The following is a 42,212-nucleotide window of genomic DNA, read 5'->3' on the forward strand; positions in this document are numbered from 1 at the left end:
TTCTACACTTCTGACTTATATTTGAGCTAGGTCGAATTCCTTTCTTTTTCATTTTTTATCTCGTCATCCTTTCGAAGGCGGGGATCCATCGTACAGCGAGTGTTGTAGCTCGGTATTACCGCTTCATTGCCAGTGTTGTTGTCAGTTTCGCTCTATGTTGTTGTCTGTGGTGAGTGCATTTCCAAATGCGACATCCGGCGTGCGTGGATGAATGGATTCCCGTGTGCACGGGAATGACAACTGGGGGGGCGTGGCGGGTGCTGAGATTTTATGTGAGACGGTGCTGTTGGTGTTTTCTCTCATCCTTTGTTTTCTAACTTTTTCCTTCTTACTTCGGACTGTCGGCTTTTTCTTTCTATCCTTTTTCTCGTCATCCTCGCGAAGGCGGGGATCCATCGTACAGCGAGTCTTGTAGCTCGGTATTACCGCTTCATTGCCAGTGTTGTTGTCAGTTTTGATCTATGTTGTTGTCTGGGGTGAGTGTATTTCCAAACGCGACATCCGGCGTGCGTGGATGAATGGATTCCCGTGTGCACGGGAATGACGGTAGGGGGCGTGGCGGGTGCTGAGTTTTTATGTGAGACGGTGCTGTTGGTGTTTTCTCTCATCCTTTACTCTTCTAACTTTTTCCTTCTCACTTCGGTCTGTCTGCTTTTTCTTTCTATCCTTTTTCTTTCTATCCTTTTTCTCGTCATCCTCGCGAAGGCGGGGATCCATCGTACGGCGAGTGTTGTGGTGTGGTATTTCCGCTTCATTGTCAGTGTTGCTGTTTGGTTGTTCTATGTTGCTGCCTATTGCGGCGAGTACGTGTCCAAATGCGACATCCGGAGTGCGTGGATGAATGGATTCCCGTGTGCACGGGAATGACGATTGGTGGTGTGGTGGCGGTGTTTTGAGTTTTTATGTGAGAGTGCCGCTGTTGATGTGTCTAATCTAATCCTTTGTTATTCCAACTTCTTCCTTACAACTTCGGTCTGTTAGCCTCGTTCTGTCTCTCCGCACGTCATCCTCGCGAACGCGGGGACCCATCGTACAGTGAATGTTGTGGTTTGGTATTTCCGCTTCATTGCCAGTACTGTTGTCAGTTTCGCTCTATGTTGTTGTCTGGGGGAGTGCATTTCCAAACGCGACATCCGGCGTGCGTGGATGAATGGATTCCCGTATGCACGGGAATGACAACTGGGGGCGTGGCGGCGGTGTGCTTACTTTTATGGGATAGTGGCGTTGTTGATGTGTCTTGTCTCATCTAATCTAATCCTTTGTTATTCCAACTTCTTCCTTACAACTTCGGTCTGTTAGCCTCGTTCTGTCTCTCCGCACGTCATCCTCGCGAACGCGGGGAACCATCGTACAGCGAGTGTTGTGGTTTGGTATTTCCGCTTCATTGCCAGTGTTGTTATTGGTTTTGCTCTATGTTGCTCTATGTTGTTGTCTGTTGTGGCGAGTACGTTTTCAAATGCGACATCCGGCGTGCGTGGATGAATGGATTCCCGTGTGCGCGGGAATGACGGTAAGTTGGTAGGGTGAGAGTATTGAGCTCCGCTATAGCGATTGTGTCTATTTGCCACGTGTATTGAGGTGAGTTGTATCTCGGTTACTCCAGGTTGCGAGGACTTCAATCGTCTGAATCTTTCTCCGATTATTTTTCAAACAGCCCTTGCAAGCAAAACTGTGATCTGTATAATACGCCGCACTGACTTGTTCAGTTGTGAACCAATGAGCAGCGAGGAGCCAGCAGCTTCGGTTGTGGGGTAATGTATACTCAGCTTATGTTCGCAGTTAATACAATTAGCTTATCTATTTTAGTGTTCCTATCTGATAGCGTTCCTTCCATAGATACATGGTTAATCGAAAATTAACTGACAATGCGTCCTAATCTTGGATGCTACGGTTTCACATAAATCAATCGGCATTCTCTCGTCTTAACGAGTTTGAGTGGCGATATTGTTTGTGTAATTTTTAATATTGGAGCTCTGTCTCATGCAGAACCAACGTATCCGTATCCGCCTTAAAGCTTTCGATTACAAACTAATCGACGCTTCAACAGCGGAAATCGTTGAAACAGCTAAGCGCACTGGCGCACAGGTTCGTGGTCCAATCCCACTACCTACTCGTAAAGAGCGTTTCACCGTTCTTATCTCTCCACACGTTAACAAGAAAGCTCGTGACCAGTACGAAATTCGTACTCACAAGCGTCTAATCGACATCGTTGAGCCAACAGACAAAACTGTTGATGCTCTGATGCGTCTAGACCTTGCTGCAGGCGTTGACGTTCAAATTAGCCTAGGTTAAGGGAGATTAGAAGAATGATTGGTCTAATCGGTCGTAAAGTGGGCATGACCCGCGTATTTACTGAAGAAGGCGTTTCTATCCCTGTAACTGTTGTTGAGGTTGAAGCGAACCGTATTGCTCAAGTGAAAACTCTTGAGACTGACGGCTATGCAGCAATCCAAGTTACAGCTGGTACAAAGAAAGCTAACCGCGTAAACAAAGCTGAAGCAGGTCACTTTGCTAAAGCTGGTGTTGAAGCTGGTCGTGGTCTTTGGGAATTCCGTTTAGAAAACGGCGAAGAGTTTGCAGTTGGTTCAGAACTAACTGTTGAGCTATTCAACGAAGTTAAAAAAGTAGACGTTACTGGTACATCTAAGGGTAAAGGTTTCCAAGGCACTGTTAAGCGCTGGAACTTCCGTACTCAAGATATGACTCACGGTAACTCATTGTCTCACCGTGCTCCTGGTTCTATCGGTCAATGTCAGACTCCAGGTCGCGTATTTAAAGGCAAGAAAATGGCAGGTCACATGGGTGCTGAGCGTGTAACGACTCAAAACCTAGAGATCGTACGTGTTGACGCTGAGCGCAATCTGCTTCTTATTAAAGGTGCAGTCCCTGGCGCAACTGGCGGTAACGTGATCGTTAAACCAGCTGTTAAAGCATAACGTCTAGGAGTAAGTAATGGAATTGATGGTTAAAGGTGCTGCTGCACTAACTGTTTCCGAAGCTACTTTCGGACGTGAGTTCAACGAAGCTCTTGTTCACCAAGTAGTTGTTGCGTACGCAGCAGGTGCTCGTCAAGGTACTCGTGCTCAAAAAACACGTTCAGAAGTTTCTGGCGGTGGTGCTAAACCATGGCGTCAAAAAGGTACTGGCCGTGCACGTGCTGGTACAATCCGTAGCCCACTATGGCGTACAGGTGGTGTTACTTTTGCTGCGAAACCACAAGATCACAGCCAAAAAGTAAACAAGAAAATGTACCGTGGTGCGATGAAGAGCATTCTTTCTGAGCTAGTTCGTCAAGAGCGTCTAATCGTTGTTGATAACTTCTCTGTTGAAGCACCAAAAACGAAAGAGCTAGTTGCTAAGCTTAAAGAACTTGAGCTAAACGACGTGCTTATCGTAACTGGCGAAGTAGACGAGAATCTATTCTTAGCTGCACGTAACCTATACAAAGTTGACGCACGTGACGTAGCTGGTATTGACCCAGTTTCTCTAATCGCGTTTAACAAGGTTCTAATGACTGCTGATGCAGTTAAGCAAGTTGAGGAGATGCTGGCATGATCACTCAAGAGCGTCTACTAAAAGTTCTACGTGCACCGCACATCTCTGAAAAAGCAACTATGGCAGCTGAGAAAGCGAACACTATCGTTTTCAAAGTAGCGAAAGATGCAACTAAGAAAGAGATCAAAGCAGCTGTAGAACAGCTATTTGAAGTTGAAGTTAAGTCTGTAAATACTCTTATCACTAAGGGTAAGACCAAGCGTCAAGGTCTACGCCAAGGCCGTCGTTCAGACGTGAAGAAAGCGTACGTTACTTTGAAAGAAGGTCAAGATCTTGACTTTGTTGGCGGCGCGGAATAACAGGAGTAGTTGAATAATGGCTATTGTTAAATGTAAGCCGACTTCGGCTGGTCGTCGTCACGTTGTTAAAGTTGTTAACGCTGACCTACACAAAGGCAAGCCTTACGCACCTCTTCTAGAGAAAAACTCTAAGAACGGTGGTCGTAACAACAACGGTCGTATCACAGTACGTCACATCGGTGGTGGTCATAAACAACACTACCGTGTAGTTGACTTCAAACGTACTAAAGACGGTATCCCAGCGAAAGTTGAGCGTCTAGAATACGATCCAAACCGTAGCGCAAACATCGCTCTAGTTCTGTACGCAGACGGTGAGCGTCGTTACATCATTGCACCTAAAGGTATGCAAGCTGGTGACGTTATCCAATCTGGTGTTGATGCACCGATCAAAGCGGGTAACACTCTACCAATGCGCAACATCCCAGTAGGTTCTACAATTCACTGTGTTGAATTGACTCCTGGTAAAGGTGCACAGTTGGCTCGTTCAGCGGGTGCTTACGCTCAGCTAGTAGCTCGTGATGGTTCTTACGTAACTATCCGTCTACGTTCTGGCGAAATGCGTAAAGTTCTATCTGAAGGTCGCGCAACAATCGGTGAAGTTGGTAACTCTGAGCACATGCTTCGTGAGCTTGGTAAAGCTGGTGCAAGTCGCTGGCGTGGTGTTCGTCCAACCGTTCGCGGTGTGGTAATGAACCCAGTAGATCACCCACACGGTGGTGGTGAAGGTCGTACTTCTGGTGGCCGTCATCCAGTTTCACCTTGGGGTGTACCAACTAAAGGCTACAAGACTCGTAGCAACAAACGCACTGACAAGTACATCGTACGTCGTCGTAACAAGTAATCTATATAAAGAGGAATCGCCATGCCACGTTCTCTCAAGAAAGGTCCATTTATTGACCTACACTTGCTGAAGAAGGTAGAGAAAGCGGTGGAAAGCGGAGACAAAAAGCCACTTAAGACTTGGTCCCGTCGTTCAATGATCATCCCTACGATGATCGGTTTGACCATCGCTGTCCATAATGGTCGTCAGCACGTTCCAGTTTTCGTTACCGAAGAAATGATCGGTCACAAACTGGGTGAATTCGCACCAACTCGTACTTACCGCGGTCACGCTGCGGATAAGAAAGCTAAGAAGCGTTAAGGAGTAAATAATGGAAGCTATTGCTAAACATAACTTTGCTCGCATTTCGCCTCAGAAAGCTCGCTTAGTTGCGGATCTAATTCGTGGTAAATCTGTTGACCAAGCTCTTGAAATCCTAACTTTCAGCAACAAAAAAGCTGCTGTACTAGTTAAGAAAGTTCTAGAGTCTGCTATCGCTAACGCGGAGCACAACGAAGGTGCAGATATTGACGATCTGAATGTCGCAAAAATCTTTGTAGATGAAGGCCCAACCATGAAGCGTATTATGCCTCGTGCTAAAGGTCGTGCGGATCGTATCTTGAAGCGTTCAAGCCACATCACTGTTGTTGTAGCAGATCGCTAGAGACTAGGAGAGTAAGCAATGGGTCAAAAAGTACATCCTAATGGTATTCGTCTAGGCATCGTTAAGCCTTGGAATGCTACATGGTTTGCTAACACCAAAGATTTCGCTGACAACCTAGACGGCGACTTCAAGGTACGTCAGTTCCTAACTAAGGAACTTTCAAAAGCGTCTCTATCACGTATCGTTATCGAGCGTCCTGCTAAGAGCATCCGTGTGACTATTCACACTGCTCGTCCAGGCGTTGTTATCGGTAAGAAAGGTGAAGACGTTGAGAAGCTACGCACAGCTGTAGCGAAAATTGCAGGTGTACCAGCGCAAATTAACATCGCTGAAGTACGTAAGCCTGAACTAGATGCGCAACTTGTTGGTGACAGCATCGCGTCTCAGCTAGAGCGTCGTGTAATGTTCCGTCGTGCTATGAAGCGTGCGGTACAAAACGCAATGCGTCTAGGTGCTAAGGGTATCAAAGTGGAAGTAAGCGGTCGTCTAGGCGGCGCTGAAATCGCACGTTCTGAGTGGTACCGTGAAGGCCGTGTGCCTCTACACACTCTACGTGCAGACATTGATTACGCAACTTCTTCGGCTCACACCACATACGGTGTAATCGGCATTAAAGTTTGGATCTTCAAAGGTGAGATCCTAGGCGGTATGCCAGCAGCAACTGAAGCTGCAGAGCCAAAGGCTGACAAGCCTAAGAAGCAGCGTAAAGGCCGTAAGTAAGGAGTCGACAGATGCTACAACCTAAACGTACTAAGTTCCGTAAGGTTCATACTGGTCGTAACCGCGGTCTAGCTAAAGGTACTGAAGTAAGCTTTGGTTCTTTTGGTCTTAAAGCTGTTGGCCGTGGTCGTTTGACTGCTCGTCAAATCGAAGCTGCACGTCGTGCTATGACGCGTCACATCAAGCGTCAAGGTAAGATCTGGATCCGTGTGTTCCCAGACAAGCCGATCACTGAAAAACCACTTGAAGTTCGTCAAGGTAAGGGTAAAGGTAACGTTGAGTACTGGGTAGCCCAAATCCAACCTGGTAAGGTTATGTACGAAGTTGATGGTGTACCTGAAGAATTGGCGCGTGAAGCGTTCCGCCTAGCGGCTCGCAAACTGCCATTCAAGACTACATTTGTAACTAAGCAGGTGATGTGATGAAAGCACAAGATCTACGCGAAAAGAGCGTTGAAGAGCTTAACTCTGAGCTATTGAATTTGCTACGTGAACAGTTCAACTTGCGCATGCAAGCTGCAACTGGTCAACTACAGCAAACTCATACTCTGAAAGCTGTACGCCGTGATATCGCACGTGTGAAAACTGTTTTGACTGAGAAGGCAGGCGCATAATGAGCGACAAAATTCGTACTCAACTAGGTCGTGTTGTTAGCGACAAGATGGACAAGTCTATCGTTGTTGCTATCGAGCGCATGGTGAAGCACCCTATCTACGGTAAATTCGTTAAGCGCACGACTAAAGTTCACGCACATGACGAAAACAACGAGTGTGGCATTGGCGACACTGTTGAAATCGTTGAGTGTCGTCCACTGTCTAAGACTAAGTCTTGGACTTTGGTAAAAGTTGTAGAAAAAGCGAAGATGTAATCTTCACTATTCTATGAATATAAACGGCTCCAAAAATTTTTTGGGGCCGTTTATTTTTTGACTACCCAATCACAAAAAAGGGTGGTACAATTCGCGTCCCTTATAAAGAGGCAGCCCGACCCGAGAGGGTCTAGTTTTTTTAATATTTAGCGGAGCACTAACATGATCCAAATGCAAAGTATGCTGGACGCAGCTGATAACTCAGGCGCTCGCAGCGTAATGTGTATTAAGGTTCTGGGTGGCTCTCACCGCCGTTATGCACATATCGGTGACGTTATCAAAGTTACTGTTAAGGAAGCAATTCCTCGCGGTAAAGTTAAAAAAGGTGACGTTCTGAAGGCGGTGGTAGTTCGCACCCGTAAAGGCGTACGTCGTCCAGACGGTTCTGTCATTCGCTTCGACCGAAATGCTTGCGTACTGTTGAACAACAACAGTGAGCAACCTATCGGTACACGTATCTTTGGTCCTGTGACTCGCGAACTTCGTGGCGATAAGTTCATGAAGATCGTTTCACTGGCTCCAGAAGTTCTGTAAGGAGCGGCAAAAAATGGCAGCTAAAATCCGTCGTAACGACGAAGTAATCGTTCTTGCTGGTAAAGATAAAGGCAAGAAAGGTAAAGTAACTAAGGTCCTAGCAACTGGTAAAGTTGTTGTTGAAGGTATCAACCTAGTTAAGAAACATCAGAAACCTGTTCCAGCTCTAGGTATCCAAGGCGGTATCGTTGAGCAAGAAGCAGCTATCGACGTTTCTAACGTGGCTATCTTCAATGCAGCTACTGGTAAAGCTGACCGTATCGGTTTCCGTTTTGAAGACGGCCAAAAGGTTCGTTTCTTCAAGTCTAACGGTGAAACTGTTTCTAACTAATTTAGAAAGTAATTTGGAGTTCTACTATGGCGAAACTGCATGATTACTACAAGTCGTCTGTAGTCGCTGAACTGACCAAACAGTTCGGTTACACAAGCGTCATGCAAGTCCCTAGAATCGAAAAGATCACCCTTAACATGGGTGTGGGCGATGCTATCAACGATAAGAAACTGCTAGAAAACGCAGCTGCTGATATGGCAACGATCTCTGGTCAAAAGCCACTTATCACTAAAGCGCGTAAGTCTGTTGCAGGCTTCAAAATTCGTGAAGGCTACCCAATCGGTTGTAAAGTAACCTTGCGTGGCGAACGTATGTGGGATTTTATGGAGCGTTTAATCTCTATCGCTCTTCCACGTGTACGTGACTTCCGTGGTGTTAACGCTAAGTCTTTTGACGGTCGCGGTAACTACAGCATGGGCGTTCGCGAGCAAATCATCTTCCCGGAAATCGACTTTGATAAAGTTGATCGTGTACGCGGTTTAGACATCACTATTACGACGTCTGCTGGTACTGATGAGGAAGGCCGTGCTCTGCTGGCTGCCTTTAACTTCCCATTCCGTAAGTAAGGTGAAGGGTTACTGTTATGGCTAAACAATCAATGAAAGCACGTGAAGCAAAACGTGCAAAGCTAGTAGCTAAGTTCGCTGAAAAGCGTGCTTCTCTAAAAGCTATCATCAGCGATGTAAATGTATCTGAAGAAGATCGTTGGAATGCGGTTCTAAAACTGCAAACTCTTCCACGTGATTCTAGTGCGTCACGTCAGCGCAACCGTTGTAACCAAACTGGTCGTCCACACGGTTACCTACGTAAATTCGGTCTGAGCCGTATCAAAGTTCGTGAAGCTTGCATGAAAGGCGAGATTCCTGGACTTCGTAAGGCTAGCTGGTAATTGCCACTTTAATCATTTGGAGTAAATCATATGAGCATGCAAGATCCGATTTCGGATATGCTGACCCGTATTCGTAACGGTCAGGCAGCAAACAAAGTTGCTGTTAAAATGCCTTCTTCAAAGCTGAAAGTTGCAATCGCTGCACTACTAAAGGCTGAAGGTTACATCGTTGACTTCGCTGTTGAAGGCGAAGCAAAACCTGAGCTAGAAGTTACTCTTAAGTACTTCCAAGCTAAACCAGTAATCGAGCAACTTAAGCGTGTTTCACGCCCAGGTCTGCGCGTCTACAAGAAGAAAGACGATCTGCCATCTGTTATGGGTGGTCTAGGTGTTGCTGTAGTTTCCACTTCCAAGGGTCTGATGTCAGACCGTGCTGCTCGTAAAGCAGGTCTTGGTGGTGAAATCATCTGCTACGTAGCTTAATAGGAGTAGAATATGTCTCGTGTTGCTAAAGCACCTGTCGCTATTCCAGCTGGCGTAGAGGTGAAACTGAACGGCCAAGAAATCACTGTAAAAGGTGCTAAAGGTGAACTATCTCGCGTTATCAACAACGCAGTAGTTATCGCTCAGGAAGAAAACAAGCTAACTTTCGGTCCTCGCGAAGGTGTTGCTAACGCATGGGCTCAAGCAGGTACTGCTCGCGCTCTAGTTAACAACATGGTTGTAGGTGTTACTGAAGGCTTTACCCGTAAGCTAATCCTTAAGGGTGTAGGTTACCGTGCTGCTATCAAAGGCAATGCGGTTGGTCTAACTCTTGGCTTCTCTCACCCAGTTGAGCATGAATTGCCAGCGGGTATCAAAGCTGAGTGTCCTAGCCAAACTGAAATCGTTTTAACTGGTTGTGATAAGCAGTTGATCGGTCAAGTTGCAGCAGACATTCGTGCTTACCGCGCGCCTGAGCCTTACAAAGGTAAAGGTATTCGTTACGCAGATGAAAATGTGCGTAGTAAAGAAGCTAAGAAGAAGTAAGGTAACACTATGGATAAGAAAGCATCTCGCATCCGTCGTGCTACACGTGCACGTCGTAAGATTGCAGAACTTGGTGCAACTCGCCTGGTAGTACACCGTACTCCTCGCCACGTTTACGCTCAAGTTATCGCAGCAAACGGCTCTGAGGTTATCGCAGCAGCTTCTACTGTAGAAAAAGCGATCCGTGAGCAAGTGAAATACACTGGTAACATCGAAGCAGCTAAAGCAGTTGGTAAAGCTGTAGCAGAGCGCGCTCTTGAAAAAGGCGTATCTACTGTTGCATTCGATCGTTCTGGTTTCCAATACCACGGTCGAGTAGCGGCGCTAGCAGATTCTGCTCGCGAAGCTGGTCTGAAATTCTAAGGTAGGGTTGGAAGATGGCTAAAGAACAACAAGTTCAAGCGAATGATTTGCAAGAAAAGCTAATCGCAGTTAACCGTGTTTCTAAAACGGTTAAAGGTGGTCGAATCATGAGCTTTACTGCACTAACAGTAGTTGGTGACGGTAACGGTCGTGTAGGTTTCGGTTACGGCAAAGCTCGTGAAGTACCTGCAGCGATCCAAAAAGCAATGGAAAAAGCGCGTCGTAACATGGTTACTATCGCACTTAACGAAGGCACACTTCACCACCCAGTGAAAGGTCGCCACTCGGGCTCTAAAGTTTACATGCAGCCTGCTGCAGAAGGTACTGGTGTTATCGCAGGTGGTGCGATGCGTGCAGTACTAGAAGTTGCTGGTGTACACAACGTACTGTCTAAAGCGTACGGCTCTACTAACCCAATCAACATCGTTCGTGCAACGATTGATGCGCTAGTAGACGTTAAGTCACCAGAAATGGTTGCTGCTAAACGTGGTCTAACTGTTGAAGCTATTTCGGAGTAAGAACACCATGGCAACTATCAAAGTAACACAAACTAAAAGCTCAATTGGTCGTCTACCTAAGCACAAAGCTACACTTCGTGGTCTAGGTCTTCGTCGTATCAACCACACAGTAGAACTTGAAGATACTCCGTGCATTCGCGGTATGATCAACAAGGTTTACTACATGGTTAAAGTTGAGGAGTAATCAGAAATGCGTTTGAATACTCTATCACCGGCTGCTGGCTCTAAGCATGCTCCTAAGCGTGTAGGTCGCGGTATCGGTTCTGGCCTTGGTAAAACAGGTGGCCGCGGTCACAAAGGTCAAAAGTCACGTTCTGGCGGTAAAGTTCGTCCAGGTTTTGAAGGCGGTCAGATGCCTCTAAAACAACGTCTACCAAAATTCGGTTTCACTTCTCGTAAGAGCCTAGTGTCTGCTGAAGTTCGCGTAGCTGAGCTAGCGAAAGTAACTGGTGACGTGGTTGATCTAAACAGCCTTAAAGCTGCTAACGTTATCACCAAAAACATTGAGAACGTGAAAATCGTTCTTTCTGGTGAGATCAATAAGGCAGTGACTGTTAAAGGTCTACGTGTGACTAAAGGCGCTAAAGCTGCAATCGAAGCTGCAGGCGGTAAAATCGAGGAATAATCTCGAGGAACGAGGTACAGATGGCTAAGAAACCAGGACAAGATTTTCGTAGTGCTCAGAGCGGCTTAAGTGAACTGAAGTCGCGCTTATTATTCGTAATTGGTGCACTTTTAGTATTCCGAGCTGGCTCTTTTGTGCCGATTCCTGGTATTGACGCTGCTGTACTTGCCGATTTGTTCGAACAGCAAAAAGGTACCATCGTTGAAATGTTTAACATGTTCTCCGGTGGTGCTCTTGAGCGTGCATCTATTTTAGCACTGGGCATCATGCCGTATATTTCGGCATCTATTGTTGTCCAGTTGCTAACTGTAGTTCATCCAGCGTTAGCTGAACTCAAGAAAGAGGGTGAAGCAGGCCGTCGTAAGATCAGCCAATACACACGCTACGGCACGCTTGTACTTGCAACATTCCAGGCTATTGGTATTGCAACTGGCTTACCAAACATGGTCGACAATCTGGTCGTTATCGATCAAACCATGTTTACGCTAATTGCAACCGTGAGTTTAGTAACCGGTACCATGTTCTTAATGTGGTTAGGTGAACAAATTACTGAGCGTGGAATTGGTAATGGTATTTCATTACTGATCTTTGCAGGTATTGTTGCTGGATTGCCTTCGGCAATCGGTCAAACAATCGAGCAAGCGCGTCAAGGTGAATTGCATGTACTTCTTCTGCTGTTAATTGCAGTGTTGGCTTTTGCTGTAATTTACTTCGTTGTTTTCATGGAGCGTGGTCAACGTCGTATCGTTGTTAACTACGCGAAGCGTCAACAAGGTCGTAAAGTATTTGCAGCACAAAGCTCGCACCTACCATTGAAAATTAATATGGCTGGTGTAATTCCTGCGATTTTCGCATCAAGCATTATCCTGTTCCCTGGAACATTGGCCCAGTGGTTTGGTCAGAATGGTGAAAGCAGCGCGTTCGGTTGGTTAACTGACGTGTCATTGGCTCTAAGTCCTGGTCAACCTCTATATGTAATGCTTTATGCAGCAGCGATTATTTTCTTCTGTTTCTTCTACACGGCGTTGGTTTTCAACCCGCGTGAAACAGCAGATAACCTGAAGAAGTCAGGTGCATTCGTACCCGGTATCCGCCCAGGCGAGCAGACAGCCAAGTACATTGATAAAGTAATGACGCGTTTAACCTTAGCTGGTGCGCTTTATATTACCTTTATCTGTCTGATTCCGGAGTTCATGATGGTCGCGTGGAACGTACGTTTCTACTTCGGCGGTACATCACTACTTATCGTAGTTGTTGTAATTATGGACTTTATGGCACAGGTACAGACACATATGATGTCTCATCAATATGAGTCTGTGTTGAAGAAAGCGAATCTGAAAGGCTACGGCCGTTAATCCGGCGGTAGTTTCAGTTTCAATTACGGAGTTTAGCAATGAAAGTTCGTGCTTCCGTTAAAAAAATCTGCCGTAACTGTAAAGTAATCAAGCGTAACGGTGTAGTTCGCGTGATTTGCAGTGAGCCAAAGCACAAGCAGCGCCAAGGCTAATCAGCAGAAATTTTTACTTGAAATAAAAGGTAGTGTCGAGTATATTCCTCGGCCTACCTTTTGCGTGCAAAAGAAGTAGTATCCCGCAGCGTATCCGACACGGGCTTTGCTGCGGATAATTCTTTTATGAAACCTAGGAGTGAATAATGGCCCGTATTGCAGGCATTAACATTCCTGATCAGAAACATGCTGTAATCGCTCTAACTGCGATCTACGGTATCGGTAAAACTCGCTCAAAAGCTATCCTAGCTGACGTGGGTATTGCTGAAGATGTTAAGATCAGTGAACTAACTGAAGAGCAGATCGATCAACTGCGTGATGGTGTAGCTAAGTACACTGTAGAAGGTGATCTACGTCGTGAAGTATCTATGAACATCAAGCGTCTTATGGACCTTGGCTGTTACCGTGGTCTTCGTCATCGTCGCAGTCTACCTCTACGTGGACAGCGTACTAAAACCAACGCTCGCACCCGCAAGGGTCCGCGTAAGCCGATCAAGAAATAATCGGGAAGGTAGAGTACAATGGCTAAACAACCAACTCGCGCGCGCAAGCGCGTACGCAAGCAAGTTGCGGATGGCGTTGCGCACATCCATGCTTCTTTCAATAACACAATCGTAACTATCACTGACCGTCAAGGTAATGCTCTTGCATGGGCTACTGCTGGTGGTTCAGGTTTCCGTGGTTCTCGTAAGTCTACTCCGTTCGCTGCACAGGTTGCTGCTGAGCGTTGTGCTGAAATGGCTAAAGAATACGGCCTAAAGAACTTGGAAGTTATGGTTAAGGGTCCTGGTCCAGGTCGTGAATCTACTGTTCGCGCACTGAACGCAGCTGGTTTCCGCATCACTAACATTGTTGATGCTACACCAATCCCTCATAACGGTTGTCGTCCACCTAAGAAACGTCGCGTATAACGTTTTTTAGATTACTGGAGAAAGATCATGGCAAGATATTTGGGTCCTAAGCTGAAGCTTAGCCGTCGTGAAGGCACTGACTTGTTCCTTAAGTCTGGTGTTCGCGCGATCGATACCAAGTGTAAAATTGATAACGCACCAGGTGTACACGGCGCTCGTCGCGGTCGTCTATCTGAGTATGGCGTTCAGCTTCGTGAGAAGCAAAAAGTACGTCGTATGTACGGCGTTCTAGAAAAACAATTCCGTAACTACTACGCAGAAGCTGCTCGTCTTAAAGGCAACACAGGTGAAAACCTACTTCAGCTTCTTGAAGGTCGTCTTGATAACGTAGTTTACCGCATGGGCTTTGGCGCAACTCGCGCAGAAGCACGTCAGCTAGTTAGCCACAAAGCTATCCTAGTAAACGGTAAAGTTGTAAACGTTCCTTCTTTCAAAGTAGCGGCTAACGACGTTGTTTCAATTCGCGAGAAAGCTAAACAGCAAACTCGTATCAAAGCAGCTCTAGAAGTTGCTGAACAACGTGAAAAACCAACTTGGATTGAAGTGGATGCTGGCAAGATGGAAGGTACATTCAAGCGTATGCCTGAACGTTCAGATCTATCAGCTGACATCAACGAACAATTGATCGTCGAGCTTTACTCTAAGTAAGGTTAAACTAAAGAGAGGACACAATGCAGGGTTCTGTAACAGAATTTCTTAAGCCACGTCTAGTTGACATCGAACAGATCAGCTCGACCCACGCAAAAGTAACTCTTGAGCCATTGGAGCGTGGTTTCGGCCATACTCTAGGTAATGCACTTCGCCGTATTCTTCTATCTTCTATGCCAGGTTGTGCTGTAACAGAAGTAGAAATTGAAGGCGTTCTTCATGAGTACAGCACTAAAGAAGGCGTTCAAGAAGATATTCTTGAAATCCTACTAAACCTAAAAGGTTTGGCTGTACGCGTTGCCGAAGGCAAAGATGAAGTGTTCATTACACTGAACAAATCAGGCTCGGGCCCTGTGGTTGCAGGTGACATCACCCATGACGGTGATGTAGAGATCGCTAACCCTGAACACGTAATTTGTCACCTAACGGATGACAACGCAGAGATCGCAATGCGCATCAAAGTAGAACGTGGTCGTGGTTATGTTCCAGCTTCAGCTCGTATCCATACTGAAGAAGATGAGCGTCCAATCGGTCGCCTACTAGTAGACGCTACTTACAGCCCTGTAGACAAAATTGCCTACGCTGTAGAAGCTGCTCGTGTAGAACAGCGCACTGACTTAGACAAGCTTGTTATCGATATGGAAACGAACGGTACTCTTGAACCTGAGGAAGCAATCCGTCGCGCAGCAACTATTCTTGCTGAGCAATTGGATGCGTTCGTAGATCTTCGTGATGTACGTGTACCTGAGGAGAAGGAAGAGAAGCCAGAATTCGATCCGATCCTACTGCGTCCTGTAGACGATCTTGAACTAACAGTTCGCTCTGCTAACTGTCTGAAAGCAGAAGCGATTCACTACATCGGTGATCTAGTACAACGTACTGAGGTTGAGCTACTTAAAACGCCAAACCTTGGTAAAAAATCTCTTACTGAGATTAAAGACGTACTTGCGTCACGTGGTTTGTCTCTGGGCATGCGCCTAGAAAACTGGCCACCTGCATCAATCGCTGAAGATTAATCGATACTAGTTAGAAGGATTAGGTCATGCGCCATCGTAAGAGTGGTCGTCAACTCAACCGCAACAGCTCACATCGCAAAGCGATGTTCAGCAACATGGCTAGCTCTCTTGTACGTCATGAAGTTATCAAGACTACATTGCCAAAAGCTAAAGAGCTACGTCGCGTAGTTGAGCCTTTGATTACACTAGCTAAGACTGACAGTGTTGCTAACCGTCGTCTTGCGTTTGCACGTACTCGTGACAACGAAGTAGTTGCAAAGCTATTTAACGAACTAGGTCCACGTTTTGCTGCTCGTCAGGGCGGTTACACTCGTATCCTAAAAGCTGGCTTCCGTGCTGGTGATAAAGCTCCAATGGCTTACATTGAGCTTGTAGATCGCCCAGCTGCTGAAGAAGCTGCTGCTGAGTAATCAGGTTCGTAAGAACAGAAAAGCCGAGCATTAGCTCGGCTTTTTTGCGTTTGTAAGATAAGGAAATAACGAGCCAAGCCTTACTTCCTTGGAAAAAGCTTCGCTCAGAGAATCGGCGAGCGAACTTCGTTCTTCGAGATGAGATCGCGGAGAGAGAGCCAAAAGTTGCAGACAGCACTGGGTCCAAATTTGGATTTCATTATCTGTATTTAAAGAAAAAGGGTTGGCACTGCGCGCCAACCCTTCAAAAATTTTCTCGCTTCTCGCTTCTCGCTTCTCGCTTCTCGCTTCTCGCTTCTCGCTTCTCGCTTCTCGCTTATTTCCAGATAGAAGAAAGACTATCTAGCAAACCTGAGCTTGCGCCCTGGTTTTGTAGTGCGCTTAGGATGAACGGTGTAAAGGTAGAAATAAGAGTTGGATCTAATCCCAATGCCGAAAATGCGCTCTTAACCGTGTCGTTATTGCTGATTAACGCCGTCAGGCCGCTTGATTGCAGTGAATCAAACCCAGGCATAAGCCCTGCTAACTCGGTGCTTTCGTTACTGCTCAATGAGTTTTTCGCGAGCGCAAGGAGTGATCCCACTCCGCCGACCGCCTGTTCTGACGAAATGTTGGCGCTACTTTGGATAGCAGTGATGAGATCATTGTCAATTGAGCCTTTCTGAGACCAAGTTTGTACAGCGCTCATCAGCGCGGCGTTAGCCATTTCGCCATAACCACTTTCTGTACCTGTTTGAGCTTGTTTCGATGTCGTTTGACACCCCATAAGTGCGACACTGACAAAGGCGGCGATAGCGATTTTCTTGTACATAATATTTCCTTATTTGCTGACTTATTTTCGGTATTGTCACAACCGAATATTCTTGTTTTGAATGGCTTCAGTATTATCCAAAAAAAACGGCGACACAATGTGTCGCCGTTATGAGAAATGCTACAAGTTTAAATTAAACGATGTCTAGCAGTTCTACTTCAAATACTAGTGCGGCAAATGGAGGGATTGACGCGCCCGCACCACGCTCGCCGTAAGCAAGATCGTGTGGGATGTACAGTTTCCACTTAGAGCCTACTGGCATCAGTTGTAGTGCTTCAACCCAACCTTTAATCACACCTGTGACTGGGAATTGCGCTGGTTGGCCACGTGATACTGAGCTATCGAACACGGTGCCGTCAACCAACTCACCATGGTAGTGAACGCGTACGGTTTTGTCTGAAGTTGGGATTTCACCATTGCCTTCAGTGATGATTTCGTATTGCAGGCCAGACTCAAGAACCGTCACTTCTGGACGAAGTGCGTTGTCTTTTAGAAATACTTCGCCGTCAGCCGCTGCCGCTTTTGCCGCTTCTGCACGCGCAGATTCTGCGCGAGTGTATAGCTCGTGTAGTGCTTTGTTGATTTCGTCTACTTCAATCGCTGGCATGTCACCAGTTAAAGATGTTGCGATACCCGCTGCGATGGCTGCAACGTTTAGGCCATCAAGACCTGAACCTGCTAGCTGCTGGCCCATTTGTAGGCCAATACCGTAGCTTGCTTTCTCTTCTACGGTTTCAAATTTAATGTCAGACATAAAAGTCACTCTTATTGAACGAATGAAAGCGAAAGGATAACAGTTTAGGCTACAGGTTTAAATGGCCCATCTCTCACCGCGGTGCGTATGGACTTGTAAAAGGAACGTTTTCCTTCACGCTTTTTAACCATTTTTACCTTGTAATGACTCACTGTCATCGGAAAGCACTATACTCAGCCAATTTGTATTTTTATACTGAGTGCAAAGGGTTTGGAGAAGCACTAGCATGAATCGACGTCGAAAGAAGAAGGCTCAGGTAGATTATCTGGCGCTGTGTAAACAGCGTATTGCTCAATTTGATTACAAGCGTATTTTGTCCAACGTCAAGCAATTTTGGGCAGCGTTGCCACGTTTACATCAACGTGCGCTTTATGTTTTAGTTCCTGTCCTGTTGGTCTTGTTACTGTGGCCGAGTAGCGAACCAGAGCTCAAAGTGCCAGAGCCTAGCACGCCGCAGCGTATTGCTTTGGATATTGATACTACTGGGTTAAGCCAGCAACGCACAGAAGAGCAGAACAACTTAAAGTCCAATAGCTGGAAGGAATACCTAGTGCGTGATGGTGACACCCTTTCTCAGGTGTTTCGTAATAATCAGTTGTCGATGTCGGATCTTAATGCACTGGTGCGCATCGAAGGGGATGACAAACCGCTCAGCCAGATCAAACAAGGTCAGTTGGTGCGTTTTAAGCTCAATGACACTGGTCAATTGGACATTTTGCAATTGGAAAAAGGCACGACCTCAGTGATGTTTTTTCGTTTATCTAATGGTGGTTTTGGCCGCAGCAAGTAGCGCTGCCGTGTGATGAATCACTCCCAATAAGGCGCGTTGAGCGCCTTATTGCGTTTATACGAGCTCTCCTTTTCTAGCTCGATGATGGAGAGCGATGTTTCTGTTGTCTGATATATAGCCACTTGCGAACGGGCAGTAGCGGCAGCACAATCAATGAAATTCCAAGCCATGTGAAGCCATCGGGCAGTTCGTTAAAACCGACTAGGCCTATGATGGTGACAAACAGCAATCCAGAATACTCCGAGAGCGCAATTTGGCCTGCTGGCGCACGGCGATATGCTGCAACGGCCAAACCGTTATAGCCAAGAATGCACACAGCGCTTATTGCGACAAAAAGAAACAGTTGAGCACTCATGGGTTGCCAATGAAATAGCGCCAGCAAGGCCGATACAGGAATGGAGAACAGGCTCGTCCACCATAACGTAGTCACAACCGATTGCGAGGCCGGCAACTTTCTCACTAGGATGTTAAACAGTGCGAGTGTGGTGGCGGTGCCGAGTGCAAAGAGGGCCGCCCAATGAAATTGAGAAGGGCGCAACACGATCAACACACCAACAAAGCCCAGGCTGGTCGCAAGCACTTTGGCTGCGGAAGGGCGTTCTTTCAACAGCCAAATTGACAATGGCAGCATGAGTAACGGTGCGGCATAAAAAACCGCATTGGCGGTTGCCAGCGGCAGATAAGTGATAGAAACCATCATACAACCGCTGCCAATCAAAATGAGGTGCGCTCGGGTGATGGTCACTGCGGGTTGTGTTAATCGCCGTTGTTCTGGCGATTGAACCCACCATAAGGGCGTGATGAGTAAGAGCGAGACCAACTGACGCAAAAACATGTATTGAAATGGGGAGATATCACCGTCAATGAGCTTTACGGCGACATCGGAAAGCGTCGCCAAGAAGTTGCCAACAATCAGTAAAACGATAGCCAGTTGGTGAGCTTGCATTTAGTCGCCTTTACGCATATCGATATGAGGGATGCCATCCTCAAGGTACATGTCTGACACTGTGCGAAAGCCGTGATGTTGGTAAAACGCTTCAAGGTGTTGTTGGGCACCAATGTCGATTACTGTGTTTGGCCAAAGTTCGTCACAACATTGCAACGCCTGAGTGAGCAACTGATGGCCAAGACCATTGCCTCGCGCACTGGCTAAGGTTGCCACGCGTCCGATTGAGGCGTGAGGGTAAGTGGTTCCAGCAGGAAGCAAGCGACTACAAGCAACCAACTCTTCTCCTTGATAACCCAATAGATGATAGACCCCAGGTTTTGTATCGTGGCCATCAAGCTCAGGATACGGGCAGTTTTGCTCAACGACGAAGACATCAACGCGAAGTTTTAATAACTGATAAAGCTGGGTGTTCGACAGCTGCGTAAACGGCAGCAATTGCCATTGGACCATGGATAACGCTCCTTATGAAATGAATATGGCGACTCTAATTTTTGTCTTCCGCGAATGCCATTAACATATGTTAACAATGGTTATCTCTATGTTATCGAGTTAAACCGTTGAGCGGCTTTTAATTCGACTTAAGCTGACTGGGGTGATACCTAAATAAGCCGCAATTTGCCGATCACTGAGCCTTTCCAATAACGTGGGGAACGACGTTTTAAACAAGTGGTATTTTTGCTCAGGAGTGTGAAGCAGCAAAAAGCGCTCTTTACGTTCTTTGTAAACCAGTTGAGTCTCGAGTAAGTGCGTGTAAAGCGGGTGATGTGTTGAGCGCCAATGCTGTAGTAGTTCGATTGGAAATGTCAGCAAATGTACTGGTGTTAACGTCTCAAGCAGAAAAGGACTTGCTTGTTGCAAAATCGCGCTTTCAAAGCCGATCATCCAATCGACTTCCCAATAGAATTCTTTGCTGAACTCTTTACCGTCTTCAGTGAGATAGCAGGCGTGACATAACCCATCGAGCAAAAAATAAAATTGCTGCGGATACTCTCCCTGATGGTGGAGAATATGACGAGTGGGCAATTGCAGTTCTTTGGCTTGAGAGAGCGCTAGGGCAATGTCATCGGCGGATAAGTTGAGTTTCTGAAGCTGTTGTGTAAAGCGAGTGTCCATGTCTCTCCCTAAAAAAAACCGTTGCCTTAGGGCAACGGTTTGAGTTTAAGCATTTCTCATATCGAGAAAAGTTATTTTTGCAGATCCAACTGGTACACGGCGAAACCAACGTCGTCCGTCGCAATCTGCTTCATTGGGTAGATGCCTTTCTCCTTGATGAACTGCGCCGCTTTGTCGCTTGGCGAGGTTTCAAAGCGAATATCCAGTGCTTTGTCTGACTTAATCGGCGCGAAAGTCCAGTTATTGTCGGCACTTGGTGTCACTTCCCCTTTTTCTTGGCTCACGCGAGAGATGTAGTTGGCCACGACAGTGCGGTTTTCATCTGGTGAATCAAACGCGACAAACTCTGAACCTGTGCCTGGGAACTTGTTGCTGTAAGCACGGTAATTGTTGGTCGCAACAATGAATGTTTGCTTCACGTCGATCGGCTTGCCTTGGTAAGTCAGGCCAATAACACGCTCAGAATCGGCGTTGATCACTTTACAATCACCGTCATATTTTGCAGGTTTGGTCACATCAATCTGGTAGTTCACCCCATCGATCACATCGAAGTTATACGTGCGGAAACCATCCCAATCGATCAGAGATTGAGGCGCCGTGCTGCTGACGTCGATTTGCTTGAACTGACCTGCACTGCATTCAAGCCACTCTTTCACTTCGTGACCAGTGACTTTCATCGCCACCAGTGTATTTGGATAGAGGTACAAGTCGGCTGCGTTACGGAACGTTAACTGACCAGATTCCACTTCGGTAAAGTTGGCCGGATCGTTTTTACGACCACCCGCTTTAAACGGCGCTGCGGCAGAAAGAACGGGTAGGCCAGCAAGATCAGGATCGCCTTGTATAAAGCGTTCTACGTAATCTTTCTGCGCTAAGTTAACAATTTGCACGGTTGGGTCGTCTTGAACCAAGGCGAGGAAGCTGTACATCACATCGTTCGCTTTACCGATAGGTTGGTTAACGAACTCGCGTGTGCCCTTGTGGTCGGCTTCCAGTGCTTTTACCATCGCCGCATCGGCGTCAACCAATGGTTTTTTGGTTGCTTTGTCGAAAATTGGGCGCGCTTCCGTTTGTCCTTTGACAACCGTCCATTTCCCTTCTTTTTGCTGTAGTTCTAAGTCAATAATACCGACATGGCTGCCCCAGCGTCCTGGCATCACCGCCGCAACACCGTTGATGGTGCCAGCTTGATTATCGACACCTTGGATGTTGTCAAAGCCTTTACCTGGGAACACGGCGTGGGAGTGGCCAAACGCAATTGCATCAATGCCGTCCACTTCTGAGAGGTAGTAAACTGAGTTTTCTGCGCCAATTTTGTATGGGTCAGAGGAGACGCCGGAGTGTGGAATGGCGACGATCACATCGGCACCTTCTTTCTTCATCTGCGGAACCAGCTCTTCTGCGGTTTCTTTGATGTCTTTGGCGAACACTTTGCCTTCGAGGTTTTTCTTGTCCCACACCATAATTTGAGGAGGTACAAAGCCAATGTAGCCCACTTTGATGGTGTGCTCTTCACCGTTTACGTCTTTGAAGGTGTGATCTTTGATGATGTAAGGTTTGAAGTAGTGCTTGCCCGTTTTCTTATCAAAAACGTTGGCGCTGACGTATGGGAAATCCGCATCGTTAATGGTTTCCGCTAAGAACTCTAAACCGTAGTTGAATTCGTGGTTACCAATGTTACCGACATCGTAGCTTAGCTGGTTCATGGCTTTGTAAACAGGATGAACTTCACCTGCTTTAATGCCTTTAGCTGCCATGTAGTCACCCATCGGGCTACCTTGAATTAAGTCACCGTTATCAACCAGTACGCTGTTGACCACTTCGCCACGTGCTTGTTTGACCAGTGTTGCTGCACGCGTCAAACCAATTTGTTGTGAAGGCTTGTCTTTGTAGTAGTCGTAGTCCATCACATTAGTGTGAATATCGGTGGTTTCAATAATGCGTAGTTTGATGGTTTCAGCCATTGCTGGGCCAGCCATGACTAACATGCTGCTTAAAACGGCTAGAGATAGGGGTTTCACTGCCACTTTCATCGTCTGCTCCAAAAGAATGTTTGCGGAAAGGTCGGTGATTAATGTAACAAATAATGATGAAACCTATCTTACGCGACATATTGAATTGTGATTTTGAGCAATTACTTTATCCCGTTCTGCTTATTCTCTCTCACCTTTTGCGGGTTATTTCAGCGCTGAGAGTAACGAGATTGTATTTCCTTAGCAGTTTTTTGAATAAAAAATGAAATTTTAGAATTTCAGGTAATATGAAGAGCTCGCCATAATGCGCTTATCAATAGTTCGATGGAAAGATGAGCATGGCAGACAAGGACACAGCAACGGTTTTCCCTTTTAAGCGCCCTAGCGTGGTGGCAAGCAATCCCAAGGCTGGCCGTTATGGTCACAGCCAGCTCAAGCATGGTGAAGTGGCTTTAGTCGGTGCGGGCCCGGGTGATCCGGAGCTACTGACGCTCAAAGCGCTCAACTACCTACAGCAAGCCGAAGTCGTGCTGTACGACTACCTCGTCTCTGATGAGATCATGGCTCTGGTAGCAAATGACGCCATTTTAGTGTGTGTGGGTAAGCGAGCGGGTCACCACAGCGTACCTCAAGAGAAAACCAACCAACTCCTCGTGGACTTTGCTAAGCAAGGTTACAAAGTCGTGCGCATCAAAGGTGGCGATCCGTTTGTTTTTGGCCGTGGCGGCGAAGAACTAGAAGTGTTAGTCGATGCTGGCATTACCTTTCAAGTGGTCCCAGGTATTACAGCCGCAGCGGGCGCCACTGCGTATGCGGGCATACCGCTTACCCATCGTGATTACGCACAATCCGCAATGTTTATTACAGGGCATCTCAAAGCAGAAAGTGACCAATTGGATTGGTCGACTCTGGCAAGGGGGCAGCAAACACTGGTGATTTATATGGGGTTGATGAAGTCGAATTACATTCAAGAGCAATTGATTAAACACGGTCGCAGAGCACAAACACCGATTGCGATTATCGAACGCGGAACTCAGTTGTCACAGAAAGTTTTTAAAGGTCAATTATCGGAACTGGCTGATTTAGCTAAGAAAGCAGAGGCCCCAGCACTGATTGTGATCGGTGAAGTGGTGCAGTTGTCTCAGAAATTAGATTGGTTCTTATCTGGTACTCGAATCAACAATAGTGCTATTGCCAACTCAATATAATCGTTACCAAAGATTTAGGGATACGTATAAGCCAAAAGGTTTAAAAAGGAAATAACTATGGATCAACAACGCCTGACTCACTTGAAGCAGCTGGAAGCAGAAAGCATTCACATTATTCGTGAAGTGGCTGCTGAGTTCGACAATCCAGTAATGATGTACTCAATCGGCAAAGACTCTTCGGTCATGCTGCATTTAGCACGCAAAGCCTTCTATCCAGGGAAGATTCCTTTCCCACTACTGCATGTAGATACGGATTGGAAATTCCGCGAAATGATCGAATTTCGTGATCGTACGGCAGAGAAGTACGGCTTTGAATTGTTGGTACATAAGAACCCTGAAGGTCTCGCTATGGGATGTAGCCCATTTACCCACGGCTCATCGAAACATACTGACATCATGAAAACGCAAGGCCTTAAACAAGCATTAAATAAGTATGGTTTTGATGCTGCCTTTGGTGGTGCGCGTCGTGATGAAGAAAAATCGCGAGCGAAAGAGCGTGTCTACTCATTCCGTGACAAAAACCACACTTGGGATCCAAAAAATCAGCGTCCAGAGCTGTGGAAAACCTATAACGGCCAAGTAAACAAAGGCGAAAGCATTCGTGTGTTTCCTTTGTCGAACTGGACAGAGTTGGATATTTGGCAATACATCTACCTAGAGAACATCGAGATTGTTCCGCTGTATCTGGCCGCTAAACGCCCGGTGGTAGAGCGTGATGGCATGCTGATCATGGTGGACGATGATCGTATGAAGCTGAAAGAAGGTGAAGTGATCGAAGAGAAAAGCGTGCGCTTCCGTACCCTCGGTTGTTACCCATTAACGGGCGCGATCGAATCAGAGGCGAATACGTTGACAGGCATTATTGAAGAGATGCTGGTGGCGACTTCCAGTGAGCGTCAAGGACGAGCCATCGACCACGATCAATCGGGGTCGATGGAACTGAAAAAACGTCAGGGTTACTTCTAAGGATCTAAGGAAAGAAAATGAATAGTGCAGTTCAAGCTCAGCTCGCTGAGTTAGGTATTGAAGGTTACCTAAATCAACACCAACACAAATCGCTACTTAGATTCCTGACATGTGGCTCGGTAGACGATGGTAAAAGTACCCTGATTGGTCGTTTGCTACACGACTCAAAACAGATTTATGAAGATCAACTTGCGGCAGTGCATTCAGACAGTCAGCGCGTTGGTACCACGGGCAGTCGTCCAGACTTAGCGTTGCTAGTGGATGGTCTACAAGCGGAGCGTGAGCAAGGCATCACCATCGATGTGGCTTACCGTTACTTCTCAACCCAGAAGCGTAAATTCATTATCGCCGATACTCCGGGGCATGAGCAGTACACGCGCAACATGGCAACAGGCGCTTCAACGTGTGACCTAGCGGTGATTCTGATCGACGCGCGTAAAGGTGTGTTGGATCAAACGCGTCGTCACTCGTTTATCTCCAATTTGCTCGGCCTGAAACACTTTGTGGTTGCCGTGAACAAAATGGACTTAGTGGAATTTTCTCAGCAACGCTTTGAAGAAATCAAAGCGGAGTACCTAGAGTTTTCGAAAAACCTGCGCGGCGAAACGGATATTCAAATTATCCCAATCTCTGCTCTGGAAGGCGACAACGTGGTTGAGCTGAGCCAACAAATGGCTTGGTACCAAGGCCCGACACTACTCGAAATTTTGGAAGCGGTTGACGTTGAGAAAGAGAAAGAAGCGGGTGAATTCCGTTTCCCAGTGCAATACGTTAATCGTCCAAACCTCGATTTTCGTGGTTTCGCTGGCACCATTTCGTCTGGTGTGGTGAACGTGGGCGATCGCATTACGGCGCTGCCATCGGGTAAAAGCTCAACCGTTGCGCGCATCGTTACTTTTGATGGTGACCTTGAACAAGCACAAGCGGGTTTGGCCGTGACGCTCACGTTAGCCGATGAAATCGACATCAGCCGTGGTGATTTGATTGTTCATCAAGGAGCGGACGTTGAGCTGACTAACCACTTCGCCGCCGATGTGGTGTGGATGACTGAGCAGCCACTTCAGCCCGGTCGTGATTACGATATCAAGATCGCTGGTAAGAAAACCATCGGCCGTGTTGAGCACATTCATCATCAATATGACATCAACAATCTTTCAACGCACAGTGCGGCAGAGCTTCCGCTCAACGGTATTGGTTTGTGTGAATGGACGTTGAACGAGTCGATTGCTCTCGATAACTATCAAGATTGTGCCGACACGGGTGGTTTCATCATTATCGACCGCCTTACCAATGTGACGGTAGGCGCGGGCATGGTGAGTGAGAGCTTGGTGGAAGTGCAGAAAGCCGTTGGCGATTACTCGGCATTTGAAATTGAACTCAATGCTCTGATTCGTAAACACTTCCCTCATTGGGATGCGAAGGATTTGAGCCAGTTGCTGAAGTAAGCTCTGCGCACAAGTCAGTTAAATAATCAGAAATCATTTGTAGTCATGGGAGAGAACCTCTCTCCCTTTATGGGGATGTCGTATGTGGGAGCAAGGATTTGTATTGGCGTTGTTGCTGGGCATCATCACCTGTTTGCTCGTCACGAAAATCAAACCAAGCTATATTTTTGCTGGTGCGGCGTTTGCGGCATTTATGGCTGGAATGAGTGATCTCACTGCGATTGCGGCGAACTTCACCAACTCATCCTTATTGACCTTAGTGCTGCTGATTCTCGCTTCGACTGCGCTGGAAAAGACACGTTTGATCAGTTGGGTCAGTCGCAGTATTTCGGAAGGCAGATTGTTGACGGTGGTGGCAAAACTGGGTTTTTCCACGGCCTTCCTCTCTTCGTTTACCAATAATACCGCGGTGGTAGTGTCGTTGATTGGAGCTATCAAACGCAATCGTCAACATGCGCCTTCTAAGCTGTTGATTCCGCTTTCTTATGCAGCGATTTTTGGTGGCACACTGACATTAATTGGCACGTCTACCAATTTGATCATCAACAGTTTCGTCGAAGATGCAGGACTACCCAGTCTCAGTTTCTTTACCCCAACGTTGATTGGTTTGGCGATCGTGATTGGCGGGGTATTGGTGCTGATCCCTCTCAGTTATTTGCTACCCGATTACGATGACCAAGGTCAAGATGAGTTACCGTATTTCCTAGAAGCCGCGGTTGAACCCGGTTCACCGCTGGTGGGGCGTAGCATCACCGAGAACAATCTACGTGCTTTGCGTAAGCTGTTTTTAGCAGAGGTGATCCGTGATGGGCAAACGGTGCCTTCCGTTGGGCCTGATTTTGTTCTGCAAGCCAAAGATCGTTTGTTGTTTTGTGGTGAGGTTGATAGCGTCTCGACGTTGCAAGAGATTCCCGGTTTAACCTTGTTTGGCCAGCAGCATCTGAATGGGCAGAACTTTGTTGAAGTGGTGGTTAGTTCCTCAGCAACTTTCTGCAACAAAACCCTCAAATCGAGCCGTTTTCGTGACCGGTTTGATGCGGTGGTGGTGGCAATTCGTCGTGGCCATGAACGTCTCGAAGGGGGCTTAGGCAATATTACCCTAGCGGCTGGCGATACCTTAGTGGTAGTGCCGGGTAAGCGATTTGAAGCGGAGCGGCAGGCACATCGTAAAGAGTTTGTGCTGATGAACGATTTGGATTCCAGCGCCCGTTTGGACAGCCACAAATCAACGTTGGTGTTGCTCGGCTTTATGGCGGTGATTGCTGCGGCACTGACGGGGTTAGTGCCCATCATTAAAGGCTTGGCACTGTATCTCCTGGCTCTGGTGGTTTTTGGTATTGTGCAACTCAATGAGCTAAGACGACGTTTTCCGATTGATATTGTGGTGATTGTTGGCTCGGCGCTGTCGATTGCGCAGTTGATGATCAGCTCTGGTTTTTCAGAGCGTATGGGCGGTATGTTCATTGAAGCCTTCAATGGCTGGGGTGTGTTTGGTGCTTTGGTGGCCACCTACTTTGTCACTTTGATCCTCACGGAACTGGTGACCAACAATGCCGCTGCGGCTCTTGCCTTTCCGCTGGGCTATAGCATGGCGCTGGGTTATGGCGTTGATCCGATGCCGTTTATCATGGCGGTGTTGTTTGGTGCCAGTGCCAGTTTTATTTCACCCTACGGGTATCAAACCAACTTGCTGGTGTACAGCGTGGGGAATTATCGTTTGTTGGATTATTTGAAAATTGGTGTGCCGATCTCTTTGGTGTATTCGGTGCTCGTGTTGACTTTGATTCCGATTTTCTTCCCGTTTTAAAAAGGATTTTCTATGAGCAGCGTTATCGCGCAAAAAGATGAAAATGTCGTTTGGCATCAACATGCTGTGACTAAAACGCAGCGCGCAGATTTAAAACAGCAAAAGCCAGCCGTGCTTTGGTTTACAGGGTTGTCTGGTGCGGGCAAATCGACAGTGGCTGGTGCGCTGGAAAATAGGCTTGCTGAGCAAGGTTTCCATACTTATTTATTGGATGGAGACAACGTACGCCACGGTTTGTGCAGTGATCTTGGTTTTTCGACGCAAGATCGTCGTGAAAACATTCGCCGTATCGGTGAGTTAGCTAAGTTGATGGCCGATGCAGGATTGATCGTGTTGACGGCATTTATTTCTCCTCACCGTGCTGAGCGTCAGTTGGTGCGTGATTTATTGCCGGAAGGGGAGTTTATTGAAGTCTTCGTCAATACGTCATTAGAAGTGTGCGAACAACGCGATCCCAAAGGTTTGTATAAAAAAGCACGCGCAGGCGAAATTGCCAACTTCACGGGAATCGACTCTGAATATGAGGTACCGCTCAATCCAGAGATTGACCTGCCTGCAGGAGAAAAAGGCATTGAAGCGCTGGTGGATTTACTGGTGGAGCAACTGACGCTGCGTGGTGTGATTTCCCCACGTTAGTACTCTTATCTGAATTTTTTTGTATGACAAGAAGTGAGTGTCGCAGCGCGAGACTCACTTTTTTATTGTGATTCATTTTATGTGGATCGCTTGACGTTATTACCGTGCTGGCAATTTTCGCGTCGATTTTACACGGTGTGATGGATGCTACTTTGCGCGTCAGTTTGTACGGTAAATTTTTGATTGAGTAGCGCAACCAATTGATCGTAATACGAGTTATTCGGTTTGTTGCCAAGCAACTTACACAACTCATTCCCTGTTGGAGTAAAACGGTAATAAAGCAAACGCACGCCTTTAGATGTGGCATTCAACTGCAAATTTTTGCCTTGATAAGTGAGCATGAGCGGTGTTTGCTGTTCAATTTCACCCGACTCAAGCTCAGTACCGTGCAGCAGCCCTAATTCAATCAAAACCAGTAGACTGGAAAAGGGAAGTTGGAAGCTGCCAATATTAATGTTGCTGGTGGTGTCCCGCTTCCCAAAGCTGAACAGTCCGCCTTGTGCACGAAAGCCAATGAGTAATTTACGGCTGGCGTCACCACCAAAGCTGCAGGCAAGCGAGGCGGCGCGTTGCAGTGTGTGCGCTTCCTTTGGCGTCATGTCTTGTAGCACTTTCAGCGCTTTCATCGACGTTGAACCTGGATTGGTCACTTCGCGTTTAAGTACCTGTGCCCACAGTTTTTGCATGGCACTGTTGTGGATCTCTTGCGCCATGTCGAAGAAGCGGTAGAGCCAATCTTGATCTGGCTCACCAGCCGTTTCATCTTTGCATGATACATGCGCCAGCTTGAGGATCTGCTCTAGGTTTTTTTGTCGCTGTTCTTTGCGTTGCTCTTCACGAAACATGGCCCGCTCTAGGGCATTTTTGGCTGGCGGATCTTTTTGCAACAGTGCATCGAGGCCATAGGTTTGCGCTATGGTTTGGATTCGACTCGCGCTGTCTTTGATATAGCTGGACTTTTTCTCCTGATAACCGCCGCTTTTGGTTTCGGGTTCCACGTCAATGACGACGGGAGGTCTGCTATCCGCCATGGGTTTTTCCTTTCATCTTTTCGCTGGCTAAGCTCTCAATGTACCTGCAATCAGAAGCAGACTGCAAGATTCACGCCTCACACTCTGCTGGTTCATGGCGAGATATTGCCCTGTTCGCGGAGAAAATCGCAAATTAACCGTGTAATAGGCTATGCCAAATGATAATAAGTTGTTAAAATTGTTGCGTTGTTTTGTGAGGGAACTATGAAGTACTTCGGAGAGAATAAGCTGAAAAAGCACCTATCAATCGCGCTACTCTTGGTGGCTTACCTAGCAACGTTAATTTATTTATCTAAATTCATTGCTTGAGAGAGAACGATTGACAGGTTGTGTAAATGTTAATCGTGATTACATGTCGTCATAAGGTTCAATGGCATCACCTTCGATCACATAAGCCGTTTCTGCCAATTCATGGCTGACGGTTTCGGTTTTTAAGGTACCCACCAGATAAATCACATCCCACAGCTCCTGAACGGGAGCGCCTTTTGGAAACTTCACATAAATAATTTGGTTCGGTGGTGGTGGTGGTACGTGAATACACGCACCGAAGTATGGCACCAACAGAAACTCTGTCACTTTGTTGGCATCCCCTTCAAGCGGAATCACAAAGCCTGGGATCTTAACTTTTTTGTTATTGAGTTCAGGGCGAACGCCGCCAACTTTGGATTGGGCGGCGGCCGTACCGGAGTGATCGGCGGCGGGCATACCAACACTGTCGAACATTTTACGTTCTTGCTCGGGGACCAAATCGATCCAATCCAAAGTGGTGACTTGCTGTGCGATGGCTTGCACGGGCAGCCAAGCGGCAAAAATCAGCGTTAAAAACAGAGTGAGTCTACGTTTCATGACGTTAAATCCTTATGGTCATTCCATCACTGAGTGATTGTTTATAAGCTCTGATTGCAGGGATAAAACCGATGAGGATGCCTGCAGTTTGAACAAAGGCGAGTAACATCCATTCATGAGGAGAAATCGCCGTCATAGTGATGTTAATGCCGTATTGTTGTTGAATGATTGGCTGCGCAATCGAAAGTAATCCGTACACCCCCGCCACCCCAGTGACGATACCTGCCAGTGTCAGTAAGCTGGCTTCGCTTATCAATAACGTGAAGACATGACGAGGCCTTGCTCCCATGGCACGTAGGATGGCCATCTCGCGGCGACGCTCTTGTAAGCTGGTGAGCAAGCTGCTGAGCATGCCAAGCAACCCGGCAATGACAACGAATACCGAGACGGCCATTAAGGCTTGTTCGGCGACAGACATCATGCCCCATAGTTCATGCAGCGCCACGCCAGGCATGATGGCGCTGAGTGGCTCTTGATTGTAGGTGTTGATTTCACGTTGCAGTGCGAAGGTTTGGATGCGCGATTTCAACCCGAGCATCATCGCGGTGATTTGTTTGGGCTGAAATTGTTTTTGTTCCAATTGAGTGGCATCGGGGGAGGGGCCGAGTCGAGCGCCGGATTCCCAACCAACATGGATCGCTTCAATGGCTTCAAGTGAAACGTGTACCGTCTTGTCGACGGGGGTGCCTGTTGGCGCTAGGATACCGACCACTTTAAACGGCAAATTGTCATGGCGGCTAAAACCGACGTCACTGATGCCGTGAGCAATGATGATTTCACTGCCGATCTGATAACCCAGTTGTTTCGCCACATCGGCACCGAGTACCGTCTCAAACAAGCCATTGAACGGTTTTCCCTGAGAAAACGTGAGTGGTTGCTTACTGCCATATTTGAAATGTTCAAAGTAGCTGTGGTTTGTCCCCATCACGCGAAAGCCTTTATGAGAATCCCCCAATGAGATCGGGATCGCCCATGCTACAGCGCGATGGTTGGCAAAATCTTGATAGCTCTTCCAGTCAATATTGTTGGTGGCATTGCCGATGCGAAATACCGAATACAGTAAGAGGTTTACTTGGCCAGAACGCCCGCCGACGATGAGATCGGTACCAGAAATGGTATTGGCAAAACTCTCTTTGGCTTGCGTGCGAATTTTCTCGACCCCTAACAGCAGAATGACCGAGATCGCCACCGTTAGCACGGTCAAAAAGGCGGTGGCTTTGCGATTCCGTAAGCTTTTCCAAGCTAAGGTCACCGTTGCGCTCATGAGGCTTCTCCTGCTTGGTTGAGTTGACGTAGATCCACTGTACGGTCAAAAAGACGTTCCAAGGTGGGATCGTGACTGACAAACACCAAGGTGGCATTGGCAGCGTTGGCTTGTTCCATCAGCAGTTCGATAAAGGCGCTGCGATTGTCGAAATCCAGTGCTGACGTTGGTTCGTCAGCAATCACTAGAGCAGGCGCACCGATTAAGGCGCGTGCCGCCGCAACGCGTTGTTGTTGCCCGATACTCAGTTCACTGACCGATTTGAGATGCAGCGATTGCGGTAAATGGAGGCGAGTAAGCAACTGCGCCGCTTTCGCTCGGGCATCACCTTCCACATGGGTTGCGCGTGTACGAGAGAACAGGCAAGGCAGCAAAACGTTCTCTAAGACATTGAGGTATGGCAACAGATTAAATTGCTGGAAGATATAACCGATATTGTCAGCGCGAAACTTATCTCGTTGACTGGGAGACAGTGCAGCCAGTTCTGTACCGAGAATCGTGAGTTGACCAGATTGTACTTGGTTGATGCCGGTTAATAGACTCAGCAGTGTGGACTTGCCACAACCACTAGGGCCCTTAATAAAAACATGCTCACCGCGAGCAACGGAAAAATGCGGTATCTGCAGGATAGGCTGGGTAGCCTCTTTCCACGTAAAAGAGACTTGCTGTAGTTCAATGACCGCAGGCGAAGTGTTCACCATAACATTTACCCTATTGAGTGGAGAAGAATAGCAGGTAAGTAACCACTTACCTGCTGAGCTTAGCCGTTATTTCAATGAGACGGTGCTGTGTGCTGGCGACAAGGCAAGGGCACTTTGTACTTTGTCCGTTAGAACATTGGCCTGAATCGCTTGAGTCGCAGGGAATTGCTTAAACCAATCGGTTTCAAGTTTATTCAATGCAGCCACATTGTCGCAGTGATATTGGTACTCGACGGTAAAAGCACCATGACCATCGTGCTCATGTCCGTGGTCATCATGATGTTCGTGGTCGTCATGGTGTTTGTGGTCGTCATGATGTTCGTGGTCATCATGATGCTCATGGCCATCGTGCTCTTCACCACCTAAGGTGTGTGTCACCGATACATTCTCAATCGTGCATTTGGCGGCTTCATTGATTTGAACCATCAAGTCGGCTTGAGAGAGTTTTTCTACTGCGGCCTTAAGTTGATTTTCTTGTTCTGTATTTTCTGGAGCGTGTTCAAAACCGACGACATCGGCCCCCGGAGCGGTGATTTCGAGCAGAAGATCATGGCCGTCTTGGGCGATATTAAATTCGACCTGACCGTGTACGTGAGCATCGTGTTGACGAAAGCCCTCTTGCGCAGACGCGAGAGCGGAAAAAGAAAGCCCAACCAAAATGGCGAGAGAAGTTTTGCGTAGCATGGTTCTAATCCTTAATAAACTAAATTGAAATACTTATAGACATATTTAGTTGAAGGGAGGAGAACGCGCCAAATAGGCACTGGTTGGTTGATAAGGGGCAATCGCTGTGACGGATTGCGGTTGTGCGTATTTGGGCACCAAAACGGGGACGCTAATCGCTGCTTGGTTAACACCATGATGGGCATTGGCAAACAGTTGGCAGTGATGGCTGTTGTGGTGCTCGGCATTAAAATCAAAGTCATGGGCAATGCTGGCAAAGCTCAAAAACACGCTGAGTACCACCGCAAAGATCGCAGTGTGGCGCAAAGTCATGAAAGGGAGGCTAAGATTGTGTTGCATAAACCGATTGAGATATTTGAAAGTGTTACAATATAACAGTTATTCAGCCGCAAAGTTCACTCTTTTTGTCAAAAAGCGTACAAAAAATAAAACCCATACCGATGGAGTGTATGGGTTTTATTGATGAAGAAAAGCAATTAAATGTTAGCTTTGATTAACTCAAGGACTTGAGTGATGTCATCGCTTGAAAGTGTCCCTTCTTTGACAAACAGCACTTTGCCTTGCTTGTCTTGTACGATGATCGCAGAGCTCTCTTTATCCAGTTGCCAACTGCTGGCCACCACGCCATTTTCGTCTAACACCATTGATGACCAAGGGAACTCTTTCTTGCTGTCTTGCGCCGAAGATTTGACAAACGATCCTGTACCCCAAATCGCGTCATCTTGATTGATGATGGTGGTGGTTTGGTAATGATCCGCTGAAAACTGTGCGGCAGTAATGGCTTGCATCAGAGGCGCATTCATCTCTTTTGAACTGCTGCGACCCGCAATAGCTTGAATCACGCGAACTTTACCGAGCATTTGTGAAGAAGCCCAAGGTTGAAATGCGGTGCCTTTTCCTTGCAGCACAATTTCGCCATACGAAGCCACACTAACGCTAGGGACTGGGTTGCCTAGAGAGAGGTTGTGTGCTGCTGCGCCAAAAGAAGCACTAAGCAGTGCCAGTGTGAGGAGAGTCTTTCGTTTCATCGATTTATCCTTATGTTTCTTAAACTCCGTTCATTAAGAGCGGAGTGCATTTTATCTTGTGCTGGCTGAGTATAATACGCTGTTGGCAAAAATATCTGGCTACAAATAACATTTTTTTAACAAAAATGGCTTTAATGAGTTTAACTCTCCATCACTCTGAGGTATGCTTTTTTCATTTATTAGTGAACGCTAATGAGTCAACGACAAATAAAATGGCCAGCTGAGGTGAGAGGAACTCGCCTTCGAGTGAGCCAAACAAGGAATGCCAAAAGGCATGGGTGACGTGCTCTTTGCCCGTCACATTAACTGATACGGAAGTTGAGGTTTGCTTATGTTGCGCGAATTTGCTGTCTATCGTCCACGTCAAGTGGCTCGATTTGTTAAAACCCTTTTCAAAGGTTCTTTTTCCATCAATGGCATTGGGGAGTTTGAGTTCGACAACGGCAAAGTGCTGTTGCCGGATACTCACAATACACAAAAATTGTCTGTCTATCGTGAAGTCAACGCAGAGATCAACGCTCTGTCTTTGGCTGCCGCTTAGTTCACTTTTGGCTCGTCGTCTTGCTTGGCGCCGTGGCGATCAATCACGCTTCGGCATGGAGAGCAAGCGATCACGCTGAGGTGATCGCTTTGATGCTGACATTAGGCTGGCGGAAAGCACACACCGGTACCGCCTAGACCACAATAGCCTTCTGGATTTTTGGCCAAATATTGCTGGTGGTAAGTTTCCGCGTAGAAGTAAGGCCCTGCAGGGCGGATCTCGGTGGTGATGGTGTTGTGTTGTTGATTTGCCAATGCCGCTTGATAGGCTTGCTGTGAAGCAAGGGCGATATCGAGCTGTTGATCACTGAAAGTGTAAATGGCAGAACGGTATTGAGTGCCAAGATCGTTGCCTTGACGCATGCCTTGAGTGGGATCGTGACGCTCCCAAAATTTTTCCAGCAGTTGCTCAAGCGGTAATACTTGTGGGTCAAAGATCACGCGCACCACCTCCGTATGGCCCGTTTGACCACTGCACACTTCTTGGTAGGTGGGATTGAGCGTAAAGCCACCACTGTATCCGACCGACGTCGAAACCACCCCATCGAGTTGCCAGAACAAGCGTTCCGCGCCCCAAAAACAGCCCATGCCGAGCAGTATTTCTTGTTGTCCTTGAGTGGCGGGGGCGGTGATATCACTGCCGTTGACAAAATGAACTGGCTCTACTGCCATTGCTTCTTGGCGGCCCGCGAGCGCGTTATCGGCATCGACCATGATTTGTTTGTTGAGCATCTCTCTTCCCTTATATTCATCTGTGATATGACTCCGAACAAAAAACGGAATCTGGTTGTCCCTTTGTAGGGCGGGTGCTATCTTGCAAGCTCAGTCTCCGCTGGTGATGCAGGATAGTTTAGACCGTCAGCTTAACGCAACTTGTCTGCTTATGAGTTGTGTCGATTCTACACCACATTCATATCCGCAAAGCCTCGATGTCAGCCGACGTTGTTTTGTACGTACTAAAGCATGATAAAAAAAGTATTACCACTATTAGTCAGCTCGCTTTTTGCCAGCAATCTTGTTGCGGCGCCTCAAGTTTCTCTCTCTTTGGAAGGGGTGAGCGGTGCTGTGGAGGAAAATATCGAGGCGCACCTTACCTCGATTGATGAAAAGGATTACTCCACCTCTTTGCGTTTTCAATCTCGTCTTGATGGCATCATTAATGGCGCGTTGAACGCATTGGGTTACTATCATGCTCAGATTGACTATCAAATCAGCGACGATCAGGAAGAACTGACGGCCCATATCACCTTGGGCGAACCGGTGAGAGTTGAGACCTTTGATGTGCGCATTGAGGGGGAAGCCTCGAATGACAAAGATTTCCTGCAACTGTTAGAAAAATCGCCGCTTAAACAGGGGGCGATTTTAAATCATGGCGACTACGAGGCGCTCAAATCCTCAATTCGTAACCTCGCGTTGCAAAAAGGCTATTTTAAAGGCGATTTTATCGAAACGCGTTTAGAGGTCGCAGCCGATCTCAATCAAGCGTTTGTGCGCCTTCATTACGCCAGTGGGATGCGTTACCACTTTGGTCAAACGGCCATTACTGGTAGTCAAATTGAAGAAAACCGAGTGCGCTCCTTGCAACCGTTTAAAGCCGGTGACCCCTATTTAGTCGCCAAAGTGGGGGAGTACAATCAAAACCTCTCTAACACCGATTGGTTCTCATCGGTATTCGTGGAACCTGATTTGTCATCCCTGGATGATAGCCGTGAGTTGCCAATGAAAGTCAGCTTGGCTCCGCAAGCAAAAAACCAGATTGAAACGGGTATTGGTTACGCCACCGACGTTGAATTTCGCGGTACGTTGAAATGGAAAAAACCGTGGGTGAATGAACTTGGCCACAGTTTTGACAGCAGTTTGTCGATTTCGAAACCAGAACAAACCGTGACCGCGGGTTATCAGATCCCGCTTGAAGATGTATTGCACGATTACTACCGCATTCAATACGCGATGAAACACGTCGACAGCCGAGACACCAAAAGCTTGGAATCAAACTTAGCCGTTGAGCGTCATTGGTTGCTAGACAACCGTTGGCACAGAACGGTGTTTGTCCGTTATTTGATTGAAAACTATGAGCAAGGCTTGCAAGACGACGTGGCGCAGTTTGTTTTACCCGGTGTCTCTTTTTCTCGCAGTCGCGTGCGTGGCGGCAGCATGCCAAGCTGGGGCGACAAACAGAGTATTACCTTTGAGTATGGTGATGACAATTTGTTATCGGAAACGCGAGTGCTGCGCGTGCAAGGCCGAACGACATGGATTCGCAGCCTAGGTGAGAATCACCGTGGTCTTGCACGGCTTGAAGCGGGTGCCAACATCACCGAGGAATTTGAAAAGCTCTCGCCCTCGCTGCGTTTCTTCGCTGGTGGTGACAATAACCTACGTGGTTATGGTTACGAGTCCATTTCACCCAAAGACAGTAGTGGTGCCTTAACCGGGGCACAGTACATTGCCACCAGTACGCTAGAGTACCAGTATCGCTTATATGGCAACTGGTGGGCGGCGGCCTTTGTTGATTATGGTGATGCCTTTAATGACACGCCAGATTGGAAAACGGGGACGGGGCTTGGCATTCGCTGGGCTTCGCCAATTGGTCCAATTCGCATCGACTTCGCTTGGGGGCTGGATGCCGAGCCGGGAGATGAGTTCCGTTTGCACTTCACTTTGGGGCCTGAATTATGATCAAAGTGGTGTTTAAATGGAGCAAATGGATTTCTGCGGGCGTCATGGCGCTGCTGATTTTGCTGCTGGCCTTGATTGCTCTGCTGCTCTTTACGCATCCCGGCCTAACTTCGGCCATTTGGGTAGCGGAAAAAGTGGTGCCGCAGTTACAAGTTGGCCAAGTACAAGGTGCGCTGTTTCCCAAGTTTACGCTGAGAAAAGTCACCTTTAATGATGCCGATCTCAACATCGCTTCGTCTGTAGATGAACTGACTTTAGCGATGAATTTTCAGTGTTTGTTGGAGCCCAAAGTTTGCATCAATGATATCAGTATTGATGGCTTGGCGCTCTCACTGCCACAGTTACCTCCCAGTTCAGAGAGCGTTGAAGAACCCAGTAAACCGCTGAAAAGTATCAGCACGCCCGTGCCCGTCTTTTTGCATCGATTGGCATTGACTAACATCCAGCTGGATGTGCTGGGCAACCAAATCTCTTGGGGAGAATTGAGTAGCGCCCTCTCCATGAAAGGGGATCGTCTGGTCATCGCGCCAACTCGCTTTAGCGATATTGATGTCACGCTGGCTCCCAGCGAGCCGCAAGCTCAATCGGTGGCGCAAAATGACGCGCCACGACAAGATATTGAACTGCCAGAAGTATGGATCCCGCTGCAAATGGTGTTGCAGCGTTTTGATGTCAACCGTTTTACCTTGCATCAAGAAACGCCATTGATAGTCAATCATTTAGCGTTGGAAGCGAAGGCGGGGAAAAACCGTGTTGACGTGGCGACGTTGGAGCTCGACATGCCGCAAGTGTCGGCCCAAGCGAACGCGCAGGTTGAATTGAAAGGTGAGTACCCACTTTCATTGGATCTTAAGGCAAAGCTGAAAGAAACCGACCTGAAAGGACAGAGCATTGTACTGAATGCGTCGCAAAGCGTGGCTCATTTGCAGTTGCAGAGCACCTTGTCTGGGCCCGTTTCCGCACAGCTATCTGCCACGCTTGAGCCACTCTTAGTGAGCTTGCCTTTTGATGTCAAACTCTCAGATCTTCAGACCCAATGGCCGTTGAGTGGCGAGAGTGATTATCAGATCAAGGCAACCAACCTGATGGCCCAAGGTTCTCTTGAGGGCTATCAGTTGGCGCTGCAATCTCAACTGGATGGTAAAGAGATCCCAGCGATCACGCTTGATGTGCATGGCGGCGGTGATCTGCAACACATTAATCTCGATAAGCTCAATGTCGAGACGCTGGGGGGAGAGCTCAAAGGCCAAGTGATGGCCAACTGGCAATCGTTGGTCAATTGGCGGGCGAGTTTACAACTGCAAAATATTCAGCCTGGTCTGCAATGGCCAGAGGCGGAAGGCAACATCAGTGGCAAACTTGCAACCACTGGCTCATTGACTGAGAAAGGCGGTTGGAAAGTGGCGCTGCCAGAACTGGATATTGATGGTTTGCTGCGTGGCTATCCACTCAATATTGAAGGTTCGCTACACGCTTCCGATGAACAGGGCAACGGAGAAGTCTACCTCGATACTGAGCGCTTAACCTTGTCTCACGGTCCGAATGGCTTAACCGCCAAAGGTCAGCTAAAAAAAGAGTGGCAGATGGATGTCGATATCCATTTCACCGATTTGGCGAAGAGCGTACCGGATCTATCTGGTTCGGTGGCTGGTGAAGTGGACTTGCGTGGTGCGTTGAAAGAGCCGGACATTCAACTGGCACTGCAAGCACAGAGCATCCAATGGCAGAAGCAAGCGAGCATCGAACAGTTGTCGCTCACAGGCAGAGTCACGCCTTTGCCAGAACCGCAAGCGGATGTCACATTGAAGGTGGCGGCGCTGCGTTATCAAGAGCAGTTGATTGACTCAATTTTGCTCTCGGTCAGTGGCGGTGAAAAACAGCATCAACTGAGTTTGGACGTCTCTTCTAATTTGGTGTCCACCAGTTTGGCTATCCATGGTGGCTTACAGCAAAAACCACAGATGGTTTGGTCTGGGGAGTTGGAGCGCATGTTTGCCACCACTCAGCAAGGGACGTGGACCTTACAACAAGCGACGGCAATTAAAGCCAATATTGATCAGCAACAGGTGGATGTCGCCGCACATTGCTGGCAGCAACAAGGCTCAACGCTTTGCCTAACGAAAGACATTCGCGTCGGTGAAAAGGGCGAAGCCGAGCTGGCATTAAATCAGTTTGATTTCGCTCAGATTGCGATGTTTTTACCGCCTGAAACAAAGCTCGATGGCAGCGTTGACGCAACAGTGTGGGCCAAATGGGCACCAGAGAGTTCGCCGCAAGCCAAAGTGTCACTGCATTTACCCACAGGTCAGGTTCAACAGAAAGTTGAACAAGTCGTGACGCTCGGTTGGGACGACATCAACCTCAATGCACAGCTGCATCAAGATCAATTGAACGCGGATTGGCAGATCAATGTGAGTGAGAACGGCGATTTGACGGGGCAACTGCAAGTGGCCGATGTGCAAGCCAGCGATCCACAACTGAAGGCTAAGTTGGCTCTTAGCCAGTTCAATTTGGATTTCTTGGCACCTCTGGTTGGGGAATACAGCGTGCTGAAAGCGCTGATTTCAACCGATCTGTCGGTGTCGGGTTCGGCTTATCACCCTCAAGTGAAGGGTCAGTTCCTAGTGGACGATATCCAAGTGAACGGCGATATCAGCCCAATCGACGTGAAACAGGGCAAACTGGCGATTGATTTTCGCGGTTATGACGCTGATTTGGCAGCCAACATTGTGACCCCTGACGGAGAGCTCAACGTCAGTGGTGAGGCGAATTGGCAGCAATTGGATAACTGGCACAGTAAGGTGCGAGTTTTTGCCGATTCCCTCAAAGTCGACATGCCGCCGATGGTGAAAATTAAGTTGGTACCGGATATGACGATTGAAGTTAATCCGACGCTGGCCAAAGTGACGGGCAGTTTGGCTCTGCCTTGGGGGCGTATTGTTGTTGAAGAACTGCCACCAAGCGCGGTGAGTGTGTCGAAAGATCAGGTGCTGCTCAACGACCAACTTGAGCCTATCGATAAGTCTTCTTCGATGCCATTTAACGTTCAAACCGACATTAACATTTCGATTGGTGACGACTTCAAACTGGCGGCATTTGGCCTTGAGGGGGGCTTAAAAGGCCAGTTGAATGTCACACAGAAAGACAAAGGGCCGTTTATTCTTGGCGAAGTGAACATTGTTGACGGGACCTATCGTTCTTTTGGTCAAGACCTCTTGATCAAAGAAGGCAAAGTGTTGATGAACGGGCCTGCCGATCAGCCTTATGTGGCGATCAAAGCAATTCGCAATCCAGAAAATACCCAAGATGATGTCATTGCAGGGGTTAAGGTCACTGGCCCTGCGACAGAGCCTGAAATCACCATCTTCTCGGAGCCTGCCATGCCGCAAGCGAATGCGCTCTCTTATCTACTCAGGGGGCAGAATATCGATGGCGAATCTGGCGGTGGCAGCGCAATGACCACGGCCTTAATTGGGTTGAGTCTGGCCAAAAGTGGCAAAGTCGTTGGTGAAATTGGTCAGGCGTTTGGCGTGCAAGATCTTCAGTTGGATACCGCAGGTTCCGGGGAAGACTCACAAGTCACGGTCAGTGGCTACATCATGCCAGGGTTGCAAGTGAAGTATGGGGTGGGTATTTTCAAACCGCTTGGTGAGTTCACCGTGCGCTATCGCCTGATGAAAGATCTTTATCTAGAAGGGGTTTCTGGGGTTGAAAGTGCCGTTGATCTGCTTTATCAGTTTGAGTTTGATTAAAATCTCGCCACGTGCTATCAAACCTTAACTTGGTCAAACATCGCACATCATGCAGATAACACGGAGGCGTTATGCAGCATTTGGTTTTTGTCTATGGCACCTTGCGCAAAGGGGAATCTAACCATCACTATCTCGAGAAAAGCGAGTTTTTAGGTGGTTGTCAAAGTGCTCAAGATTATCGCCTTTATGATCTCGGAGATTATCCTGCGCTGGGTGAAGGCAATCGTGCTATCAATGGCGAAGTCTATTTGATTGATGATGAGACGTTACAAACGCTGGATAAGTTGGAAGATGTGCCAGTGGAATACCGCCGCGAAACCATCTCGACCCCATTTGGCCAAGCGTGGATTTATCTCTATCAAGACAGCAGTAAGTTGGTGGAGGAAATTGCCTCAGGAGATTGGTGCCAACGCGTTTGAGCGATTGAGTCTCGAAGGCCGTATACTGTGATAGGTTGGTTGGGTCGTTGTGGATGAAGAAACGACAGAGCCTTGAGAGCCCATCTCAATAAAGGAGAGCGAGCATGAAAGCATTGGTATTGACGATCCCGTTGTTGTTGCTGACTGGCTGCGTACAGACTCCGTTACCGCAATCGGATCACGCTTTAGATTGGCACACCTTTGGTGTTGAAAGCGCGTTAGAAGGTAAGATGGCTTTAAGCGAAGCACGTTTATTCGAATTGGCGGAACCGCGAGACCTCTCGGCCGATTTGGTGGCCTCATACCAAGCGGGCTACCAAGAAGGTAAGCAGCAATACTGTCAGCAAAATGCCTATATGTTGGGGGTGATTGGCAAGCCTTACTATGGCATTTGCGATGATGTTGCTCCCTTCTTCAAGCAAGACTACCTATCCGGAAAAATGTCGACGGCTGGTGGTTTGTAAAGATGAAAGAGGCGGTAAGAACCGAAGTGCTTGTCAGGATCAAAAAGAGCTGTGTTCACACAGCTCTTTTGCCTTTCAATGAACAAGGATTATTTGCTCTGTGCACGCTGATAAGAATCTAGGATCTCTTTGCGCGCGGCTTCCACGTCTTCCCAACCATCTACTTTGACCCACTTACCTGATTCAAGCTCTTTGTAGCGCTCAAAGAAATGGGTGATTTGCGCTTTGAGCAACTCAGGTAGATCGTTGACGTCTTGGATATGATCGTACTCTTTGGACAGTTTGGAGTGTGGTACTGCCACGACTTTGGCATCTTCGCCGGATTCATCGGTCATTTTAAGCACGCCCACCGGGCGACAACGGATCACTGAACCAGGCATCAAAGGGTAAGGGGTTGGGACCAACACATCGACAGGGTCGCCATCCAATGAAAGCGTGTGATTAACGTAGCCATAGTTGCATGGATAGAACATCGGCGCCGACATAAAGCGATCAACGAACACCGCGCCAGACTCTTTGTCCACTTCGTATTTGATCGGATCCGCGTTGGCTGGGATCTCAATAACCACATACAGATCATCAGGCAGTGATTTGCCCGCCGGGACGTTATTTAAACTCATGAGTGATTTCCTTTTCTTTAGTTTTTGGGCTGAACGGTGATAATTTAGCCGCAAACAGGCAGAGCTGTAAACCGAGTGCGTTGGGC

55 protein-coding genes are annotated in these 42,212 nt (G+C 47.6%); 40 read left to right on the plus strand and 15 right to left on the minus strand.

Annotated elements, in window-relative coordinates; genetic code table 11:
- Positions 1 to 540 precede the first annotated feature (540 nt).
- The 29 genes from CIK04_RS32685 to rplQ all read left to right on the plus strand — a co-directional run bounded on the left by CIK04_RS32685 (position 541) and on the right by rplQ (position 15,646).
- Positions 541 to 867 (plus strand): hypothetical protein, encoded by a 327-nt coding sequence (locus CIK04_RS32685; protein ID WP_176463285.1) that lies wholly within the window; start codon positions 541 to 543, stop codon positions 865 to 867.
- Between the two features lie 1,113 nt (positions 868 to 1,980).
- On the plus strand, positions 1,981 to 2,292 hold the full coding sequence (gene rpsJ / locus CIK04_RS04620; RefSeq protein WP_004410492.1) for a 30S ribosomal protein S10: 312 nt from the start codon (positions 1,981 to 1,983) through the stop codon (positions 2,290 to 2,292).
- A 14-nt stretch (positions 2,293 to 2,306) separates the two neighbouring features.
- A complete protein-coding gene (gene rplC, locus CIK04_RS04625) occupies positions 2,307 to 2,936 on the plus strand; it encodes a 50S ribosomal protein L3 (protein WP_011149347.1) in 630 nt (209 codons plus the stop codon).
- Positions 2,937 to 2,952: 16 nt separating this feature from the next.
- Positions 2,953 to 3,555: a 50S ribosomal protein L4 gene (gene rplD, locus CIK04_RS04630; RefSeq protein ID WP_011078830.1), complete on the plus strand. Its 603-nt coding sequence runs from the start codon at positions 2,953 to 2,955 to the stop codon at positions 3,553 to 3,555.
- Positions 3,552 to 3,854 (plus strand): 50S ribosomal protein L23, encoded by a 303-nt coding sequence (gene rplW / locus CIK04_RS04635; protein ID WP_011078829.1) that lies wholly within the window; start codon positions 3,552 to 3,554, stop codon positions 3,852 to 3,854. Before rplD ends, rplW begins: the two co-directional genes overlap by 4 nt.
- 16 nt (positions 3,855 to 3,870) lie before the next feature.
- Entirely contained in the window at positions 3,871 to 4,695 is an 825-nt protein-coding gene (gene rplB, locus CIK04_RS04640) for a 50S ribosomal protein L2 (RefSeq protein ID WP_011078828.1), read from the plus strand.
- Positions 4,696 to 4,716: 21 nt separating this feature from the next.
- The gene (rpsS, locus tag CIK04_RS04645) at positions 4,717 to 4,995 is read left to right on the plus strand and encodes a 30S ribosomal protein S19 (RefSeq protein ID WP_011078827.1); all 279 of its coding nucleotides are present in this window, start codon (positions 4,717 to 4,719) and stop codon (positions 4,993 to 4,995) included.
- 10 nt (positions 4,996 to 5,005) lie between these two features.
- A complete protein-coding gene (rplV, locus tag CIK04_RS04650; protein ID WP_005528535.1) occupies positions 5,006 to 5,338 on the plus strand; it encodes a 50S ribosomal protein L22 in 333 nt (110 codons plus the stop codon).
- Between the two features lie 18 nt (positions 5,339 to 5,356).
- Positions 5,357 to 6,058, plus strand: coding sequence for a 30S ribosomal protein S3 (rpsC, locus tag CIK04_RS04655; protein ID WP_011078826.1), 702 nt, complete (start codon positions 5,357 to 5,359; stop codon positions 6,056 to 6,058).
- Between the two features lie 11 nt (positions 6,059 to 6,069).
- A complete protein-coding gene (gene rplP / locus CIK04_RS04660; protein ID WP_004728605.1) occupies positions 6,070 to 6,480 on the plus strand; it encodes a 50S ribosomal protein L16 in 411 nt (136 codons plus the stop codon).
- Positions 6,480 to 6,671 (plus strand): 50S ribosomal protein L29, encoded by a 192-nt coding sequence (rpmC, locus tag CIK04_RS04665; protein ID WP_011078825.1) that lies wholly within the window; start codon positions 6,480 to 6,482, stop codon positions 6,669 to 6,671. The genes rplP and rpmC overlap by 1 nt, the downstream gene beginning before the upstream one ends.
- A complete protein-coding gene (gene rpsQ / locus CIK04_RS04670) occupies positions 6,671 to 6,925 on the plus strand; it encodes a 30S ribosomal protein S17 (RefSeq protein ID WP_017420315.1) in 255 nt (84 codons plus the stop codon). The genes rpmC and rpsQ overlap by 1 nt, the downstream gene beginning before the upstream one ends.
- Before the next feature lie 162 nt (positions 6,926 to 7,087).
- Positions 7,088 to 7,459, plus strand: a complete 372-nt coding sequence (rplN, locus tag CIK04_RS04675; RefSeq protein WP_017420316.1) for a 50S ribosomal protein L14 — start codon at positions 7,088 to 7,090, stop codon at positions 7,457 to 7,459.
- 13 nt (positions 7,460 to 7,472) lie between these two features.
- Positions 7,473 to 7,790, plus strand: a complete 318-nt coding sequence (rplX, locus tag CIK04_RS04680; protein WP_017420317.1) for a 50S ribosomal protein L24 — start codon at positions 7,473 to 7,475, stop codon at positions 7,788 to 7,790.
- 26 nt (positions 7,791 to 7,816) lie between these two features.
- Positions 7,817 to 8,356: a 50S ribosomal protein L5 gene (rplE, locus tag CIK04_RS04685; protein WP_011078821.1), complete on the plus strand. Its 540-nt coding sequence runs from the start codon at positions 7,817 to 7,819 to the stop codon at positions 8,354 to 8,356.
- 17 nt (positions 8,357 to 8,373) lie between these two features.
- Positions 8,374 to 8,679: a 30S ribosomal protein S14 gene (rpsN, locus tag CIK04_RS04690; RefSeq protein WP_011078820.1), complete on the plus strand. Its 306-nt coding sequence runs from the start codon at positions 8,374 to 8,376 to the stop codon at positions 8,677 to 8,679.
- Between the two features lie 30 nt (positions 8,680 to 8,709).
- Complete coding sequence (gene rpsH, locus CIK04_RS04695; protein WP_011078819.1) at positions 8,710 to 9,102, plus strand: 30S ribosomal protein S8; 393 nt, start codon at positions 8,710 to 8,712, stop codon at positions 9,100 to 9,102.
- 12 nt (positions 9,103 to 9,114) lie between these two features.
- A complete protein-coding gene (gene rplF / locus CIK04_RS04700; RefSeq protein ID WP_011078818.1) occupies positions 9,115 to 9,648 on the plus strand; it encodes a 50S ribosomal protein L6 in 534 nt (177 codons plus the stop codon).
- Positions 9,649 to 9,657: 9 nt separating this feature from the next.
- Positions 9,658 to 10,011 (plus strand): 50S ribosomal protein L18, encoded by a 354-nt coding sequence (gene rplR, locus CIK04_RS04705; protein WP_011078817.1) that lies wholly within the window; start codon positions 9,658 to 9,660, stop codon positions 10,009 to 10,011.
- Between the two features lie 14 nt (positions 10,012 to 10,025).
- Complete coding sequence (gene rpsE, locus CIK04_RS04710; protein ID WP_011078816.1) at positions 10,026 to 10,529, plus strand: 30S ribosomal protein S5; 504 nt, start codon at positions 10,026 to 10,028, stop codon at positions 10,527 to 10,529.
- Positions 10,530 to 10,536: 7 nt separating this feature from the next.
- Entirely contained in the window at positions 10,537 to 10,713 is a 177-nt protein-coding gene (gene rpmD, locus CIK04_RS04715; RefSeq protein WP_011078815.1) for a 50S ribosomal protein L30, read from the plus strand.
- Between the two features lie 6 nt (positions 10,714 to 10,719).
- Positions 10,720 to 11,154 carry a 50S ribosomal protein L15 gene (gene rplO, locus CIK04_RS04720; RefSeq protein WP_011078814.1) on the plus strand — a complete coding sequence of 145 codons (435 nt, stop codon included), beginning with the start codon at positions 10,720 to 10,722 and terminating at the stop codon, positions 11,152 to 11,154.
- A gap of 20 nt (positions 11,155 to 11,174) precedes the next feature.
- Positions 11,175 to 12,509 (plus strand): preprotein translocase subunit SecY, encoded by a 1,335-nt coding sequence (gene secY, locus CIK04_RS04725; protein WP_011078813.1) that lies wholly within the window; start codon positions 11,175 to 11,177, stop codon positions 12,507 to 12,509.
- A 38-nt stretch (positions 12,510 to 12,547) separates the two neighbouring features.
- Positions 12,548 to 12,661: a 50S ribosomal protein L36 gene (gene rpmJ, locus CIK04_RS04730; protein ID WP_000868186.1), complete on the plus strand. Its 114-nt coding sequence runs from the start codon at positions 12,548 to 12,550 to the stop codon at positions 12,659 to 12,661.
- 146 nt (positions 12,662 to 12,807) lie between these two features.
- Positions 12,808 to 13,164 carry a 30S ribosomal protein S13 gene (gene rpsM / locus CIK04_RS04735; RefSeq protein WP_011078812.1) on the plus strand — a complete coding sequence of 119 codons (357 nt, stop codon included), beginning with the start codon at positions 12,808 to 12,810 and terminating at the stop codon, positions 13,162 to 13,164.
- Positions 13,165 to 13,182: 18 nt separating this feature from the next.
- Positions 13,183 to 13,572: a 30S ribosomal protein S11 gene (rpsK, locus tag CIK04_RS04740; protein ID WP_001118870.1), complete on the plus strand. Its 390-nt coding sequence runs from the start codon at positions 13,183 to 13,185 to the stop codon at positions 13,570 to 13,572.
- A 27-nt stretch (positions 13,573 to 13,599) separates the two neighbouring features.
- A complete protein-coding gene (rpsD, locus tag CIK04_RS04745; RefSeq protein WP_011078811.1) occupies positions 13,600 to 14,220 on the plus strand; it encodes a 30S ribosomal protein S4 in 621 nt (206 codons plus the stop codon).
- A 23-nt stretch (positions 14,221 to 14,243) separates the two neighbouring features.
- On the plus strand, positions 14,244 to 15,236 hold the full coding sequence (gene rpoA / locus CIK04_RS04750) for a DNA-directed RNA polymerase subunit alpha (protein ID WP_010445384.1): 993 nt from the start codon (positions 14,244 to 14,246) through the stop codon (positions 15,234 to 15,236).
- Positions 15,237 to 15,262: 26 nt separating this feature from the next.
- Positions 15,263 to 15,646 carry a 50S ribosomal protein L17 gene (gene rplQ, locus CIK04_RS04755; RefSeq protein WP_011078810.1) on the plus strand — a complete coding sequence of 128 codons (384 nt, stop codon included), beginning with the start codon at positions 15,263 to 15,265 and terminating at the stop codon, positions 15,644 to 15,646.
- Positions 15,647 to 15,962: 316 nt separating this feature from the next.
- Here the strand turns inward: rplQ and CIK04_RS04760 are convergent, their stop codons facing one another.
- Both CIK04_RS04760 and CIK04_RS04765 read right to left on the minus strand, forming a co-directional pair.
- Complete coding sequence (locus tag CIK04_RS04760; RefSeq protein WP_097353275.1) at positions 15,963 to 16,457, minus strand: DUF2780 domain-containing protein; 495 nt, start codon at positions 16,455 to 16,457, stop codon at positions 15,963 to 15,965.
- 133 nt (positions 16,458 to 16,590) lie between these two features.
- Positions 16,591 to 17,211, minus strand: coding sequence for an FKBP-type peptidyl-prolyl cis-trans isomerase (locus CIK04_RS04765; RefSeq protein ID WP_026050414.1), 621 nt, complete (start codon positions 17,209 to 17,211; stop codon positions 16,591 to 16,593).
- Between the two features lie 226 nt (positions 17,212 to 17,437).
- Here CIK04_RS04765 and CIK04_RS04770 point away from each other — a divergent pair, with 226 nt between their 5' ends.
- Positions 17,438 to 18,001 carry a LysM-like peptidoglycan-binding domain-containing protein gene (locus CIK04_RS04770; RefSeq protein WP_026050415.1) on the plus strand — a complete coding sequence of 188 codons (564 nt, stop codon included), beginning with the start codon at positions 17,438 to 17,440 and terminating at the stop codon, positions 17,999 to 18,001.
- Between the two features lie 73 nt (positions 18,002 to 18,074).
- On the opposite strand, the gene CIK04_RS04775 is transcribed toward CIK04_RS04770, so the two are convergent.
- From CIK04_RS04775 to cpdB, 4 genes are all read right to left on the minus strand, one after another.
- The gene (locus CIK04_RS04775; RefSeq protein ID WP_039546152.1) at positions 18,075 to 18,947 is read right to left on the minus strand and encodes a DMT family transporter; all 873 of its coding nucleotides are present in this window, start codon (positions 18,945 to 18,947) and stop codon (positions 18,075 to 18,077) included.
- A complete protein-coding gene (locus tag CIK04_RS04780) occupies positions 18,948 to 19,400 on the minus strand; it encodes a GNAT family N-acetyltransferase (RefSeq protein ID WP_017420322.1) in 453 nt (150 codons plus the stop codon).
- A 99-nt stretch (positions 19,401 to 19,499) separates the two neighbouring features.
- Positions 19,500 to 20,063 carry a Crp/Fnr family transcriptional regulator gene (locus CIK04_RS04785; protein WP_080532442.1) on the minus strand — a complete coding sequence of 188 codons (564 nt, stop codon included), beginning with the start codon at positions 20,061 to 20,063 and terminating at the stop codon, positions 19,500 to 19,502.
- Positions 20,064 to 20,134: 71 nt separating this feature from the next.
- The gene (gene cpdB, locus CIK04_RS04790) at positions 20,135 to 22,096 is read right to left on the minus strand and encodes a 2',3'-cyclic-nucleotide 2'-phosphodiesterase (protein ID WP_097353276.1); all 1,962 of its coding nucleotides are present in this window, start codon (positions 22,094 to 22,096) and stop codon (positions 20,135 to 20,137) included.
- 272 nt (positions 22,097 to 22,368) lie between these two features.
- Here cpdB and cobA point away from each other — a divergent pair, with 272 nt between their 5' ends.
- The 5 genes from cobA to cysC all read left to right on the plus strand — a co-directional run bounded on the left by cobA (position 22,369) and on the right by cysC (position 28,098).
- Entirely contained in the window at positions 22,369 to 23,244 is an 876-nt protein-coding gene (cobA, locus tag CIK04_RS04795; protein WP_097353277.1) for a uroporphyrinogen-III C-methyltransferase, read from the plus strand.
- A gap of 57 nt (positions 23,245 to 23,301) precedes the next feature.
- A complete protein-coding gene (cysD, locus tag CIK04_RS04800) occupies positions 23,302 to 24,210 on the plus strand; it encodes a sulfate adenylyltransferase subunit CysD (RefSeq protein WP_011078801.1) in 909 nt (302 codons plus the stop codon).
- Positions 24,211 to 24,227: 17 nt separating this feature from the next.
- Positions 24,228 to 25,655, plus strand: a complete 1,428-nt coding sequence (gene cysN / locus CIK04_RS04805; RefSeq protein ID WP_097353278.1) for a sulfate adenylyltransferase subunit CysN — start codon at positions 24,228 to 24,230, stop codon at positions 25,653 to 25,655.
- 82 nt (positions 25,656 to 25,737) lie between these two features.
- The gene (locus CIK04_RS04810; RefSeq protein WP_017420327.1) at positions 25,738 to 27,462 is read left to right on the plus strand and encodes an SLC13 family permease; all 1,725 of its coding nucleotides are present in this window, start codon (positions 25,738 to 25,740) and stop codon (positions 27,460 to 27,462) included.
- Positions 27,463 to 27,474: 12 nt separating this feature from the next.
- Positions 27,475 to 28,098, plus strand: coding sequence for an adenylyl-sulfate kinase (gene cysC, locus CIK04_RS04815; RefSeq protein ID WP_011078798.1), 624 nt, complete (start codon positions 27,475 to 27,477; stop codon positions 28,096 to 28,098).
- Between the two features lie 128 nt (positions 28,099 to 28,226).
- On the opposite strand, the gene CIK04_RS04820 is transcribed toward cysC, so the two are convergent.
- From CIK04_RS04820 to CIK04_RS04850, 7 genes are all read right to left on the minus strand, one after another.
- Positions 28,227 to 29,129: a TIGR03899 family protein gene (locus tag CIK04_RS04820; protein WP_017420329.1), complete on the minus strand. Its 903-nt coding sequence runs from the start codon at positions 29,127 to 29,129 to the stop codon at positions 28,227 to 28,229.
- Between the two features lie 348 nt (positions 29,130 to 29,477).
- Positions 29,478 to 29,975, minus strand: coding sequence for a DUF3299 domain-containing protein (locus CIK04_RS04825; RefSeq protein ID WP_011078796.1), 498 nt, complete (start codon positions 29,973 to 29,975; stop codon positions 29,478 to 29,480).
- A gap of 4 nt (positions 29,976 to 29,979) precedes the next feature.
- On the minus strand, positions 29,980 to 31,239 hold the full coding sequence (locus CIK04_RS04830; protein ID WP_038940566.1) for an ABC transporter permease: 1,260 nt from the start codon (positions 31,237 to 31,239) through the stop codon (positions 29,980 to 29,982).
- Complete coding sequence (locus tag CIK04_RS04835; protein ID WP_097353279.1) at positions 31,236 to 31,940, minus strand: ABC transporter ATP-binding protein; 705 nt, start codon at positions 31,938 to 31,940, stop codon at positions 31,236 to 31,238. The genes CIK04_RS04830 and CIK04_RS04835 overlap by 4 nt, the downstream gene beginning before the upstream one ends.
- 66 nt (positions 31,941 to 32,006) lie before the next feature.
- Positions 32,007 to 32,624 (minus strand): DUF2796 domain-containing protein, encoded by a 618-nt coding sequence (locus CIK04_RS04840; protein ID WP_072600282.1) that lies wholly within the window; start codon positions 32,622 to 32,624, stop codon positions 32,007 to 32,009.
- 45 nt (positions 32,625 to 32,669) lie between these two features.
- A complete protein-coding gene (locus CIK04_RS04845) occupies positions 32,670 to 32,963 on the minus strand; it encodes a DUF2607 family protein (protein ID WP_052152943.1) in 294 nt (97 codons plus the stop codon).
- 137 nt (positions 32,964 to 33,100) lie between these two features.
- Positions 33,101 to 33,652: a YtfJ family protein gene (locus tag CIK04_RS04850; protein WP_039561081.1), complete on the minus strand. Its 552-nt coding sequence runs from the start codon at positions 33,650 to 33,652 to the stop codon at positions 33,101 to 33,103.
- Between the two features lie 331 nt (positions 33,653 to 33,983).
- Here CIK04_RS04850 and CIK04_RS04855 point away from each other — a divergent pair, with 331 nt between their 5' ends.
- Complete coding sequence (locus CIK04_RS04855; RefSeq protein ID WP_011078790.1) at positions 33,984 to 34,193, plus strand: DUF1107 domain-containing protein; 210 nt, start codon at positions 33,984 to 33,986, stop codon at positions 34,191 to 34,193.
- A gap of 101 nt (positions 34,194 to 34,294) precedes the next feature.
- Here the strand turns inward: CIK04_RS04855 and msrA are convergent, their stop codons facing one another.
- Complete coding sequence (gene msrA, locus CIK04_RS04860) at positions 34,295 to 34,924, minus strand: peptide-methionine (S)-S-oxide reductase MsrA (protein ID WP_017420337.1); 630 nt, start codon at positions 34,922 to 34,924, stop codon at positions 34,295 to 34,297.
- 231 nt (positions 34,925 to 35,155) lie between these two features.
- On the opposite strand from msrA, the gene CIK04_RS04865 reads away from it, so the two are divergent.
- The 4 genes from CIK04_RS04865 to CIK04_RS04880 all read left to right on the plus strand — a co-directional run bounded on the left by CIK04_RS04865 (position 35,156) and on the right by CIK04_RS04880 (position 41,506).
- On the plus strand, positions 35,156 to 36,871 hold the full coding sequence (locus CIK04_RS04865; RefSeq protein ID WP_039449594.1) for an autotransporter assembly complex family protein: 1,716 nt from the start codon (positions 35,156 to 35,158) through the stop codon (positions 36,869 to 36,871).
- Positions 36,868 to 40,623, plus strand: coding sequence for a translocation/assembly module TamB domain-containing protein (locus tag CIK04_RS04870; protein WP_097353280.1), 3,756 nt, complete (start codon positions 36,868 to 36,870; stop codon positions 40,621 to 40,623). The genes CIK04_RS04865 and CIK04_RS04870 overlap by 4 nt, the downstream gene beginning before the upstream one ends.
- A gap of 71 nt (positions 40,624 to 40,694) precedes the next feature.
- A complete protein-coding gene (locus CIK04_RS04875; protein ID WP_097353281.1) occupies positions 40,695 to 41,042 on the plus strand; it encodes a gamma-glutamylcyclotransferase in 348 nt (115 codons plus the stop codon).
- 104 nt (positions 41,043 to 41,146) lie between these two features.
- Positions 41,147 to 41,506 carry a DUF2799 domain-containing protein gene (locus CIK04_RS04880; RefSeq protein WP_097353282.1) on the plus strand — a complete coding sequence of 120 codons (360 nt, stop codon included), beginning with the start codon at positions 41,147 to 41,149 and terminating at the stop codon, positions 41,504 to 41,506.
- Between the two features lie 89 nt (positions 41,507 to 41,595).
- Here CIK04_RS04880 and ppa read toward each other — a convergent pair whose 3' ends face one another.
- Positions 41,596 to 42,126: an inorganic diphosphatase gene (gene ppa, locus CIK04_RS04885; RefSeq protein ID WP_017420342.1), complete on the minus strand. Its 531-nt coding sequence runs from the start codon at positions 42,124 to 42,126 to the stop codon at positions 41,596 to 41,598.
- Positions 42,127 to 42,212: the final 86 nt, after the last annotated feature.

Source organism: Vibrio sp. 03_296 (assembly GCF_002265885.1).

Excerpts from the sequence above, each read along its gene's own strand:
- CIK04_RS32685 (WP_176463285.1), top strand. The coding sequence starts at position 541 with ATGACGGTAGGGGGCGTGGCGGGTGCTGAGTTTTTATGTGAGACGGTG.
- rpsJ (WP_004410492.1), top strand. The coding sequence starts at position 1,981 with ATGCAGAACCAACGTATCCGTATCCGCCTTAAAGCTTTCGATTACAAA.
- rplC (WP_011149347.1), top strand. The coding sequence starts at position 2,307 with ATGATTGGTCTAATCGGTCGTAAAGTGGGCATGACCCGCGTATTTACT.
- rplD (WP_011078830.1), top strand. The coding sequence starts at position 2,953 with ATGGAATTGATGGTTAAAGGTGCTGCTGCACTAACTGTTTCCGAAGCT.
- rplW (WP_011078829.1), top strand. The coding sequence starts at position 3,552 with ATGATCACTCAAGAGCGTCTACTAAAAGTTCTACGTGCACCGCACATC.
- rplB (WP_011078828.1), top strand. The coding sequence starts at position 3,871 with ATGGCTATTGTTAAATGTAAGCCGACTTCGGCTGGTCGTCGTCACGTT.
- rpsS (WP_011078827.1), top strand. The coding sequence starts at position 4,717 with ATGCCACGTTCTCTCAAGAAAGGTCCATTTATTGACCTACACTTGCTG.
- rplV (WP_005528535.1), top strand. The coding sequence starts at position 5,006 with ATGGAAGCTATTGCTAAACATAACTTTGCTCGCATTTCGCCTCAGAAA.
- rpsC (WP_011078826.1), top strand. The coding sequence starts at position 5,357 with ATGGGTCAAAAAGTACATCCTAATGGTATTCGTCTAGGCATCGTTAAG.
- rplP (WP_004728605.1), top strand. The coding sequence starts at position 6,070 with ATGCTACAACCTAAACGTACTAAGTTCCGTAAGGTTCATACTGGTCGT.
- rpmC (WP_011078825.1), top strand. The coding sequence starts at position 6,480 with ATGAAAGCACAAGATCTACGCGAAAAGAGCGTTGAAGAGCTTAACTCT.
- rpsQ (WP_017420315.1), top strand. The coding sequence starts at position 6,671 with ATGAGCGACAAAATTCGTACTCAACTAGGTCGTGTTGTTAGCGACAAG.
- rplN (WP_017420316.1), top strand. The coding sequence starts at position 7,088 with ATGATCCAAATGCAAAGTATGCTGGACGCAGCTGATAACTCAGGCGCT.
- rplX (WP_017420317.1), top strand. The coding sequence starts at position 7,473 with ATGGCAGCTAAAATCCGTCGTAACGACGAAGTAATCGTTCTTGCTGGT.
- rplE (WP_011078821.1), top strand. The coding sequence starts at position 7,817 with ATGGCGAAACTGCATGATTACTACAAGTCGTCTGTAGTCGCTGAACTG.
- rpsN (WP_011078820.1), top strand. The coding sequence starts at position 8,374 with ATGGCTAAACAATCAATGAAAGCACGTGAAGCAAAACGTGCAAAGCTA.
- rpsH (WP_011078819.1), top strand. The coding sequence starts at position 8,710 with ATGAGCATGCAAGATCCGATTTCGGATATGCTGACCCGTATTCGTAAC.
- rplF (WP_011078818.1), top strand. The coding sequence starts at position 9,115 with ATGTCTCGTGTTGCTAAAGCACCTGTCGCTATTCCAGCTGGCGTAGAG.
- rplR (WP_011078817.1), top strand. The coding sequence starts at position 9,658 with ATGGATAAGAAAGCATCTCGCATCCGTCGTGCTACACGTGCACGTCGT.
- rpsE (WP_011078816.1), top strand. The coding sequence starts at position 10,026 with ATGGCTAAAGAACAACAAGTTCAAGCGAATGATTTGCAAGAAAAGCTA.
- rpmD (WP_011078815.1), top strand. The coding sequence starts at position 10,537 with ATGGCAACTATCAAAGTAACACAAACTAAAAGCTCAATTGGTCGTCTA.
- rplO (WP_011078814.1), top strand. The coding sequence starts at position 10,720 with ATGCGTTTGAATACTCTATCACCGGCTGCTGGCTCTAAGCATGCTCCT.
- secY (WP_011078813.1), top strand. The coding sequence starts at position 11,175 with ATGGCTAAGAAACCAGGACAAGATTTTCGTAGTGCTCAGAGCGGCTTA.
- rpmJ (WP_000868186.1), top strand. The coding sequence starts at position 12,548 with ATGAAAGTTCGTGCTTCCGTTAAAAAAATCTGCCGTAACTGTAAAGTA.
- rpsM (WP_011078812.1), top strand. The coding sequence starts at position 12,808 with ATGGCCCGTATTGCAGGCATTAACATTCCTGATCAGAAACATGCTGTA.
- rpsK (WP_001118870.1), top strand. The coding sequence starts at position 13,183 with ATGGCTAAACAACCAACTCGCGCGCGCAAGCGCGTACGCAAGCAAGTT.
- rpsD (WP_011078811.1), top strand. The coding sequence starts at position 13,600 with ATGGCAAGATATTTGGGTCCTAAGCTGAAGCTTAGCCGTCGTGAAGGC.
- rpoA (WP_010445384.1), top strand. The coding sequence starts at position 14,244 with ATGCAGGGTTCTGTAACAGAATTTCTTAAGCCACGTCTAGTTGACATC.
- rplQ (WP_011078810.1), top strand. The coding sequence starts at position 15,263 with ATGCGCCATCGTAAGAGTGGTCGTCAACTCAACCGCAACAGCTCACAT.
- CIK04_RS04760 (WP_097353275.1), bottom strand. The coding sequence starts at position 16,457 with ATGTACAAGAAAATCGCTATCGCCGCCTTTGTCAGTGTCGCACTTATG.
- CIK04_RS04765 (WP_026050414.1), bottom strand. The coding sequence starts at position 17,211 with ATGTCTGACATTAAATTTGAAACCGTAGAAGAGAAAGCAAGCTACGGT.
- CIK04_RS04770 (WP_026050415.1), top strand. The coding sequence starts at position 17,438 with ATGAATCGACGTCGAAAGAAGAAGGCTCAGGTAGATTATCTGGCGCTG.
- CIK04_RS04775 (WP_039546152.1), bottom strand. The coding sequence starts at position 18,947 with ATGCAAGCTCACCAACTGGCTATCGTTTTACTGATTGTTGGCAACTTC.
- CIK04_RS04780 (WP_017420322.1), bottom strand. The coding sequence starts at position 19,400 with ATGGTCCAATGGCAATTGCTGCCGTTTACGCAGCTGTCGAACACCCAG.
- CIK04_RS04785 (WP_080532442.1), bottom strand. The coding sequence starts at position 20,063 with ATGGACACTCGCTTTACACAACAGCTTCAGAAACTCAACTTATCCGCC.
- cpdB (WP_097353276.1), bottom strand. The coding sequence starts at position 22,096 with ATGAAAGTGGCAGTGAAACCCCTATCTCTAGCCGTTTTAAGCAGCATG.
- cobA (WP_097353277.1), top strand. The coding sequence starts at position 22,369 with ATGAGCATGGCAGACAAGGACACAGCAACGGTTTTCCCTTTTAAGCGC.
- cysD (WP_011078801.1), top strand. The coding sequence starts at position 23,302 with ATGGATCAACAACGCCTGACTCACTTGAAGCAGCTGGAAGCAGAAAGC.
- cysN (WP_097353278.1), top strand. The coding sequence starts at position 24,228 with ATGAATAGTGCAGTTCAAGCTCAGCTCGCTGAGTTAGGTATTGAAGGT.
- CIK04_RS04810 (WP_017420327.1), top strand. The coding sequence starts at position 25,738 with ATGTGGGAGCAAGGATTTGTATTGGCGTTGTTGCTGGGCATCATCACC.
- cysC (WP_011078798.1), top strand. The coding sequence starts at position 27,475 with ATGAGCAGCGTTATCGCGCAAAAAGATGAAAATGTCGTTTGGCATCAA.
- CIK04_RS04820 (WP_017420329.1), bottom strand. The coding sequence starts at position 29,129 with ATGGCGGATAGCAGACCTCCCGTCGTCATTGACGTGGAACCCGAAACC.
- CIK04_RS04825 (WP_011078796.1), bottom strand. The coding sequence starts at position 29,975 with ATGAAACGTAGACTCACTCTGTTTTTAACGCTGATTTTTGCCGCTTGG.
- CIK04_RS04830 (WP_038940566.1), bottom strand. The coding sequence starts at position 31,239 with ATGAGCGCAACGGTGACCTTAGCTTGGAAAAGCTTACGGAATCGCAAA.
- CIK04_RS04835 (WP_097353279.1), bottom strand. The coding sequence starts at position 31,940 with ATGGTGAACACTTCGCCTGCGGTCATTGAACTACAGCAAGTCTCTTTT.
- CIK04_RS04840 (WP_072600282.1), bottom strand. The coding sequence starts at position 32,624 with ATGCTACGCAAAACTTCTCTCGCCATTTTGGTTGGGCTTTCTTTTTCC.
- CIK04_RS04845 (WP_052152943.1), bottom strand. The coding sequence starts at position 32,963 with ATGCAACACAATCTTAGCCTCCCTTTCATGACTTTGCGCCACACTGCG.
- CIK04_RS04850 (WP_039561081.1), bottom strand. The coding sequence starts at position 33,652 with ATGAAACGAAAGACTCTCCTCACACTGGCACTGCTTAGTGCTTCTTTT.
- CIK04_RS04855 (WP_011078790.1), top strand. The coding sequence starts at position 33,984 with ATGTTGCGCGAATTTGCTGTCTATCGTCCACGTCAAGTGGCTCGATTT.
- msrA (WP_017420337.1), bottom strand. The coding sequence starts at position 34,924 with ATGCTCAACAAACAAATCATGGTCGATGCCGATAACGCGCTCGCGGGC.
- CIK04_RS04865 (WP_039449594.1), top strand. The coding sequence starts at position 35,156 with ATGATAAAAAAAGTATTACCACTATTAGTCAGCTCGCTTTTTGCCAGC.
- CIK04_RS04870 (WP_097353280.1), top strand. The coding sequence starts at position 36,868 with ATGATCAAAGTGGTGTTTAAATGGAGCAAATGGATTTCTGCGGGCGTC.
- CIK04_RS04875 (WP_097353281.1), top strand. The coding sequence starts at position 40,695 with ATGCAGCATTTGGTTTTTGTCTATGGCACCTTGCGCAAAGGGGAATCT.
- CIK04_RS04880 (WP_097353282.1), top strand. The coding sequence starts at position 41,147 with ATGAAAGCATTGGTATTGACGATCCCGTTGTTGTTGCTGACTGGCTGC.
- ppa (WP_017420342.1), bottom strand. The coding sequence starts at position 42,126 with ATGAGTTTAAATAACGTCCCGGCGGGCAAATCACTGCCTGATGATCTG.